Below are 44,555 nucleotides of genomic sequence, written 5' to 3'. Positions count from 1 at the left end.
CCCTCATGGCGGCCCGCTGTTTCTTGCCCGGCGAGTCATCGCCACCTTGGCGACATGGGGGACCTCTTCCAGCTCTTCGCAGTCTCCGCCGTGGTGATGGGCGTGTCGCAGACGCTGTCCCGGGAGCGCATCTTCGCGCCGCTGCGCGCGCGGCTGGGGGGCAAGGACTCGTGGCTGGGCTACCTGGTGTCGTGCCCCTATTGCGTGTCGCACTACGTGGCCTTCGTCCTGGTGCCGCTCACGGGGACGAACGTCATTCGGGTGTCCGTGGGAGGCTGGCCCGGCTACGTGCTCAGTTGGGTGCTGTCCACGCTGCTCATCACGGTCATCTCGGCTTTCTTCCGGGTGGTGTTCTGGTTCGTGGATGAGACGCAGGGCCTGGTGAAGCGGCGTCAGCGGACGGAAGAGGAGGAGACGGCCACGATGCGCCTCCATCGCGAGCAGGCGGAGCAGACGCTGAACCACCATGACCCCGAAACGCGTGAGCCCTCACCGCCCGTGTCGCATTGACGCGGCATGTCGCGTGCCCTCCGTATGGATTGACACGCGCGAGGTGGGAGGACGCAACTTCCCTCTGGGAGCTTGAGAAGATGGGGAGAACACCCTTCCCCCACCGGGCAGGAGGCCCTCGTGAGCCCCATCGACCGCAGCCGCAGCGCCGTCACCCCTACGACTGTGAAGGCACCCACGGCGGCTCCGAAGAACTCCCTGGTGGGCGGGGTGGTGGATGCCATCAAGGGCGGCATCGCCGACGTGCCCCGCTTCATCGAGATGGGCAAGGACGTCTTCCAGGCCGCGCATGTGAATGAGCTGAAGCGCATCTTCGGCGGGGATGCGAAGCCGGACCGGATGAATGACGGGAAGTTCGTGGGGGCCAAGGGGCAGACGTTTCCGCCCGGCACGCCGCTGAAGGAGATCCCAGGCGTGACACCGTTGGACAACCCGAACCCGTCGAAGACGATTCTCTACGTCAACGGCATCATGACGCCGACGTCGGGGCAGTTGAGTGAGATGCAGGCCATCGCGGAGACGGCGGACGCGAAGGTGGTGGGCATCCACAACGCGACGCAGGGCCTGGTGGCGGACCTGGCGCAGTGTGTGGCGGACAAGCTGGACAAGGGCCACAACCCCGCGGTGGATGCACTGGCGGACACGCTCTACAGCGAGTTGAAGGCGGGCCGAGAGGTGCACCTCATGGGCTACAGCCAGGGCGGCCTCATCACCGCGCGGGCGCTGGATGACGTGGCGAAGCGGCTGCGCATCGAGGATGGCATGTCCCAGGCGCAGGTGGAGAAGACGCTGGGCAAGCTGAGCGTGGAAACGTTTGGCGCGGCGTCCACGCGGTATGTGGATGGGCCCAAGTATGTGCACTACGTCAACAACGCGGACCCGGTGCCCACGCTCACGGGCCTGGGCGGGAGCGTGGACCCGACGGCCTTCCTGAAGGACGCGGGCAAGGGCGCGGTGGTGCACCGGTTCACGGATGGGAATGCCAACCCCATCAGCAACCACATGCTGGATACGCTGTACATGAAGCACCGCGTGGACTTCGACCAGGCTCGGGCGGGGCGGTTCTAAGCGGGTTGCTGTGGCTACACCGGCGTGAACTTCACGCCAGGTGGCCTGGCTTCAGCGAGCCTGCTTGCCCCGTGGCGCTCCCGGCACGGACGTGGCGACGACGAGCTGCCGGTACTGTCGCGGGCTCAACCCCGTCACCTGCTTGAACTGGCGAGACAGGGCGCTCTGGTCACAGAAACCCACCGCCAGGGCGATGGCGGCGATGGGCTGCGCATCCTCCACCAGCCGCTCCGCCGCTGCGTCGATGCGCGTCTTCATGATGAACTGCCCGGCTGAGAGCTGGAAGATGCGCTGCATCCGCCGCTCGAACTGCGCCGCGGACATCCCCGCCCGCCGCGCCAGCGAGTCGATGCGCAGCCGCTCCCCATAGTTCGCCTGGATGTAATCGATGGTCCCCGCGAAGCGCTCGTCCACCAGCCCCGCGCGCCCCGGCTCGTGCACGTCCTTGGACAGACACGCCAGCCCCATCACCTCGCCCGTGGCATCGAACAGCGGAACCTTGCTCGTCAGACACCAGCCCGGCTTGCGGTTGTTGAACAACGTCAGGTCCAGGTTGTCCACGAGCGCGCGTCCCGTCTGGAACACCTTCTCGTCCTGTCGCACGTACCGGTCCGCCATGTGCTGGGGAAACAGCTCGTGCGCCGTGTGCCCCACCGCCGCCGCCTTGCTCTTCAGGCCACAGCGCTCCGCGCATGCCTCGCTCATGCACACGTAGCGCCCCCGGATGTCCTTCACCGAGAAGACGATGTCCGGCACCCGGTCGAACAGCTCCTCCGCGAACAGCGGATTCGCCACCCGCCCCATGAAGCCCATCCGCCAGTGCTCCAAGGTTTCACGCGTCTTGGTGGTTTCCATTCGTCCCCACATGGGAAAGACACAAGAATGTCACACGTGCTCATGAATACCTTGAACACCGCGTGAAACCCACGTCGGTGTCACTCGAAACGGACGACACCGTGCGGCAAGCCCCCCCCATTCGAGGAGCACGAAGCCATGCGCAGTCCAATCGCTGATTGGTGTCGCTGTCACATCGTCCTCGCCATCTGTTGTCTCGCCCTGTTCGCACCTGGAGCGGAGGCGCGCCCCGGAGGTCCTCTCCCGGTCGAGCCTGCTCAGCGCGTCCATGGACTGGAGCACGCGCACCAACGCATCCAACCCGACGAGCGGCAGCCGGATGTCCCCCCGCAGCAGTTACGTCAGGCCCTCACCCCACCGGCATCGAAGCGCCTTCTGCTGGCGTGTGACACGGCGGCCTTCGGGTCCGCCACCGGCACGGCGCTCGTCACGCTGGTGAAGGGCTCCACGACGGAGTGCATCAACACGCTGTTCAGCGTCACGGGCACGCTCGCCCGGCAGGTGTTCATCGAGAGCAAGATGGTCACCATCGCCAACGCGCTCACCTCCAGCGCGCAAGGCTATGGGGGCAACAACAACGGCCAGACGCTCCAGCTCATCATGTTCCTGCGCGCGGGGTACTACGTGCAGTACTACGCCCCGGACGTCGTGGGCAGCTACGGCACGGCGTTGGCCAACGCCATCCGCCCGGCCCTGGCCGCCTTCGTGGCCAACAGCCACTTCCGGGACGTCAACGACGACCACGGCGCGGTGCTGCAGGAGTTCGTCACGCTCATCGACAGCGCGGGGGAGAACGCGCGGCACCTGGGCACCTTCAAGGGCCTGCTGGACCGCTTCAACGACACCACCCAGGCCTTCTGGTACATGCGCAGCGCCACCAACAACGTGTTCGTCGGACTGTTCCGAGGCCACTACAACGACGACTTCGTGGCGGCCGTGCAGCAGGACCCGTCCATCATCGACTCGCTGGACTCCTTCGGCCTGCGCACCGAGCACCTGCTGGGCACGGACAACCAGTACCTCTCCGTCAACGCGGCCCGCGAGCTGTCCCGCTTCCTCCAGTACGCGGGGACGCTGCAGACGAAGACGCGCCCCAAGGTGAAGGCGCTCATCACCAGCCACTCGATGACGGGCCCCACCGCGGGCGTCTGGGTGGGCGCTGCGGAGATGGCCGACTTCTACGACGGCGCCAACTGCGCGTACTACGGCATCTGCGACTTCCGGCGGACGCTGGAGCAGGCGGTGCTCCGCGTGACGCACAACTGCGGCGCCACGCTGCGCATGCGCGCCCAGGAGATGACGGCCACGCAGCTCGCGCAGAGCTGCGACCAGCTCGCAACGCAGGAGTCCTACTTCCACGACAAGCTGAAGACGGGCCGCCTGCCCGTCGCCAGTGACAACAACACGTCGCTGGAGATGGTCATCTTCGACAGCAGCCTGGACTACCAGACGTATGCCGGCGCGCTGTTCGGCATCGACACGAACAACGGCGGCATGTACCTGGAGGGAGACCCGGCGGCGTCCGGCAATCAGGCCCGCTTCATCGCCTACGAGGCGGAGTGGGTTCGGCCCGCGTTCGAAATCTGGAACCTGCGCCACGAGTACGTCCACTACCTGGATGGCCGCTTCAACATGAAGGGCGGCTTCGGTGACAGCATCAGCCAGCCCACCATCTGGTGGATTGAAGGGCTGGGGGAGTACGTCTCCAAGAAGGACGACAACGCGTCCGCGGTGGAGCTGGGCACCAGCAAGCGCTTCCAGCTCAGCCAGATTCTGCGCAACGACTACAACAGTGGCACCGAGCGCGTGTACTACTGGGGCTACCTCGCGGTGCGCTTCATGTTCGAGCGCCACCCGGCGCAGGTGGACACCTTCGTCAGCCAGTTCCGCGCGGGGAACTACACCGGGTATCGCACGTCGCTGGACAGCCTGGGCTCGGCGAACGACGCGGAGTTCCACCAGTGGATTGACTGCGTCTCCACCGCGACCGACCCGAGCACCTGCGCGAATCCGGACCCGGGCCCGGGGCCTGGCACCGGCACGCAGTGCACGGGCGCGGACACCCGGATGCTGGACAACGGCTGCTACCGGGGCCCGCTGGCTGGCAACGACATCCAGTACTTCTACCTCTGGGTGCCCGCCGGCGCGCGCAACCTGCGCTTCCAGATGAGCGGCGGCACGGGCAACGCGGACCTCTACGTCCGCGCCAATCAGTGGCCGTCGACGACGGCGTATGACTACCGGCCGTATCTGGCCGGCAACGACGAGGTGGTGGACATCCCCTCGCCGCTGACCGGCGTCTACTACTACGCCATGGTGAGGGCCCGCGCGGCGTTCGCGGGCGTGAAGCTGGAGGCCCGCTTCGACACTGCGCCGTGAAGCCCGGGAGTGACTCCCGGGTGAAGACAGGGCACCTGGGAGTCACTCCTGCTTCAGTGCCCCCTCCACCGTTCGCCACAGGTTCAGGGGATTCGCATCGCGCAGCTCCGGCGGGAGCAGCGCGTCCGGCACATCTTGGTAGCACACCGGCCGCACGAAGCGGCGGATGGCGCCCGTGCCCACGGCGGTGAAGCGGCCATCCGAACTGGCCGGAAAGGGACCGCCATGCACCATGGCCGGGCAGACCTCCACGCCCGTGGGGACACCATTCATCAGCACGCGCCCCACGCGGTCCGACAGCGTGGGGAGCAGCTCGGCGGCCAGCGCCGTGTCTCCCGCGTCCATCATCACCGTCGCGGTGAGCTGGCCTTCCAGCCTGGAGGCCACGCGCACCAGCTCCGCCGCGTCACGCGCCACCGTCAGCACCGCGCAGCTTCCGAACACCTCTTCCGTGAGCGCGCTCTCGGCGAGCACCACGCGGGCCTCCGCCTCGAACAGCGCGGCGGCGCCCAGCGCGGCCCTCGACTCACCCCGTGCACAGGTCCGCGTGTCCGTGCGAGCGGCGAGACGGCTCACGCCCTCGCGAAAGCGCTCGGCGATGGCGGGCGTCAACATGGGCGCGGCCGAGGCGGCCCCCAGCTTCTCCGCGAGCCGCGCGCGGAAGGCCTCGTACCCCGGGCCCTCCACCGCCACGAGCAGGCCAGGCGAGGTGCAGAACTGGCCCGCGCCCTGGAGGATGGACGTGGCCAGCGCGTCCGCCATCGCCTGGGGACGGGCGGCCAGCGCCTCCGGCAGGAGGAAGATGGGGTTGATGGAGCCCATCTCCGCGAAGACGGGAATGGGGACAGGCCGTGCGGCGGCCAGCGCCATCAGCGCGCGTCCTCCGCCACGCGAGCCCGTGAAGCCGACGGCGCGGATGGCGGGGTGACTCACGAGCGAGGCGCCCACCTCCGTGCCCGCGTCGAACAGGAGCGAGAACACGCCTTCGTGCAGCCCACACGCCGCCACGGCCGCGCGGATGGCCAGGCCCGCGCGCTCTGACGTCGCGGGGTGCGCGGGATGGGCCTTGGCGACGACGGGACAGCCCGCGGCCAGCGCGGACGCGGTGTCACCTCCGGCGACGGAGAACGCGAGCGGGAAGTTGCTCGCGCCGAACACGGCCACCGGCCCCACGGGGCGCAGCAGGGAGCGCAGGTCCGGACGCGGCAAGGGACGGCGTTCGGGCAAGGCACGGTCGATGCGCGCATCCACCCAACTGCCTTCCGCCAGCAGCCGGGCGTACTGACGGAACTGTCCGGCCGCGCGGCCCAGCTCTCCCTGGATGCGCGCGGGGGGAAGTCCGGTCTCCTTTGGTGTCACGGCGAGGAAGTCCGCCTCCGCCGCGAGGAGCGCCTCGGCGACGTGCTCCAGGAACACGGCGCGCTGACGCGAGGGCAGCGCCGCGAGCGTGGGGGCGGCCTGCTCCGCGAGCACGCAGGCCCGCTCCACCTCCTGGGGCCGCGCGCCGTGGAAGCGAGGCTCGAGCGCCACGCCCTCCGCGGGATTCCATCCGGTGAACGTCGGCCCACCGGGCTCGCCGCGTTCGGCGCCAATCAAGGACAGTCCCATCCAGCTCATTCAGCGACCTCACTCCGGGAGGGGCCCATCGCCCCTCCAGCTTCGCTACAGGACACTTCGCGACGGGGCACTACAACGCGGGCCGGTTCGCCAGGGCCTCGCGCAGCACGCGCAGGCACTCCTCGCGCTCGGCACCCGCCAGCTCCAGCCGAGGCCCACGCACCCGCTCGTGGCCCCAGCCGACTTCCTGCTGGACCAGCTTGATGAGCTGGATGAACTTGGTGACGGTGTCCAGGCGCAAGAGCGGCAGGAACCAGCGGTACAGCTCGAACGCGGCCTGCTTCTTTCCGGCGAGGGCCAGCTCGAACAGTCGCACGGACTCGGCGGGGAACGCATTGACCAGCCCCGCCACCCAGAAGCGCGCGCCCGCGTCCACGCCCTCGACGAGGCAGTCGTCCACGCCCACGCCCACGGCCAGCCGGTCTCCCAGGAGGGCGCGGATGGCGGTGACGCGACGGGCGTCGGTGGAGGACTCCTTCACGGCGACCGCGTTGTCATGCTCGGCGGCCAGCTCCGCGAGATGGGCGGGGGTGAAGTCCGTCTTGTAGGCGACGGGGTTGTTGTAGAGCAGGCACGGCAGCTTCGTGGCGCGCAGGACGGCGGAGATGTGGGCCTTCATCTCGCGCCAGTCGCTGGAATAGACATACGGGGGCAACACCATCAGCCCGGCGCAGCCCGCCTCCTCCGCGGCGCGAGCCAGCTGCACGGCCTCCGCCGTGGACAGGGCGGCGATGCCCGGGATGACGGGCACCTTCACCGCGTCCACGCACGTGCGCATCACCGCGGCCTTCTCCTCCTGGCTCAGCGTCGCGCCCTCGCCCAGTGAGCCGCAGGGGATGATGCCAGTGCATCCCTGCGACACCAGCCAGCGCACGTGTGAGCGCACCGTGCCGTGGTCGACGGACAGGTCCGTGTTGAAGGGGGTGGTGATGGCGGGGAGGACACCAGTCCAGAGGTTCATGACTCTCTCGTGTGGGTAGAGGAAACGTCCGAGGGAAGGCGCAGGCTGCCGATGCGCGCGGGAAGACATGGTGGGCGCACGTCCTCGCCCGACCAGCCGAAGAGGGTTTGCGCCGCCGTGCCGCAGGTGCGGCCCTGACAGGCGCCCATGCCCAGGCGGGCGTACAGCCGGGCCTCTCGCAGGTTCTGACAGCCCTCCAGCGCGGACAGGGGCACGTCCTCGCAGCGGCACAGCAGGGTGTCGGGCGTGGCCAGTCGTCGCAGCTCCGCGCGTGGCGCGTCATGCCGCGCGAGCTGGGCGGCGAACGCGCGGACGCGATGCCAGGTGCGCTCCAGCTCGACGGGGATGGGTTGCTCGGCGGCGACGAGTCCGGCCAGCTCTCCGGTGACGAGCGCCTGGTCCATGCCGCCGATGCCGAGCAGCTCGCCCACGGCGTGGACCTTGGGGACGCGCGTCTCCATGCGCTCGTTCACGACCACCGTGCCGGCCGAGGTCTCACAGCCCAGCAGCCGGGCCACTTCCAGATTGGGCACGAGCCCGTAGGCCGCGCCCAGGTAGTCGCACCGCAACTGTTCCTCGCGACCGCGCACGGACAGGCGGACCGACTCCACCCGGCCCTCGCCTTCGGCGGCGATGACCCAAGCGTCCGTGGACGTGGGCACGCGGATGAGCGCCGCGGACATCAAGGCGCCTTGGAGCAGCTTGGTCGGGTGTCGCCAGAGCTGGAGGGCGAAGCCCCAGTGACTCTCGGCGGAGGCCTGCTCGGCGATGTAGAGGACCTCGCCACCGTGGGCGTGAATCGTCGCGGCGGCGGCGAGCAACAGCGGGCCCGTGCCGGCGAGCACCACGCGCTTGCCGCGAATGGGGAGGCCATCCTTGATGAGCACCTGGAGGCCGCTGACGCCCAGCACGCCCGGGAGTGTCCAACCGGGGAACGGGAGGAAGCGCTCGCGCGCGCCAGTGGCGAGCACCGCGCGGCTGTAGCGCACCGCGAACGAGGAGGAGCCCTCTTCGACCAGGAGCACTCCCGGCTCGGGCGCGGCAACGACGCGGGCGCCTGGACGGAAGCGAGCGCCCGACGCCGCGAAGCGGGTGAGCCACCGACGCGCGAGGCGATTCGCGCCCTTTCGGGCCTCGCCTCTCCAGACCTGACCACCGGGCTCGGGCTGGGTGTCGAGGACGAGCACCTCCAGCCCCGCCTCGGCCGCGCGGCAAGCGGCAGCGAGTCCGCCAGGTCCGGCGCCGACGACCACGAGGTCACAGGCCTCACGCATCGGTCACCACCTCCTGGTCCTCACGGCACGGTGTCAGACACATGAGGACCTCGGGCACACCATCGATGGTGGCTCGGCACTCGAAGCAGACACCCATTCCGCAGAGGGGCCCGCGGGGGCGCCCGCTCAAGTCGGCGCGACTGACGAAGCTGTCCGTCATCGCCAGCGCAGCCGCGACCGACGTTCCCGCCGGCACCGTGACAGCACGGCCATTGATGCGCAGGGTGACGCGCGTGGTGGCCTTCGACGTGGGCTCACGCATGAGCGAGCTCCCGAGAGGACACCGTCAGGAAGCGCGCGGGTGAATACGGACGCGCATCGATGGCGCTGGTGTGCCCGAGCAGTTGGTCCGCCACCAGTCGCGCGCTGCCCGTGGCGGTGGTGATACCGAGCCCCTCATGGCCACAAGCCAGCCAGAGCCACGGCTTCTCCGGATGAGGCCCCAGCAAGGGCAGACCATCGGGTGTCGCCGGACGCAGCCCTGTCCAGACGCGCAGCGCCTGCAAGCCATCGAGCCCCGGAAGGAACATGGCCGCGCGCTTCAGCATGCGCTCCAGGAGCGCCGCGTCCACTTCGCGCGTCGCATCGCCCGGCTGTCGCGACGAGCCCAGCAAAAGTTGCCCCGTGACACGCGGCTGGGCATTGAAAGCCACGGAAGCGCCGTCCGTGCCGTGCGCGCTCTTGAGGTAGCCCAACTCCACCAGTTGGTGATGCACCACGGGAGCCCCGCGCCGGGTGATGAGCAGGTGTCCCTTGCGCGGAGAGATGGGCAACCCAGGGCAGAGCGCGGGACTAGCCACGCCCGCCGCGAGCACGATGTGCCGTGCCGTCAATACCTCCCCATGGGAGAGCACGACGCTTCCCGGGCGCAACTCCCGAACCGGACTCCCCGTCATCAGCCGCGCACCCCGAGCCTGGGCACGCAGCGCGAAGGTCCGCGCGGCGAGCGGTGGATACAGCACGGCATCATCCACGACACGCAGCGCCCCCACGAGTCCCGGAGCAAGCGCGGGCTCGGCCTCATGGAGCGCCGCGCTGTCGAGCACCTCGGCACGGACCCCCGCGGCGCGGTAGTTGGCCACCTTCGCGGAGACAGCGGCCATCTCCTCGTCATCGGCGGCGAGCCAGAGGGTGCCACACGCGTCGTACTCCACCGCGCGAGGCAATCCATCCGCGAGCTCACGCCACAGCGACACGGACCACGACGTCAGCGCGAGCTCCGCCGCGTTGTCATCCATTGCGACCAGGTGGCCCATGCCGCACGCCGTCGTCCCCGCACCGATGGACCGCGCCTCGACGAGCGCCACCGACACGCCGTCGGCACTGAGCACATCCGCGAGCGCCGCGCCGACGATGCCACCGCCGACGATGACGCAGTCGAAGGCGCTCATCCGATGCCCCAGGCAAAGGGGTCCGTCGGGTCCACCAGCAACGTGGCCTCCGCGTTGACGGACGCGGTGCCGGTGATGGTGGGCAGGATGCGCGCACCGTCACGGACGTAGCGCGCCTCGAAGCGACTGCCGAGGATGCTCTCCTGCACCCACGTCGCGCCTTCCGCGAGCACACCCTCGGCGGCCAGGCACGCGACCTTCGCGCTCGTCCCGGTGCCACATGGCGAGCGGTCATAGGCCAGCCCTGGACAGAGCACGAAGTTGCGAGCATCCACCCCCGGCGTCGGAGAGGGGGCGTACAGCTCGACGTGGTCGATCTCCGCGCCGCCCTCACCGGTGATGCCCTGGTCCGAGAGCGCCTGCTTGATGGCGGAGGTGTACGCCAGGAGCGCGGGAGTCCGCGACAGCTCCAGCGGCAGGTGCGTGGCGCGGGAGAGGAAGAACCAGTTGCCGCCCCAGGCGATGTCGCCGCGCACCTCGCCATGTCCCGGCACGGACACCGCTACGTCATGCGCCCACCGGTAGCTCGGCACATTGGCGATGCTGACGCGCCCATCCGGATGCAGCGTGGCCTTCACCACGCCAACGGGAGTCTCCAGCGAGTGGACGCCAGGACCGATGCGCCCCAGGTACTCCAGCGTCTTCACCACGCCAATGGTCCCGTGGCCGCACATCCCGAGATAGCCGACGTTGTTGAAGAAGATGATGCCGGCGACGCTCGACGCACTGACAGGCGGACACAGCAGCGCGCCCACCATGACGTCGGACCCACGGGGCTCGCAGACGATGGCCTTGCGAAAGGCGTCGAACTTCTCGCGGAAGCGCTCGCGCAGGCTCGCCAGGTCGCCCGTTCCCAGCTCCGGGCCTCCGTCCGTCACCACGCGCGTGGGCTCTCCCCCGGTATGACTGTCGATGACACGAATGCGCCGCATGCGAGCCGTTCCCGCTACCCGGGCCTCCCATGCGCCACCCTAGGAGTCCCGAGGCGCTGTTTCTTGGGAGATTCGACCGCACTCGCGAGGCAATCACGCAAATGCGCCAGCGAGCAGTCGCCCTCGGGGACACCCGCCAGTGACACGCGCGCCCGCGGGGAGGTGCCGATGGTTGGGGCTCACCACAGGCCCTGCTGGCGCAGCAGCTCCGCCAGCGGGTGTGCGCCCAGCCCGTGCGCGTCGAAGAGCCGGCCCGCGACCTCGTGTGTGGGATTCTTCCACGCGATGCGCTCCGGTCCGTCCTCTCGCGTGTTGCCACACAGCAGGAGCGACGCCCTCAGTGCCTCGGCGGACGGAAACAGCGTGTGCTCGAAGAGGAGCGGATTCTGGCTGGTGAGAAATACCTGCCGTGCCCCCAGCTCTCGCATGCTCGCTTCCACCCAGCGCGGATGCAGCCCATTGCCCAGCTCGTCCGCGATGGCGAAGTCCTCGTTCACGTCCAGGTAATAGAGCAGTGACAGCAGCCGCTTCTGCCCGAAGCCCAACGCCTCGTGCGTCAGGACCCGGCCATCGCGCCGCGTGAACTCGAAGCCAAAGCCCCCAAAGCCCACGCGCCCGCCGTTCTCGAACGACCGCTTCTCCAGCACCTCCACGCGGAAGCGGCCCGCCTCAAAGCCCGCCAGCGCCACGAACTTCGCCAGGAAGCTGCCTTCGCGCGCGTCGTGCGTCAGCTCCAGCACGTCCGTAACGGCTGGCTGCTCCATCTGCTCACGCAGCCACCCCGGCATCCACGTGGGCAGCGCCATCAACCCCAGCGGGAACACTTCGCCGTCCCGCACCTCCATGGCGTAGCGGATGGCGCCGATGCGTTCAAACATCCCCAGCGCTTCATCGAAGCGCTGGGGCGCCAGCAGGAACGTGCGGCGCAGCAGCTCCTTGAGCCGCTCCTTCATCCCCGCGTCGATGTACTGCGCCGTCATGAACAGCAGGGTCCACACCGACCGGTCCAGCAGCGACCAGTGCATGCTCCGCGACCACACGGCCTCGCCGTCCACCTTGCAGTCCATGCCCGCCGCGTCCGCACGCATCACCAACCGGGCCGACGGCGAATGGAGCTGCACGTCCACTTCGATGCGCGGGTGCAGCGAGGAGTCCAGCGCGGGCGTGCGCAGCGGCATCAGCGCGGAGCCCTTTCTCGGCGGTGCCTCCGTGTCCGGCGCCGGCGCGTTCTCCTCGTTCCGGACGAAGACGTGCAGCTTCATGCCCGGAAACGCCAGGTCGTACTCCAGCGCGAACGGCTCGTGGATGCGGCCGGAGAAGTCCGAGCCGAGCACCGTGGAGATGAGCTCCAGCAGCGTCGTCCTGCCGGTGCCGTTCTCCCCCAGCACCAGATTGTACGACGGGCTGAACACCAGGGAGGTGCCAGGGACGACGTTCCGGTAGTGATGGACCTCGAGCCGCGTGAGCTTCATGGGCCTCCTCGGCGCGCAGCATGGCCAGTGTGGACGCGCGGGGGAATCGCGCAATGTCACGGAATGTCCACCTCCTTTCGTGTGTAGGGGGCGCCCGAGCCCCTCCCTGGCAGGTCGCCGCATGACGCGGTGCAGGCCAAGGTGGAACGTGAGGTGGAGCGAGACCTCGTCTATACACTCCGCCGGCTCTGCGACCCTTCCGGGTCGGAAAGGACGAAGTGAGGACGATGAAGAACCAGCTTCTCAGCTGTATGGCCTCCGCGCTCATGACCCTGTCGGCGATGCCCGCGCTGGCTCAGCTCAAACTGCCGGCCTCCAGCCCCGCCGCGAAGGTGACGCAGGAGGTGGGCGTCTCCGAGATTTCCGTCGAATATTCCAGCCCCGCGGTGAAGGGCCGGAAGGTCTGGGGCGAGCTGGTCCCCAATGACAAGGCCTGGCGCAGCGGCGCCAACTCGGCGACGAAGATTACCTTCAGCCACCCTGTCACCTTCGGCGGCAAGGCCGTTCCGGCGGGCTCCTACGCCATCGTCAGCCTGCCCTCGCAGAAGGGTTGGAAGGTGATGCTGAACACGGACCTGGGCCTGTGGCGGGGCGGCGCGCCCTACGACACCTCCAAGGACGTGGCCTCGGTGAGCGCCACCACCACGGAGATTCCGTCGCGTGAGCGCCTGACGTACCTCTTCACCGACACCACGGACAACAGCACGCGGCTGGACCTGGAGTGGGAGAAGCTGCGCGTCTCCGTCCCCATCACGGTGGACACGGCGGCCATCGCGAAGGCCAACATCGAGGACGCGCAGAAGGGCATTGCCGGCATGCACGTGAGCGCCGCCTCCTACGTGGCGGAGGCCACCAAGGACTACGCCGCCGCGCTGAAGCACGCCGACGCGGCCGTGGCCGCCAACGGCACCTGGTACAACCACTGGGTTCGCGCGGGCGTCCTGTCGCAGATGGGCAAGTACAGCGAGGCCCGCAAGGCCGCGCAGACCGCGTGGGACCTGGGGCAGAAGGACAAGAACTTCTTCTACCGTGACCAGGTCTCCAAGGCGCTGGCGGAGTGGAAGAACAAGAAGTAGCCAGCCGCTCCCGGGGCTCCTCAGCGACGGAGGGGCCCCGTCAGGAGCCGGCGGTAGAGCGCCTCGTAGCGGTCGATGGCGGGTTCCTTCTGGAAGCGTTCCAGGACCTGTGCCCGCGCGCGGTGTGAGAAGCCCTGCCAACGCTCCGCGTCCTCGACCAATGTGAGCACGTGCCGGGCCATGGCCGGGACGTCACCCAGCGGCGCCAGGAAGCCCGTCTCCCCATGCGTGACGAGCTCCGGGATTCCGCCCAGGTCGCTGGCCACCACGGGAATGCCGCAGCTGAGCGCTTCCAGCGCGGCGAGCCCGAAGCTCTCCTGCTCGCTGGGGAGCAGGAAGACGTCGGAGGCGGCGACCAGTTCCTCGAAGCGGTCCTGCTTGCCGAGGAACGCGACGCGGCCCTCCAGGCCCATCTCCCGCAGCATCCGCTCCGCGGGCGAGCGCTCCGGACCGTCTCCCACCATCACCAAGCGGCAGGGACGGTGACGGTGGACCTCGGTGAAGATGGCGACCACGTCGGTGATGCGCTTCACCGGCCGGAAGTTGGAGACGTGGATGAGCACCGGCTCGTGGTCACGCAGGGCGGGGAAGAGCGCGCGCAGGCAGGCGCGGTCTCGCACCGGGGCATAGCGGGCGGTGTCCACGAAGTTGGCGATGACGTCGATGGGGACGCTCTCGGGAATGTCGAAGCCCCGCCACGTCGCGCGGCGCAGGTAGGCCGACGGCACCGTCACCGCGTCGCTTCGCGTGATGGAGAAGCGCGTAATCGGCAGGTAGCTGGGGTCGATTCCCACCAGCGTGGTGTCCGTCCCGTGCAGCGTGGTGACGACTCGCGGCGCCTTGTGGCCCAGCACCTCGCGCGCCATCCACGCGGCGGTGGCGTGGGGCACCGCGTAGTGGACGTGCAGGATGTCCAGGCGCTCGTAGCTGGCGACCTCGATCATCTTGGAGGCCAGCGCGATGGGATAGGTGCCGGACTGCTGGAGCGCCGGGTAGTCGCTCTCCGTCACCTCGTGGAAGACGACTTTCCGGTTCGCGCCATGGAGGCGTACCGGCAGGTCCCGAGCAATGAAGTGGACGCGGTGGCCCCGGTCCGCCATCGCAAGGCCAATCTCCGTGGCGACCATGCCGCTGCCACCGAAGGTTGGAAAGCAGGTGATGGCCACGTTGAGCGGGGCGTTCATGTGCGTGACGGGAAGAACAGGGGCTTGGCGAAGCTATTCCTGCGAAAATGGTCGAGCGGGTCGGCCAGTCCCAACGCCTCGCGGAGGATGTAGGGCTCGCCGTGGGTGACGCCAATCTGCGCGCCATGGAAGCGATCCCTGGCTTCCAGCGAGGACACCGACAGCGGTGAGCCCACCAGCGTGGGCGGGGCGTCCGGACGGGGCAGTACCTGGCTGGCATAGCAGTGCACCGCCGCCAGCTTGCGCTCATAGACGGCGGAGACGTCGACGATGACGCTGGGCTCGGTCAGGTGCCGCATCGGGTAGTAGAGGACCTGCCGCGGCGTGAAGGGCTCCGCGGCGGGCTCCGCGTCGAACTTGCGCACGCCCGCGAAGAAGAGGGCGCGCGTCACCAGCGCACTGGCGGCCTCGTGGTCCGGGTGGCGCTCCTGCTCCCAGGGCACGACGACCAGCTCCGGACGCAGGCGGCGCAGCGCTTCCACCACGCGGGCCACGGCGGCGGTGCGGGCGCGCTCGGGCTCGGGCGTGTCGAAGCCCGCCCACGGATTGAGCCAGCCGTCGGGCAGCTCCAGGTTCTCCCGGTGGGCCAGCCCCAGCGCGCGGGTGGCGGCTTCCGTCTCCTCCGCGCGGGACTGGAGCGTGCCGCGCGAGCTCTTCTCGCCGCGCGTCAGGTCGACGATGCCGGTGCGGTAGCCACGGGCGGCCATGCTCGCCAGCAGCCCGCCGCAGAACAGCTCCACGTCATCCGGGTGGGGGCCAAAGGCGAGGACGTCGATGCCGTAGGCGGTGCCGTTCGCGCTCATGGCGTCAGGTCCTTCGAGTCACCGGAGAAGGGGACACACGCGTCCAGCACCCTCTTCGTGAACGCACGCGTCCCGATGCGGCAGGCGAAGTAGGGCAGCCCGAGGATTCGCTCCTGGGGCGCGTCCTCCGGGAAGAGGAAGGTGCGCAGGCGGTCCACCTGTTCGGCCGCGGTGGCATCACGCCGGGCGAGCGCGCGGCGGTAACGGCCCGTCAGCCGGGACACCGCGACACGCACCGTGCCCTGGGTGCGGCGCAGCGCGTCCTGGAGGTTCGCGTCCACCGCCGACACCTGCCCGGCGACGCGCTCCAGCTCGGAGGCGAATGCGCCGAAGAGGCGGGCCTCCAGGGCTTCGGGTGTCTCCAGCGACTCCGGGGCATCACGCGTGGCCAGCCGCGTGAGCAGCGCGTCGCGCGGCACGTTCACCTCATCCGGCTGGAGCCCCACCTTGCCCAGCCACCGTCGCGCGCGGTCATCGAGCACGCGGAAGCGGGCCCGGGGAATGGCGAGTGGCATCGGACGTCCCGCGTGCGCGTAGAGCGGTGCCAGTTGCGCGAAGTAGGCCAGCTCGCCCGGGCCGCCGACATACGCGGCCGTGGGGAGCCAGGTGTCCTGGAGGAGGGGGCGCAGCAGCGCGGACGTGGTGAAGCGCAGCGGCTCTCGCTCCAGGGCGGCATGCAGCGCGTCCTGGGTGATGGCGCTGCTTTCCGGGTGACCCACCAGACTCCAGGCGTCCGCTTCCGCCGGGTCCAGCCGGTAGCGAGGGCCATCGAGTGCATCGGGTGAGAAGAAGCTGAGCGGCGAGCCCGGACGGACATGGACCTGCACCGTGTAGCCCGCGCGGGTGAGCGCCTCCGCTCGGGCCGCGAGCACCGAGGAGAGTGCCCCCGCTTCCTGGAGGGCGAAGCGGTGCACGGGCGCGGCGAGGGGCGCCAGTCGTGCGTCTCTCGGGTCGAGGAAGACGAGTCCCTCGTCGGCGAAGAGAGAGGACAGGACGTCGGTGAAGGCTCCCGCGAGCGTGGCTTCAGGGCGGTAAGCCCGCTCCAGCAGGGAGAGGAATTCCTCCGCATGGGGTTCTGCTTCCAGCTCGGCGCGGAGGGTGGCCAGGGCGGGGAGGACGCTCGGTCCAAGGTGGCGGTGGGCGATGGGCGCTCGAGACGTTGCTGCATCCGGAAGCTCGAGCGCCAGGCGACAGGGCCCTCCGCCCGGACGTGGGATGACACAGTGGTCAATCTCAGGGAGGTCGTGGTCCTCCGTCTGGAGCCAGAAGACGGGAACACAGGGCCGGCCAGTTTCTTCCTGAAGCGCGCGCGCCGTGACGATGGCGGATGCGGCTTTGTAGAGCGTGTACAGCGGCCCCAGGAAGAGGCCCATCTGCTGCCCCGTCACCACCGCCACGGTGCCAGGCTTCGCGAGCAGCGCGAGGTTGCGCTCCCGCGCGGGGCTGGGCGCGAGGCGCGCGTTCTGCGCGCCGAGGACGTCCAGCAACGCGGGCGACACCGCGCGCGACGCGGCGGCGGCCACGGCCCGGGCGCGCGCTTCACGGTGTCGATAGTCGTCGGGAAGGAAGGAGAGCGCGGACGCATCTCCGCGAAGCCACGCGGTCGAGAACGGGGACGTCACGGCATGCCGTGATAACAGGTCGCGGCGGGCGCGCCACCGGAAGTGCACGCTTGCACGTCATGTGCGGCCGTGACGGCGTGTGTCATCCCGGGGCGAACGCGAGCCGCGCGCAGGGGAGAGGCTTGTTATAGGGTCCGCCCGAATGCGGAACCTGCTTCTCGGAATGACGCTGGCCATGAGCCTTGGAATCGGGTCGAAGGCGTTGGCGCAGCCTCCTCGGCAGCTCCATGCGGGTGAAATCGCGGCGGGTCTGAAGCGGCTCGGTGTGACGGGCAGTGTCCTCTATGTCGCGGCCCACCCGGACGACGAGAACACGCGCTTGCTCGCGTGGCTGGTGGGAGAGCGCGGCCTGCGCGCGGGTTACCTGTCCGTGACGCGCGGCGATGGTGGGCAGAACCTCATCGGCACCGAGCAGGACGCCCTGTTAGGGCTCATCCGCACGCACGAGTTGCTCGCCGCGCGGAGCGTGGACGGCGCGGAGCAGTTCTTCACGCGGGCGCGGGACTTCGGCTACTCGAAGAGCGCGGAAGAGGCGCTGCGCATCTGGGGACATGAAGAGGTGCTGGCGGACGTGGTGCTCGCCATCCGCCGCTTCCAGCCAGACGTCATCATCACCCGCTTCACCACGGAGCCGCCAAACCACGGCCACCACACGGCCTCCGCGCAGCTCGCGGCGGAGGCCTTCATCGCCGCCGCCGACCCGAAGCGCTTCCCCGAGCAACTCTCCGAGGTGAAGCCATGGAAGGCGGACCGCCTGCTGCAGAACGCCTCCCAATGGTGGTTCAAACCCGATGAGGACCTGTCCCGCTACGTGAAGCTGGAGGTGGGCGGCTACGACGCGCTGCTCGGGCGTTCATGGGGCGAGGTGTCCGCGGAGAGCCGCAGCCAGCACAAGAGCCAGGGCTTCGGCCAGGCCGTGGACCGAGGCCCCAGCACGGAGTACTTCACGCCGCTGGCGGGGACGCTGCCGAAGCGCGACGTGTTCGAGGGGCTCGACTTCTCCTGGAGTCGTTGGAAGGGCTCCGAGGCCGTGTCCCGCGCGGTGGCCGCCGCGACGAAGGCGTTCGATGCGCGCGCCCCCCACCGCTCCCTTCCCGCGCTCGTCCGCGTCCACGAGGCGCTGACCGCGCTGCCGGACACCCATCCGTGGAAGGCGCCCAAGCTGCGGGAGACGGAGGCGCTCATCGCCGCCTGCGCGGGTCTGTTCCTGGAGGTGCGTGCCGCCGCGCCCACGGGCATCCCGGGGTTGCCCGTGGCGTTGGACGTGGTGGCGCTGAACCGCTCGCCCGCCGCTGTCGAGTGGGTGGGGCTGACGCTGCCAGGCGAGAAACCCGAGGCCGTGGGGAAGGCGCTGGGGGCGAACGTGCCGTTGAAGCTGTCGCGCACGGTGACGCTGCCGACGACGGCGCCCATCTCCACGCCCTACTGGCTCCGCGAGCCCGTCACGGGAGGGCTCTACACGCTGGAGGGCGAGGACCGCGCGCTCACCGGCCAGCCAGAGGGCGTTCCCGCGCTGTCGGTGGCGTTCGAATACAAGGTCGCGGGCCGGCGCTTCCGCGCGGTGCGTCCGGTGGTCTACGTCTGGACGGACCCGGTGCGCGGCGAGCTCTACCGTGACTTCGAGGTCGTCCCGCCCGTCACCGCCACGCTGGCGCAGGACGTGCTCATGTTCCCCAACAGCGAGTCCCGTGCCGTGCCGGTGGTGCTGGCCGCGGGGATGGACCAGGTGCTGGGCATTGTGCGAATGGTGGCGCCGCCCGGCTGGCGCGTGGAGCCCTCGGCGGTCGCGTTCAAGTTCGAGGCGCGCGGAGACGAGCACACCATCACCTTCCAGGTGACGCCGCCTCAGGGCTCGACGCGGAAGGGTGACCTCTCCGTGAATGTCGACATGGGGGACCGCGCCTGGTCCTGGCGTGCCCGTTCCGTGTCCTATCCCCACATCCCGCCGCTGACGGTGCGCCAGCCCTCCACGGCTACGGTGGTGCCGTTCTCCCTGGCCACGAAGGGCAAGCGCATCGGCTACATCCCCGGGCCGGGCGACCGCGTCGCGGAGAGCCTGAGCGCGGTGGGCTACGAGGTGACGCTGCTCCCGGAGGAGCGGCTGGCCCAGGAGAAGCTGGAGCGCTTCGACGCCATCCTCGTGGGCGTGCGCGCCTTCAACGCCAACACGCACCTCGCCGTCCACCGGGAGCGGCTGCTCCAGTACGTGGAAGGCGGCGGCCGGTTGGTGGTGCAGTACAACACCAACAGCCGCGTGGGGCCGCTCACGTCCTTCGTAGGCCCCTATCCGCTGGAGATTGGCCGCGACCGGGTGACGGATGAGACGGCGGTGATGACACCGCTCCGCGCTGATGAGCCGCTGCTGCGCGCGCCCAATGCGCTGACCGCCGCGGACTTCGAGGGCTGGGTGCAGGAGCGCGGCCTCTACTTCGCGTCGTCATGGGACGCTCGCTACCAGCCCGTGTTCGCCATGCACGATGCTGGCGAGGCACCGCTTCAGGGCGCGTTGCTGGTCGCTCGCCATGGCAAGGGCACGTTCATCTACACGGGCCTCGCTTTCTTCCGTCAGCTTCCCGCCGGCGTTCCCGGCGCCTACCGCCTGTTGGCCAACATCCTCTCTCAATGAGCACTGCCCCCCATCTGAATCCGAGTGAGCCTTCCGCCGAGGTCCCCGCGCCCCGGCCCGAGCTCGATGACGCGCCGCCGCTGCTGGGCTCGTGGCGCAACATCTACATCCTGGTGCTGGGCACCTTCGTCCTGTTCCTCGCCCTGGGCTGGGTGCTCACGGAGGTGTATTCGTGACGGGGCTCGACTGGATGGTGCTTGGTGGCACCATCGCGTTCATCGTGGCGTGGGGCCTCTGGAAGTCCCGAGGGACGGCCACCAGCGACGAGTACCTGCGCGGCGGCCGCGAGCTGAAGTGGCCCACCATCGGCCTGGCGGTGATGGCCACACAGGCCAGCGCCATCACGTTCCTCTCCGTCCCCGGGCAGGCCTACGAGGACGGGATGCGCTTCGTGCAGTTCTACTTCGGACTGCCGATCGCGATGATCATCATCAGCGCCGTCTTCGTGCCCATCTACTACCGGCTGAATGTCATCACGGCCTATGAGTACCTGGAGTCACGCTTCGACCTGAAGACGCGGCTGTTGGGCGCCTTCCTCTTCCTCATCCAGCGTGGACTCGCGGCTGGCATCACCATCTACGCGCCCGCCATCATCCTCTCCGCCATTCTCGGCTGGCCGCTGGAGCCCACCGTCATCGTCATGGGCGCGGTGGTCATCCTCTACACGGTGACGGGCGGGGCCAAGGCGGTGAGCCAGACGCAGAAGCAGCAGATGGTGGTGATGATGGGCGGCATGGTGGTGGCCGCCATCGTCATCGTCTGGCGGCTGCCGGAGCACGTGTCGTTCGGCAAGGCGGTGGACGTCGCGGGTGCCTTCGGCCGGATGAACGTGGTCAGCTTCGACTTCGACATGCAGGACCGCTACAACTTCTGGTCCGGCATCACCGGAGGACTGTTCCTGTCCCTGTCGTACTTCGGCACGGACCAGTCGCAGGTGGGCCGCTATCTCTCCGGCCGCTCCATCTCCGAGAGCCGGCTGGGGCTGCTCTTCAACGGCGTGCTGAAAATCCCGATGCAGTTCCTCATCCTCTTCGTCGGGATTCTCGTCTTCGCCTTCTACCAGTTCAACACGCCGCCGCTGCTCTTCAACGAGGCGCTGCGCACCCGCGTGCAGGGCACGGCCCAGGCGGCCGAGTACGCCGCGCTGGAGTCGAAGTGGGAGCAGGTCCAGTCCGGCAAGCGCGCGGAAGTGGAGCGCTACCTGTCGGCCGTCGATTCAGGCGACGTGGCGGCAGGGGCGGCGTCGCGGGCGCTGCTTCAGGGCCGCGCGGAGGAGGCGAGCGCCGTCCGCAAGGAGGCCAAGGACCTGGTGTCCCGCGCGCTGCCGGGCGCGGAGACGAAGGACTCCGACTACATCTTCATCTCCTTCGTGAAGCGCTGGCTGCCCAGCGGCCTGTTCGGCCTGCTCATCGCCGTCATCCTCTCCGCGGCCATGAGCTCCATCGCCAGCGAGCTGACGGCCCTGGGCACGACGACGACGGTGGACTTCTACCGGCGGGTCTTCCAGCGCAACGCTTCTGACCGGCACGTGCTGGTGGCGTCGAAGCTGTTCACTGTGTTCTGGGGCGTCGTCGCGGTGGGCTTCGCGACCTTCGCGTCGCTCTTGGACAACCTCATCCAGGCGGTGAACATCCTGGGCTCCATCTTCTACGGCACGGTGCTGGGCATCTTCCTGGTGGCCTTCTTCGTGAAACACGTGCGCGGCCATGCCGTGTTCGCGGCGGCCGTCATCTCCCAGGCGACGGTGATTGCCCTCTTCTTCCTCTCCGACGTGGGCTACCTCTGGTTCAACGTCATCGGCTGCGCGCTGGTGGTGGCGCTGAGCCTGGTGATGCAGGCCGTCCTGCCGCGCGGCGAGACGCCGGCCCCGGCGCCGGGGGCCTGAGTCCGCGGCATCCAGGGCGGTGAAGGCTGGGAGGCGTCCGTGAAGGGGCGCCGGCCCGGCCTTGAAGTATGCTCGCCTGGGAGAGGGACGGACATGTCTGACGGGAAGAGGCGGCCCGGTCGCCCGGGGCGTTCCGAGGAGCCACGCATCGCCCCGGAAGAGGACGAGGACGCGACGCGGGACATTCCGCTCTTCACGCGCCCGGAGGAGACGCGCATGGGGCCCGTGGAGCCCCGCTTCGAGGAAACGCGCATGGGCCCCGTGGAGTCCTTCTCCCACGAGGAGGACCTGCCCCCCTTGGAGCCTCCCGCGCTGGAGACGCGGATGGGGCCCGTCCCGGACGCGAGGCCCGCCCGGGCGGGGCGCTCACGCAGTGCCGCCAGGAGCGCGCGGACCGAGCCTCCAGCGCCGCCTGCCGAAGTCCACACGGAGGTCATGCCTCAGAAACCTCCCAGGCCGCGCGGAGGCCCGGAGGCGAAGGCCCCGAGCGCCCCCGAGAAGCGCGCCAGCCCGCCGAAGGCCAGTGCGTCCCCCGCCAGCGTGGGCGTGGTGCGGCTGAGTCCGCTGGAGCCCCTGGGCGCGAAGGTGGTGGCCGCGGAAGAGGCTCCAGCGCTGCGGACGATGTTCGCGAACCACTCGGCGCTGCTGGCCGAGCAGCTCCGCGACGCGCTGTCGACGAAGATGTATGGCCGCGGCCCTCACCGGGTGCTGCGCATCGACGAGCCGGAAGGGCCCAGTACCGCGGGCGGGAAGTTGGCGCGGCAGGCCATCTCCCTGGTGCCTCGCAAGGGCGCGGGGACCTCGCTGACGTGTGGCTGGGTGGACGTGTCCAAGCGTGAGGCCCAGCTCCGCAACTTCGAGGCGGTGGCGAAGCGGTACGCGCTTCACCACGGCGAGCCGCTGGAGATGCAGGCCGAGGAGTATGAGCGCTTCCTCACCGACGTCGAGGCCGTGCTCACCCAGGCCGTCATCAAGGTCCGCGTCATCGTCCCCGAGGAAGCGGGCGCGGTGCGCGTCGCGAGCCCTTCCGCCTCCGCGAAGGGCGTCCCGCCCGTCTGGGCGGGACTGCTGGCCGTGTTGGCCTTCGTGCTGGGCCTGCTCGCGGGGCGGATGGGCTCAGGCGGCTGAGCTACGCCGGGGGCGGGGCCTCACGCTCCCAGTGGCGGCGGGCGATGGACTCGGTGAAGAGCTGGCCGAAGCCCTTCGTCTCCACCTTCGCGCTGCGGACGACGCCGCGCGTGGCGTCCAGGCCCTTGCTCGGCGGCGCCTCCAGGTCGCGCACGCCCGCGGCGTCCAGCAGGGTGTTGGCGTCCGCGGAGAGCGCCAGCGCCTTGCAGTGCACGTAGGCCTCGCGCACGAAGTCCACCGCCAGCGGCACGCGCAGCAGGGCCGCGACGCTCTTCTCTCCACCGGGCACGTAGACGGCGTCGTACATGACGGAAGACGCCGTGGAGAAGGTCCGCAGGGGCCGCTCCTCCCGGCCTTCCTGGCTCGTCACCGGGCTCAGCGTGGGGCCCACCAGCTCCAGCGTCGCGCCGCGCTCCTCCAGCACCTTGCGCACGCCGTCCAGCTCCTTGCCGGCGAACCCGTCCGATACCAGGGCCGCGATCTTCCGCGTCCGGATGGAGTCATGCGGCGAGTTCTCCATGCTCAGCGCCGGGGACACTTCCACCGAGGGTGCCGCCTTCTTGCCCGCGGCCTTGGACGGCTTGGGGGGCCTGGTCGCTTTCGGCGGCGTGACGCCCACGGCGCGCGCCACGCGCACGGCCAGCTCCGGGTCAACGTTCACCAGAATCTGGTTCACCACGCGCTCGCGAATCTCCACGCGCTCCACCTTGCCAACCTCGAACTCGAGCGCGGCCACGAGGTGCTCCTGCTCCGGCCTCGACAGGCTCTTGTAGAAGAGGGTGGCCTGGCTGAAGTGGTCGCTGAAGCTGCCGCTGCGCGCGCGAATCTTGTGGCCCTCCACGCGCTCCTGGGTGTGGCGAAAGGCGCTCGCGGGGTTCGCCAGCACCGGGCAGCCGCCGCCCAGGGAGTTGGGGTGGTAGTTGGCGCGCGACGTGGGAATGGTCTGCCGCCCGAAGCCGTCCTGCTGGTGGTTGGTGACGGGGCACACCGGCTTGTTGATGGGCAGCTCCGCGAAGTTGGGCCCGCCCAGCCGCGTGAGCTGCGTGTCCAGGTACGAGAAGAGCCGCGCCTGCATCAGCGGGTCATTGGTGAAGTCGATGCCGGGGACGACGTTGGCCACGCAGAAGGCCACCTGCTCCGTCTCCGCGAAGAAGTTGTCCGGGTTGCGGTTGAGCGTCAGCTTGCCCACGCGCTGCACCGGCGCCAGCTCCTCGGGGAGCAGCTTGGTGGCGTCCAGCAGGTCGAAGCCGTACTTGAGCTCGTCGCCTTCGGGGATGATTTGCAGCCCCAGCTCGTACTCGGGGAAGTCACCGCGCTCGATGGACTCCCAGAGGTCGCGGCGGTGGAAGTCCGGGTCCTTGCCGGACAGCTTCTGGGCCTCGTCCCACACGAGCGAGTGGTTGCCCAGTAGCGGCTTCCAGTGGAACTTGACCAGGTTCGCCTTGCCGGCCGCGTTGACCAGCCGGAAGGTGTGGACGCCGAAGCCCTCCATCATCCGGAAGCTGCGCGGAATGGCGCGGTCGGACATCAGCCACATGATCATGTGCGTCGTCTCGGGGACGAGCGAGACGAAGTCCCAGAGCGAGTCATGCGCCGAGGATGCCTGGGGGATTTCGTTGTGCGGCTCGGGTTTGACCGCGTGGACGAAGTCCGGGAACTTGATGCCGTCCTGGATGAAGAAGACGGGCATGTTGTTGCCCACCAGGTCGAAGTTGCCTTCCTCCGTATAGAACTTGGTGGCGAAGCCGCGCACGTCACGCACGGTGTCCGCCGAGCCACGTGAGCCGCCCACGGTGGAGAAGCGCACGAACACCGGCGTGCGCAGGGATGGGTCGGTGAGGAAGCGGGCCTGGGTGTACTTCTCCAGCGACTTGTAGACCTGGAAGTAACCGTGGGCGCCCGCGCCCCGCGCGTGGACGGCGCGCTCCGGGATGCGCTCGTGGTCGAAGCGCATCATCTTCTCCCGGAAGTGGAAGTCCTCCAGGAGCGTGGGGCCGCGGATGCCGGCCTTCAGCGAGTTGTCCGTGTCCGAGATGGGAATGCCCTGGTCCGTGGTGAGGACCTTCCCCACCGCATGCATCCGGTGGGGTTCGAGGCTTTCGCTCTTGAGCGTGGTGGGCCGGGTCTTCGCCGAGGGCTTGCGCAGTTTCATGGGAGCCTGTCGCCAACGAGAGAGGTGAAGGCGCCGTCTACGCTGGCCGCGTCCACCCTGAGGCGATGAGGCTTGGGGGGACGTCGGCGAGTCGGCACTCGCGCGCGTGGCAGTGTCCACCACCGCGCGCTCGGACCTCGTGGCGTCAGGCGTGCATCACGGCACGGCGGGCGCGGCCACGGCGGGAGCACCTTCCCCGGCCGGGGCAGCAGCAGCGGCGGCCTCGGTCTCCGCGCGAGCCTTCTCCTCCGCTACGCGCGCGGCCTCAGCCTCCGCGCGCTTCTTCGCGTCGGCCACGGCGACGTCCTTCATGGTCGCCAGGCCCTTCTCGAAGTCCTTCCCAATCATGGCCTCCATGTCCATGAGCAGGCTCATCGCCTTGCTCATGAAGTTGTTCTCGCCGGACATGGCCCAGACGACCTGGGTGCCGCCCTCGGCGGCGCTGAAGGCGAAGGTGGAGGTGTTGGTGGCGGCGAAGGGCTTGATGAACTCGAGCTTGATGGTGACCTGCTCGTTGGCCTTGCTTTCGGTGATGGTCATCCGGCCCTCACCGACCTGGTCATTGCCCACCCAGGCGTAGCCCGCGCCCGTGCCTGACTCCGGGCCCGAGTAGGTGCGCTGCTGCTGCGGGTCCAGACCGTCCCAGGGGGACCAATCCGTCCAGCGACGGAAGTCATTCACCAGCGCGAAGGCGATGTCCGCGGACACGGGGAGCACCGCGGCGCGCTGATAGGTGAACGTGTCCGGACGGCTGACGACGAAGCCGACGAACAGCAGGATGACGGCGGCGAGGCCGACGAGAATCTTCTTGAGCATGGGGAGTGGGTCCTCAGGAGGCGGCCTGGGATGGCCGCGCTCCTGGCGCGCGTCTTAGAGCGTGTCCGGCGCCCCACGCAACCTACGCACAGCACAACGACTACGACGGAGATTGGTTGCGGCTCAGCATTCGGGAAGGCCCACGCTCAGGTTGGCCACCTCCAGCACGTTGGCGGCCAGCCCCCCTCGCGCCGTCTCCTTGTACTTGTCCTTCATGTCGCGGCCGGTGTCGCGCATCGTCCGGATGACCTTGTCCAGGCTGACGAAGTGGCGCCCGTCGCCGTGGAGGGCCATGCGCGTGGCGTTGATGGCCTTCACGGAGGCCATGGCGTTGCGCTCGATGCACGGCACCTGCACCAGTCCGCCAATGGGGTCGCAGGTGAGGCCCAGGTTGTGCTCCATGGCGATCTCCGCCGCGTTCTCCACCTGGAGCGGCGTGCCCCCCATGACCTCCGTGAGCGCCCCCGCGGCCATGGAGCAGGCGCTGCCGACTTCACCCTGGCAGCCCACCTCCGCGCCGCTGATGGAGGCGTTCTCCTTGTAGAGCACGCCAATGGCACCGGCGGTGAGCAGGAAGCGCACCACGCCGTCCTCGTTCGCGCCGGGCACGAAGCGCCAGTAGTAGTGCAGGACGGCGGGGATGATGCCCGCGGCGCCGTTGGTGGGCGCGGTGACGACGCGGCCTCCCGCCGCGTTCTCCTCGTTGACGGCCAGGGCGTAGAGGTTCACCCAGTCCAGCACGGTGAGCGGGTTGGTGAGGCCGGCCTCGGGACGGCTGATGAGCTTCTGGTACATGCCCGCGGCGCGGCGCTCCACCTTGAGGCCACCGGGGAGGATGCCGCCGCTGGTGCAGCCACGGCGCACGCAGGCCTGCATCACGTCCCAGACGCGCAGCAGCCCGGCGCGAATCTCCGCCTCGTCGCGCCAGGTCTTCTCGTTGGCGAGCATGAGCGAGCTGAAGCTCATGCGCTCGCGCTCGCAGTGGGCCAGCAGCTCGGCGGCGGAGTGGAAAGGGAAGGGCAGCGGCGTGGTGTCCTTGCTCAGCGGGTCCTTGCCCGCCGCGGCGGCGGACTCGTCGACGATGAAGCCGCCACCCACGGAGTAGTAGGCGGTCGATGCCAGCTCCGCGCCGTCCGCGCCGGAGGCGGTGAAGCGCATGCCGTTGGGATGGAAGGGCAGCGAGCGGCGGCGGTGCATGACCAGGTGCTCGCCGTCTCGGAACGTCACCTCGCGCTGACCGAGCAGCGCCACGCGGCCTTCCGCGCGCCAGCGGGAAATGATGGCGGGCACGGCCTCCACGTCCACGGCCTCCGGTGTCTCGCCCATCAGGCCCAGCACCACGGCCTTGTCGCTGCCGTGGCCCTTGCCCGTCGCGCCCAGCGAGCCGAACAGCTCCACCTTGAGCCGGGTGAGCCGCTCCAGCACGCCCGTGTCCGCCAGCTTCCGGGCGAACATGCGCGCCGCTCGCATGGGCCCGACGGTGTGCGAGCTGGAGGGTCCGATTCCAATCTTGAAGAGGTCGAAGACGCTGACGGCCATGGCGAGCGCAACATGCCACGTTTCCAGTTCCGTCCCAGTGTCCCTCCGCCGAAGCGCATGTCACCGCGTGGACGGATGAACGTCATTGGAAGTCCAACGAGCGCGGGTTGCTCGCACTCCAGGCGAGAGTCCTCAGTGCCGTGCGCGTGTGATGCGCTAGACGCGGTGCGTTGTCTGGCCCGCTGCGTCGAAGTGGCGGGCTCAAGCGACGGCGCGCTGCGGGAGCCGAAGGCGAGCGTGGCGCAGTTGAAGGCGTCGCTGCCGCGTCCGTGAGCTGCTGACGCCAAAGACACGAAGGGCCGGGAAGACGTCCGTGGGACGCCGGCTCCCGGCCCTCGTGCTGACGGACGGCTACTGGTCGTCGCAGGGCGTGCCCAGGCGGGCGCCTTCGTACACACCGAGCTCGTTGTAGATGAGCGGCAGGTTCTCATCCACGGGCACCTGGCGCAGCTCCAGGCGGCGCTTGGTGTTTTCAATCCACATGGCGGGCTTCGCCTTGTCGAGCAGCAGGCGGAGGTCACCGCGCTTGGTGGAGAAGATTTCACCTTCGGAGTCGGAGATGACGTTGGTCATCTTCTGAGCCTTCAGGTTGCCGCGCGGCCCGATGAAGACGCGGTAGTTCTTCTTCTCCGCCTCGTGGAAGCCACGGTCCACGAAGTAGTAGGCGCCCTTGGTGTCACGCAGTAGCGCGTAGGGCACGAACTTCTGCGGGTTGGGCTGGAAGGCGGCCTTGCGCAGCAGCTCCGCGGCCGGCTCACCGTCCAGCATGGTGAGAGGAATCTTCTTCTCACCGCAGGTCAGGGAGCAGGTGCGCTCCTTGCGGTCAATCTCCACGCTCGACATCACCCGCCAGTCGATGCCGCGGAAGTTGGGGTTCGCGCCCTTGTTGAAGAAGCGCGGGTCCAGGAAGGACGTGGCCGACGTGTAGGGGCCGGGGCGAGGCACCTGGACGAACTGCTTCTCATCGCCGTAGTAGAGGACGGCGTTGGTGTCCTCGTCGTCGGGCGTGAGCGCCACGAAGTGGCCCTTGCCGTCGGTGCACACCGACGTGGCCTCCAACATCATCTTCTCGCCGAGGTTGGACTCCTTGCCCCAGGGGGGCTGGATGGGCTCGGCCGCCATGGCGGCGGTACACGCGAAAGACATCGCCGCGAAGGCGAAACGCTGGAATCGCATCGTGAAGGCTCCGACTACAGGTTCTGCTTGAAGTACTTGGTGGCGAACTTGTCCTGATTGGAGGCGTCGCGGGAGGTCGTCCAGATGACGCGGTCCGCTTCAATCTTGGGTTCCAACGCGGAGCCGAAGCGGCAGCTGACCTGCTTCACCTTCTCCTGGATGGTCTGCTTCGCGATGGCGGACGCGGTGCACAGCTCCTTGAGGCTGGTCAGCGGGGTGCCACAGAAGCTGGAGATGCTCAGCTCCTTGAGCTGGTCCTCGTTGATGCTGCTCCAGTCGATGCGGGCGGCCACGGACGTGCCACACGCGTTGTTCATCTCCTGGAGGGTGGCGGCAAATTCCTTGTTGTGGCCGGACTCCTCGCCCTTGCGGTCGAAGGCCATCAGCTTCGCCAGGGTGCCGTCCTTCATCTGCTTCTGGTGCAGCGCGTAGACCTCCTCCGGCTTCAGCGCGGCGGTCTTCTTCTCGTCATAGGCCAGGCGGATGGGGCGCTGGCGGCCGGGCACGTAGAGCTCGTACTTCGTGTCGCGTACGTGCAGGGCCGTGTACTTCCGGCCGTGCCACTGGGTGCTGTAGTTGAACTGCTCGGTGCTGCGGGTGCTCCAGTCGTTCTGCTCGTAGGGGAACACCAGGCCGTCGAACTCCGAGCCCGTGCCCTTCACGCGCAGGATGAACTTCTTGTCGGAACGGGGCGTGAGCGGCACCACGGCCACCTCTTCGCCCTCCGTACCGGAGTACACCTTGCCAGCTTCCACCGGCGCGGCGGCCAGGGCCTGCGACGCCCCCAGCGCGACTGCCGTGACAATCACTGCGACCATGTTTCTCAAGCGAATCACCTCGTGTTGCATGAGGGCCCCCCAACCCGGATGGCCCGCTGTTTCAGAGCTCGATGTCGTGCTTCTGGCAGAACTTCTTGACCTTGGCACGCTCCGCTGACGCGACCTTGGGCCACTCGCTGACCGCACCGCCCAGGTCCTTCTGCTGGCAGTATGCGCGGGTGAGCAGCGAATACGCCGCGATGGAGCGCTTCGTGCGCTGGCTGCTGCGTGCCAGCGCGATGGCTCGGCTGGCGTCACCCGAGGCCAACGCGCTTTCTCCTTCCTTCAACAGCTTGCGGACCTGCTCGGGAAGTTCTTCCTTGGGCTCGGGACGCGTCACCGGGCGAGAGGTCGGCTTGTCGGGCGGGGTGACAGTGGCCACCACCACCTGCTGCGGGTTCTCTGTGTCCGGCGGAGTCTGCGTGCCGTTGGCCTGCTCAGTGCCGTTGGCCTGCTCAGTGCCGTTGGCCTGCTCAGTGCCGTTTGTCTGCTGCGTGCCGTTTGCCTGCGTGCCGTTTGCCTGCGTGCCGTTGGCCTGCTGGCCGTTGGTCTGCTGCGCACCGTTGGCCTGCCGCGCGTCCTGGGGCGCGCGGGCGTCTGCCACGGGCGTCGTGGGCGAGCCCGTGCCGGAGGTCCCACCCTTCATCCACCAGACGAGTCCCACGCTGGATGCCAGCAGGACCGCCGCGGTGGCGCCGATGAATGCACCGCGCCCCTTTGCCGCAGGGGGCGGCGAGACCGGCGTGGACGGAGCGGACACCAGCGCGGCGGCGGCATCGGCCTCGGCGGCGCCCGGGATGGGCACGGGAACGCTCACGGCCGTGTGGTGCTGAGCGGGGCGTTCCGGCACGGGAATGGCCGGAAGCTGCTTTGAGATGAGCGTGGGCTCCAGGCCAGGCGGGTCGATGAGCGATGCGGCGGACAACTGCGCCACGCCCATCTGCCCCGTGGCGGATGGACTGAAGCCCTGCGCCTGCGCCACGCCCATCTGCCCCGTGGTGGATGGACTGAAGCCCTGCTGGCCGGTGCCGGGCGCCATCGTGGAATCGAAGCCCTCGCGGCCCGTGTCCGGTGCCACCTTCAGGCTTCCGGGCGGGACGGTGGCGGAGAGTGAGGCCGGGTCCGTGGAGGGCAGCGCGATTCCGGACGCCGGGGCCTGGGGGCGCGGGGCGGGCTGATTGCCCGCCGTGGTGGACAGCGAGTGCAGCGGCGTGCCCGTCAAGTCCTCGATGAAGGAGGAGACGTCCGGGTAGCGCTCGTCCACGCCCTTGGCGAGCGCGCGCATCACCGCGGAGATGGCCTCCGGCGTGGCCTCGGGACAGAGCGGGGCCAGCGGTTCGGGCGGCTCATAGACGACGCGGAAGATCATCTGGGCGAGGCTGCCTGAGCCGAACACGGGTTTGCCGGCCATCATCTCGTAGACGATGCACCCCAGCGCGAAGACATCCGTGCGCGCGTCGATGTCCCGGTTCTTCCCCTGGGCCTGCTCCGGTGACATGTACTGAGGCGTCCCGATGATGGTCGCCTCCTGCGTCTGCACCGTCGTGGAGCTGAGGACCTTGGAGATGCCGAAGTCGAGCAGCTTCACGCGCTCGCCCACCACGCCACCGGAGTCGGTGGGCACCAGGAACACGTTGGCTGGCTTGAGGTCGCGGTGGATGACGCCCGCGCCGTGCGCCGCCTGGAGCGCCGAGCCCATCTGCCGGGTGAAGGAGACCACGTCCTCCATGGGCAGGCGTCCGCGCGCCAGGCGCTCCTGGAGGCTCTCACCGCGCAGGTACTCCAGCACCAGGAACGGGTTGCCGTTCTCCAGGGTGTCGTAGTCGAGCACCTCGACGATGTTGGGGTGGCCCAGCCGCGAGGCAATCTCCGCCTCCCGGCGGAAGCGCGCGAAGATTTCGGGCGTCAGGTGGTCGCCGCCACGCAGCACCTTGACCGCGACCTGCTTGCCGGGAAGCCGCAGGTGTTGGGCCAGGTACACCGAGCCCATTCCTCCCCGTCCCAGTAGGGAGACAATCCTGTACGTATTCCGCAGGACCTCATCAATGCGGAGGTCACCGTCAGCGGGTAGGGTCATGGGGCTGGGACTCTCAGGCAGGGCATTCCGGGGAAACTTCGCCCATTCCATCCTCCCACCCCCCCATGAGGCAACCCTCCTGATGTCGCAGTACACCCAGCCGGGTCGTAGCACGCGACGAGACTGTGCGTCCCACCGGCAGCCTGCTAAGGAGGCGGGCGTATGCCGAAGGCCAAGACTCCCAAACCCCCGGACTCACTCGAAGTCCGAGTGCGCCGCATCCACAGGCGGGACCTGAACCGGACCTGGGAGTTCCTCAAGCTCGTCTTCCGGGACGTGAACCGGGAGACGGTGGAATACCAGCGGCCTCGCTCCAAGCGGCGATTCCTGGAGGTCTACACCTCGGAGTGGATCGAACAGCTCCTCTATGAGGTGGACGGCAGCATCGTCGGTTACTCGGAGTGCGCCTTCGAGGCCACCGGGGACGACAACTGGGTGAACCCCCGCTGGTTCGAGAAGCGGGGCATGCGGCCGCTCTTTGTGGAGGAGCTGGCGGTGCACCCGGACTACCAGGGGCGGGGCGTGGGCAGCTTCATGTTGGATCAGCTCCAGCACCTGGCCCGGACGCGGGGCTGTACGCACCTGGTCCTGGAGGTGGCGGAGAACAACGAGTCCGCCCTGACGTGGTACCGGACGCGGAGCTTCTACAAGCTGGATGCCGCCATCTTCATGGCGCAGAAGGTGCCCGGCGAACCGGACCTGCTGCCGCCGCGCCGGTTGAAGCGCCGGCAGAAGCCCACCGTGGAGACGGGGACGCCCTCGACGGGCCCCATGCCGGAAACCGCGCCCACCCGGGCCGCGGCACGCAAGGGGCGCGCGCCCGCGGCGAGGAAGAAGAGCAGCTGAGGCTGCTCAGGCTTCGAACGGGGCCGCCGCCCGGGACTCCGAGCGGCGGCACGCGACACAGGACTTCGGTGTCGTTCAGGCTGGCTGAGGCAGGCGGGATGCGTCCGGCGCTGGCTCGGTGGCGACCGCCGTCGTCGCGGTGAGCGCGGGCTGTGGCGCGGCCGCGATGATGGACTCGCCCACCGTCTCGCCGTGCTGGCTCAGGTCCAGGCCTTCTTCCTCGTGCTCGCGGGTGACGCGCAGCGGGACGATGCGGTCCACCAACTTGTAGAGCAGGAACGAGCCGGCGAAGGAGAACACCGACACCAGCACCAGCGCCAGCATGTGCATCATGAAGGTGCGCGTCTCGCCGTGGATGAGGCCCACGTCCTTGGCCAGCACGCCCGTCAGCACCATGCCCACCACGCCGCCCAGTCCGTGGCAGGGGAAGACGTCCAGCGTGTCATCAACGGGGGTGCGGTTCTTGAAGTGCACCGCCGCGTTGCTCACGAAGCTGGCGACCAGACCCACGAAGATGCTCTGCCCCACGGTGATGAAGCCGGCCGCGGGCGTCACCGCGACCAGGCCCACCACCGCGCCGATGCACGCGCCCATGGCGCTGGGCTTGCGGCCGCGCAGCCAGTCGAAGGCAATCCATCCCAGCATCGCCGCCGCGGACGCCGTGTTGGTGGTGGCGAAGGCCAGCGTGGCCAGCGACGAGGCCGACATCGCCGAGCCCGCGTTGAAGCCGAACCAGCCGAACCACAGCATGCCCGTGCCCAGCATCACGAAGGGGATGTTGGCGGGCGCGTGCGTCGTGTTCTCCACGTGCACCTTGCGGCGGCCCAGCACCAGCGCGCCAGCCAGCGCCGCGAAGCCCGCGGACATGTGCACCACCGTGCCGCCCGCGAAGTCGAGCACGCCCCACTGACGGAGGAAGCCCTCCGGGTGCCACGTCCAGTGCGCCAGCGGCGCGTAGATGACGAGCGTGAAGAGCACCATGAAGAGCACGTACGCCTTGAAGCGCACGCGCTCCGCGAACGCGCCGGTGATGAGCGCCGGGGTGATGATGGCGAACTTGAGCTGGAACAGCGCGAACAGCATCAAGGGGATGGTGGGTGCCAGGTCCGGGTGCGTCTCACCGCCCACGCCGCTGAACATGAAGAAGGTTCGCGGGTCGCCGATGAGCCCATGGAAGCTGTCGCCGAAGCACAGGCTGAAGCCCACCACCACCCAGATCAGGCTGATGACCGCCATGGCGATGAAGCTCTGCAGCAGCGTGGACACCACGTTCTTCAGCCGCACCATGCCGCCGTAGAAGAAGGACAGTCCCGGCGTCATCAGCAGGACCAGCGCCGTGGCTGTGAGGATCCACGCCGTGTCCGAGGTGTCGATGGGCCCCCCTTGCTTCAACTGCGCCGCCGGTTCGACCAGCAACCCCGTCACACCCACACCCACGAGAAGGGCCATCGCGAACCACTTCTTCATTGCGCCTCCACCCGGAAGACTGACGCAATGCAGGATGTGGCGAGCTCGCGCTAGATTCAATCCGGACTGGTCTTATTTTGAGCTCAGGTAGGTTAAATTGGTCCGGATTTAACCTAAGCTGCGGACGTCGGGCGGGCAGGCGCTCACTTCACCAGGATGCGCCCGTCCTTGATTTCCAGGTCTTCACCGCCCTTGAGGACCACGGTTCCCGCGTCCGTCTTCACGGAGCAGGGCCCGGAGCCCTGGATGGTGACGGAGGCCGTCTGGCTCTTGCCGAACGTCACCGACGTCTTCACGCCGCTACACACCACGGACCACGAGTGGTCGCGCGAATCGCGGTTGTAATAGCGCACCGTCACCGCGGCCCACGCGGCGGACGACGCGAGCAGGGATGCAACCAGTGTCACCGCGGCGAGCTTCGTCTTCATGCCTTCATCCCTGAGTCAGGAGCGTTGGTGCCGCGCACACTGGAGCACGGAGTTGGTGCTTGTCCATGCCTCGCACGTGACGGCAGGCCAAGTCATACGACGCATCCCTGACAGTCGCGCGGACAGGCAGATGCTTTGCCTACGTACAAAGTCGCGCTCGCGTAGCGTTGACCCGGGGGTGAATGATGACCGTGCGCGCCTCGTTCACTCGCGATGACGCCCTGCCCAGGGGGGCTTGGACGCACGCATGAGGCAGCGACCGACTCTGTGACGAGGCTGGCGAGGCGCTCGGAGACCACCCTGACGCCGCGGGGCTCGAAGAAGTCGTCGCCGTTCCAGCGCTTCGGCTCCAGGGTGAAGCCGTTGATGCCATCCGTCCCCACTGCGCTTGAGACGAAGCAGAACAGTAAGCCTCAACGGAGTCGGTGAGGATGTACCAGCGCCGACTCCGCCGAGCGCTGGCGTCAGTGGATGGAGTTGGGGAGGGTCAACGCTCCGCTGACCGTGGTCGCGCTGCCTCTCGGAACATGGTCATACGCGGTCATTGGCTGTCCGGAGCGCGCATATCCTTCCGAGCGAATCGCGTCGATGTGGAGAAAGGAGGTGCCGGGTGGAAGCAGGTCCGGAGGAATGACGACGGAGGTCGCGTCCCCGGCGAGGTAGATGCGTTCGCCACCCACGCGAGAGGGGGCTCCGAATGACACGACATAGCCGTCGGGCGCGCCGTCCGCAGGCGCCTGCCAGGAGATGACCTGAGGTCCGCTGGTGAGCGTTCTCGGGAGGTATCCGTCGGCCCCATCCACCATCAAGGCACGGGGCGGTTGTACAAGGGGACGAATGGGCCGGCCCGAGAGGTTCGCAACACGGTCCACCCATGCAATTGAGCCGGTGGTGAAAAACTGATTCGCCCCGGGGGCGCGGGGAATGCGAAGGCTCACGTAAGCACGAACCAGCACATCCCGGCTGGAGGGATAGGGGTTGCCATAGACGAGGGTGGTCTGGACATCCTCCGCCATGGAGGGTGGGCGCAACATCGCCGCGAGGATGGGCCCATTCGTGGGAACCCTCACATCCGCTTCCCCGGGGATGGTGGTGACGATGGAGAGCACGAGAGGACGCGCCTGGGCGCCTGGATGCGTTTGCTCGGCGAGAGCCTTGAAGTCGGAGACCTTCCAGTCCACGGAGAGTGAATGCGTGCTGGGCACAGCTTGGAGGCTTCCTTGGATGGGCATCAGGTGGGTGCCGTCGAAGTCGAGCGGGGCCAGCTGAGCGGAACGCACGATGGCGCTGTATCCGAGTGGAGTGCCATCGGGCAGCGCCTCGGCCTGTCGCGGGGCGTACTGGTGCACCCAAATCCTATCTCCGCGTTCTCGTTCGAAGACTGGAACAGTGTCCGCGTTGTCAAAACTCCTACCCGAGTTGTTCCATGAGGTCTGGCCCTCGGCGAGTCCGTCAGACACCGCCAGAGTCGCGGAGAGGGGAACTTCTTCGGACATGATTTCCAGCGAGGAGCCCGGCGCCTCGGGTGGCGTTGGGAAGGGGCTGTATTGCCAGGGTTCCAAGTGAGTCAGCGCGATGTCCACATAGGCGAATGACCTGTCTTGCAACCGAACATCGGGGCGTCCCATGAGGTTGATGCTCAGGTCCACGTCACGAGCGCGGGTGACGACGTAGTCCGTGCCCACCTTTACGTAATACGTTCCGTCCGGCACGTTCGAGAAGATGAACTCTCCAGGGCCGCCGATTCTCCCCGGAACTTCGTTCAGCGAGGTTCCGTCCGCGACGAAGAGGGAGATGGGCGTCTTCTCGAAGTCCTCGGGGCGCATCTCGACTCCGCCGGGCGAGTGGTAGCGTCGCATGCGTTGGATGCGCACCTGGAGGGCCGGGTCCTCGTCCGGCCCCGCATCCGGAGCGGGGCCAGCATCCGGAGTAGGGCCCGCGTCGGGTAATGGGCCCGCATCCGGAGTAGGGCCCGCGTCGGGAGTCGGAGAAGATGGCTCTGGCTCCGAGCATCCCAACGCGGTCAGGCAAAGCAATAGAGGCAATGCGGGTGAACGGCTCATCGACATGATTCGTCCAATGAGTGCCCAGAGGCCCGGCCGCCAGCGGGAGGTGTGCGCTGTCTTGCGGTCCCTCGCTTGGAGCGAGCAGCCCGCCGACAGGCGCGGTTGTACATGGCGGTCCTGGAAATATTCCAATCAAAGAGACGAATGATGGGTGTGCAGTTTTATGCACACCCGCCCATCCGCTTCCGGTGCCCGGCCAGTTGACGATTCATGCCGACCTGGGCGGAGCTCAGCCGCCGGCAACGGCCATTCCGTCCTTCATCTCCTCCGACGCCTTCAACACGAGCACGTCTCCAGTCTCAATCGCGCCGAATACCTCGACCTTCTCGCCGGCACGCATGCCGCGTGAGACAGGCACGCGCTTCGCCGCGCCATCCTGCACCCGCAGGACGTAGGTGCCCATTCCGCTCTCCACCAGCGCCGTCCGGGGAATCATGATGGTGGGTCCCTGCGAGGAGAGCGCAATGCTCGCGTCGGCGACCATCAAGGGCAGGAGCGCCCCGTCCGGGTTGTCGACGTCCGCCTCGATTCGCTCCGCGCGGAGTTCCGCGTCGAGCGCCCTCGCCCTCCGGGTGATGCGCGCGGAGAACTCGCGCCCCGGGAGCGAGCGTACGGTGAACTTCACTGTCTCATCCAGGTGGACATAGGGGCTGTACGCCTCTGGAATCGACACGTGGAGCCGAAGCTTCTGGACGGCCCGCACCACCAGCATCGGCTTGTGCGAGCCCCGGCCCGAGGGTCCCACGTAGGTCCCGAGCTCCACGTTCCGTTCCGTCACGACGCCGTCGAATGGTGCCCGCATCACCAGGTAGCTCCGCATGGCCAGGAGCTCGTCGTAGTGCGCCTTGGCGGCGACCACCTGCGCGGCATCCGCCTGCTCCTTCGCCCGCGCCTGGTCGACCGCGTCGTGGGCCACGGCACCCTCGGTCGCGCTGGTCCGCACGGTGCGCTCGTAGCTTGCCTTCGACGCGACATGGAGCGCCTCCATCGCGGCCCACCGCGCCCTGGCGGATGCGAGCTGCGCTTCAATCTCCGGCGCTTCGAGCGTCACCAGCAGGTCGCCCTTCTTGACGACGTCGCCGATATCCACTCGGAGGTGCTTCACGTAGCTGTTGACCTTCGCGTACACGTCCACCGTCTGGTCCGCGACCAGCTCGGCCGGCAGTCGCAGGTTCGACGCCAGCCGGGATGCCTCGACCCGGAAGGTCTCAGTGGCTGCGCGCGCGGTGGGAACGGTGGCCTCCATGGAGGGCTCGGCGGTCCGGCAGCCGCTCACGCTCGCCAACCCACCGAGGGTCAGCAGGATGCACCAGCGGTTCGCTCGTGTACGCATTTCAGGCTGCTTCCATGGCATGGTGTTCACTCTCCACATCGGTAGGGTCAAGAGACCGGGACGTCGTAGGGACCGCGTCCTGCGCCCAGGCGAACGCGAGCGGCAGGCCGAACAGCACCATCAGCGTCGACGCGCTCAGGCCACCGATGACTGCTCGCGCCAGGGGGGCCATCTGGTCGCCGCCCTCCCCATGCCCGATGGCCATGGGCAGCATTCCCGCGAGCATTGCCAGCGTCGTCATCAAGATGGGACGCACGCGCAGCGATACGCCTTCGAGCGCGGCGAGGGGCGCGTTCGCGCCCGCCTTCCGGCGCTGCTCGGCGCTCGCCACCAGCAACACGCCGTTGGCGATGGAGACACCGACGGCCATGATGATGCCCATGTAGGACTGGAGGTTGAGCGTGGAGCCGGTGAGTCGCAGGGAGATGACCGCTCCCAGTACGACGGCCGGAACCGCCGTCAGGACCACGGTGGCCAACCGGAACGACTGGAAGCTGGCCGCGAGCAGCAGGAAGACGACCAGGACCGCGACCACCAGCCCGTTCGCGAGGCTGCGCATGGTGTCGTCGAGGACGACGGAGAGTCCCGCCAGTTGCACGTTGACGCCCTTGGGCAGCTCGCCCATGGATGCAATCGCCGCCTGCACGTCGCGCCGGGCCTGCGCCAGGTCCTTGCCGTGGATATTCGCGGTCACCGAGGCGAACGCCATGGTCCCCAGGTTGTGCGTCTCCCCGTGCGCGATGCCAGGGGTGATGGTCGCCACGTCCCCGAGGACGGGGCGGCTCGCGTTCTTCAACAGCGGCACCTGCGCAAGGTCCTGCTCGCTGTTCAGCTCGCTCGCGGGCGTCTGGACCTGCACGTCGTATGCGATGCCCATCATGCCTTCGACCCACATGTTCTTGGACGTGTAGCGCGAGGACGACGTGGACGCGGTCAGGGAGCGCGTGACGTCCTGCATGTCGATGCCCAACTGGGCCGCGCGAATCCGGTCCACCTCCACGTTCAGGACCGGGTAGCGCAGCGACTGCTGCACCTGCTGGTCTCGCAGATAGGGGATGCCCCGGAGCTTCTCGAGCAGCATCCCCGCGTATTTCTCGTTGACCTTCTTCTTCATCCCGGAGAACCGGACCTCGATGGGATACAGCGCGCCCTGACCGAGAATCTTCTCCGTGATTTCCACGGGCTCGAACGCGACCTGGACGTCTGGCATCGCCTCGCGCACTCGCTGCCGGATGCGCTCCTTCAACGCGTCGATGTCGCCGACGCCGCCCTCGAAGGCGACCTGCAGGAGCGCCTCGTGGGGGCCCGCGTTGTAGAGATAGATGGGGCTGATGGCGAACGATGAGGGGTGCTGGCCCACGTAGGCCGAGGAGATTCGGACCTTCCCGGCGCCCACGACTTCTTCGACGAGGCCCATTGCCTGGTGGACGACCTGCTCGGTCTTCTCGATTCGGGTTCCCTCCGCCGCGCGGAGCCGCAACTGGAGTTGGCTGGAGTTGACTCTCGGCAGCACGTCCTTGCCAATGCGCTGGAGCGAGACCACCGCCAGGACGATGAGGCCTCCCACGCCTGCCGAGACGAGCAACTTCCTGTGCGGCAGCATGCCCTCAATCACGCGGCGCACGCGTCCAGGGGAGGGGCTGGCGCCCTCACCGCCCGGGGGCGGGCCGTGCTGCTTGAGCATCCAGTTCGCCATCACCGGCACCAGTGATTGCGAGAGGAGGAAGGAGACGACCATCGAGCACCCGATGGCCAGCGCGAGCGGTCGGAAGAGCGCCCCGGGGATTCCGCCCATCGTGAGGGCGGGCGCGAAGACAGAGAGGATGCACAGCAGGATGAGCAGCTTCGAGAAGGCGATCTCCAGGCACGCGTCCCACACCGCCACCGCCACCGTCTTGCCTCGCTGGAGGTGCTGATGGATGTTCTCGATGGTCACCGTGCTCTCGTCCACCAGGATGCCAACTGCGAGCGCCAGGCCGGCCAAGGTCATGATGTTGATGGTCTGGCCAAACAGCTTGAGGAACAGCACGCCGGAGATGATGGCGATGGGAATCGTGATGATGACGATGATGGCGGAGCGCACGTCACGCAGGAACAGCAGGACCATCAGCCCCGTCAGCACCGCGCCGAGCACGCCCTCCGCAATCAGCCCCTTCAGAGCCCCCACCACGTAGACGGACTGGTCGAACTCGTAGGAGATGTGCACGTCGTCGGGCAGGTTGCTCTGGATTCGGGGGATGGACTCCTTGAGCTGCTGCACCACGTGCACCGTCGAGGCATTCCCCGCCTTGGCGACGTTGAGATAGACGGAGCGCTTGCCGTTCACCAGGGCGTAGCCGGTGGCGATGTCGGCTCCGTCCTTCACGGTCGCGACATCTCGGACGTAGACGTTCGCCACCGAGCCCTTGAGGAGCGGGATGTTCCCGAAGTCCTCCACGGCGCGAAGGGTGCTGTTGGTCGGGGTGATGTAGGTCACGTCGCCGACGTGGACGTTCCCGGAGGGCGCCGTCACGTTCTGGCGAGCGATGGCCTCCACGACCTGTTCGGGCGTGAGGTTGTGCACGCGCAGCTTCTCCGGCTCGATGTTGATTTCAATCGTGCGCGGGCTGCCGCCGAACGGGGGCGCCGTCGTGAGGCCGGGGATGGAGATGAGGAACGGCCGTGCGGTGAAGTTGGCGATGTCCTGGAGCTGGTTGTTGGTCTTGCTCTCGCTGCGGAACACCAGCTGTCCCACCGGCTGCGACGAGGCATCGAAGCGGATGATGAAGGGGGGAGGCGCACCGGGGGGCAGGAACACCTGGGAGCGATTCGAGAGCGCGTTGATCTCCGCGACCGCTTGCCCCATGTCGGTGCCTTCGTAGAACGAAAGCTTCATCAGGGTCAGGCCCTGGGAGTTCTTCGTCTCGATGTTCTTGATGCCGTTCGTGAACAGCATCATGTTCACGTACATCTTCGTGAAGTACCCCTCCATCTGTGCCGGCGTATACCCGTTGAAGGTATGCGCGATGTACACGACAGGGAGGTTCATCTCCGGCAGGACGTCGACCTTGATGTCTCCGGCCGCACGCACACCAAAGAAGACCATGGCGACGACCAGCACGAGTACGGTGATGGGCCTTCGTAAGGAGACCTTCAGGATGCTCATTGCTTCTTCACTCCACGGACCTGCTGCAGGAATTCGTTGAGGTCACCGGCCGCGGCCGACTTGAGGAGAAGGGCTTGCCAGATGCCGTTCTGGGCGAGCTCGAGGTCGACATCGGCCCGGGTCGCGGAGAACGTCGCCTGGGTGAGTTCGACAATCGTCCCGAGCCCACTGTCGTAGCGGGCCTTGCTCTGCCGGAACCCCTCCGTGGCGGCGTCCCGTTGCAACACGGCGTGGTGGGTCACCTCTCGCGCCAGGTCGAACTTGTGCTCGGCGAAGCGCGCCTGGGCAACCAGCTCCTGGGTGACCAACTCCTGCTCCTGGTGGAGCGCGCGGGTACGCGCGTCCCGCGCCGCCTCGCTGGAGAAGCTGCGCAGCACGGAGGCCAGGTTCCAGCTCAATCCCAACCCGACAAGGGTGTTGCCCCGATCGATGCCTACCCCGCCGAGGTACCCGCTCGAGAATGCGCCCGGGTCCTGCGCATAGTTGGAGCGAAAGCCCGAGCCGCGCCCCTGCAACATTCCGAAGGCGAAGAGCGTGGGAAGGCCCTCGGCCGCGGCCACCTTCTTTTCCTGCTCGCTGCGGCGGACCTTCCCTTCATGCTCCGCGAGGACGGGATGTCCGGGCGCGACGTGCGCTGGCTCGCCGGACTCGGGCGTCGACTGGTGGAACGTCGGCTCGAGCTGGAACTCGCGAAACGGAACGCCCATCAGGACCGCAAGCTCCTTCGATGCCAGGAGCTCGGCGTCGTAGGCCTTGAGCTGGAGGGACCTGGCGTTGGCGAGTTCGGCGCGCGCGAAGGAGACATCCACCCCGGGGACCAATCCGTTCTCGGCGTGGCTCTGGACGGACTCGAGCACGACCTCGAAGCGCGCCACGCTCTGCTTCTGGATGTGGGTGATGCGCTGAGCGGTCGATAGGTTGAGGTACGCGTGGGTGACGCGAACCCCATGCTGGAACCGCGCGAGTTCGAGCTCGCGCTGTTTCAGTTCGTGCGTCCTCTCCGACAGCTCAATCTGCCGGTCGAGACGGCCGAAGGTGGAGACGTTCCAGTGGACGAGCACCGAGTACAAGGCGCCGAACGCCGCGTTCCAGTTCTGCTCCGGCAACGGGAGGCTGGTCGATGCATTGGAGGGTCCGCCAGGAGAATAGAGCGTCCCATGCAGGGCATTCACAGTGCCGAATGTCTGCTGCGCCGACAGCACGACGTCAGGGAGATAGCTCTTCCGGGTGTATGACACATCATGCTCAGCCGCGTCGCGACGAGACTGCTTCGCGCGGATGTCGCCGTAGTTGTGAAGCGCGGTGTCCAATGACTCGCGCAGGGTCAACGTTTGAGCCAGGGCTTCGGCCGGAGATAAGGCAACGGCGAGCATGGCGCCGAAGCCTGAAATGGCGGCGGCGCCACGCGAGAGCAATGCAAACCCGTACACGACATCTCCTTGATGATTCACGCACAGCGACGAGGTGCGCCGAGCCTGCCGTCCGCGGATGCGTGCGAGCGAACTGGCTGAATCGACGTGTTCCTAGGCGCGTCAGGTGTGGAGCGTGACACCTTGAGATTCGTTGGGGTCCGGCGGGGGCAGCGCTTGCGGGGACTCACGAGGCCGCCCACGCCATTCGAGGGCCGCGTCCGGGACTTTCCAGCGGGCGCAGACCTACCGGGGCGCCCCCGCAGCCTGACGCGAGTAGGCGGCGAAGGTCTGGTCGTTCTCGAAGTAGAGCGCGGAGTTGTCCTGCGTGATGCCGATGACGGCCGTCGCCTTGTCCACGGGCCGCTGGCTCACCGGGTCCGTCGCGGTCCGGAACGTCGCGTCATTCGCGAGCCGGTCCTTGCACATCTCGCAGCAGCCGTAATACGTGCGCCCGCTGACCTCGACGGGAATCTGTGGCTGTCCCATGTGCTGGTCGTTCACCATGCAGACAAGGCTGCGGTCCGTGACGAGGGTGAGGTGGCCTTGCTGCCCCGCACTCTGTTCAAGGGCTGGAGGTGCTGGCGTCACCTTCATGGCGGGCGCGGCCTGCTGCTTACAGGCCCCCGCGAGCATCATCAGTCCCACTACAGCCCAGAGATTGGCTCTCATCGTCATGTCTCCCTTTGAAGGGTCTCCGCCAAGCCGGAGTTAACGATTCTCGAGCGGCCGAACGTCTCATGACCAGGCGGAGGCCAGCGCTCCGAGGAAATTCGGGGCGATGGTGCGAGTCCGAGCATCGGCGAGCGTTCGAGAATCAAGAGCGTTTGTTCAGGATTCTTTCTTGCTGAAAGCGCGACGCAAGAGGCCAGGAACAATCCCTGCTCCGAAGCCCATGCCAAGGCCGACGATACCCGATGCGCCCATGCACGCGCAGCCCATGGCGCCGGTAAGTAGCGCGAGTCCGGAGGCAGAGACCCAGAACCAGGGGCCCGCGCGACGCTGGAGGCTGACCCCCGACACGGCCATGCCCGCGACCACACCGCCGAGCACACACGCAGGGATGCACAAGAAGGAGCAGTTGGCTGTGCCGCAAGTGTGCAGGGTGCCGGTGCCGAGCGCGAGCGCGAGCGGGACGAGCCCCGCGATGACGCCAGGCAGGAACGCCTTCTGCGGATCGCGGCCGTGCCAGAGCATCATCGCTCCCATGAGCGCTGTCGCCAGGCCGAACGTGAGAGGTGGCGCGGGCCGGCTCGCGAGAAGGGCGGCAATCGCGGTGACGACGACAATCGGGAGCACGCCCACGAGCGCGCGCCGCAGCCTCGCGAGCTCGTAGGTCCGGCGCACCCGTCGTTGAAGCAGTTGGATGTCAGTCGAGCCCATAGAGCCTCCTGAAAGTCTTTCGGAGCCGGTCCAGTGCGCGCTCCCGGCGCTTTCGCAGCGTGGCGCCAGAGACCGACGCGGCCTCGTCCCAGAACGTGGCGATGAGCACCTCGCGGTCCAACTCCGAGAGCTCTCCCAGGGCGGCCATCGCGGCGGCGGTCAGGTCCCGCTGGAGGAACTCCTCCTCCGCGTGAGGTCCGGCGCACGAGGGCATGGCGTCCGCCTGGGATTCGCGCCGGCGATCTCGGCGGCGCGCCAGGGTCCGGCACTCCCAGCCCGCGATGGCGAGGGCCCAGGGCATCGCCGGACGGGTCTTGTCGAAGTCGGAGGCGCGTTCGAGAATCTTGTGCATCGCTTCCTGGCCGGCGTCAGCGGCGTCTGCTTCGTTCCTGAGCAGGCTCAGGCATAGCTTCTGGATGGGGCCCCAGAGCAACTCGAAGACACGCGTGAACGCGACCCGGTCGCCCTCGGCGAGCCGTGCCATCAGCGCATCGAGTTCAGAGACCGTGCGCACGCTCATGCTGAATGCTTCCGGTTCAGGCCCGTACCTCGAGGGAAGTCACCCTGCTCCCCTGTGAATCGGTCAACCCAGCGACATCGGGGCACGAGCAGGCGCCCTCCGGCCCGCGCAAACGACCTGTTCCTGCTCCGGCGCGAAGTCAACAGCGGCATGCATCAAGAAGGTCCTCTGGGACGGGCCTCGTGCCGTCCTCGCGCCTTCTAGGCGGCACGGCCGATGAGCGTGACAGGCCTTCGTTCGAATTTCCCGGACATGGCGCAAGGCGTCCCGTCACCCAGGCGCCATCCTGGCAGAGGCCCGGACCTTCCCTCCCAGGGCATCCAGGCCACAGGTTGGGTGAGCACCCCTGGGCCTACCCACAGTTCAGTCGCTGCGCCTGGGAGGCGCTGGGACGCTGTCACGGAGGGGCTCGGTCGATTTCCTGCAACGGTGTCGCCCGGCCTGTCTCTCCCTGTCAGGAGGGGGTGTTCATTCCCCCACCGTGACTCCTCGGGAGGACGACATGAAGGCGATGACGCGGTACCTGGTGCTTTTCTCCATGCTGGCGGTGGGTTGTGGTGACTCGAGCGATGGTGATGGGGACTCCGCACTCAAGTG

General features: G+C 68.2%; 36 protein-coding genes (1 of these 36 only partly in view). 10 read left to right on the top strand and 26 right to left on the bottom strand.

Translation table 11 applies throughout. The features are described 5' to 3' along the window. Positions 1-54 precede the first annotated feature (54 nt). Positions 55-510 carry a hypothetical protein gene (locus tag FMQ63_RS14225; protein WP_011556152.1) on the top strand — a complete coding sequence of 152 codons (456 nt, stop codon included), beginning with the start codon at positions 55-57 and terminating at the stop codon, positions 508-510. 120 nt (positions 511-630) lie between these two features. Further along, positions 631-1,578, top strand: a complete 948-nt coding sequence (locus FMQ63_RS14220; protein WP_043612891.1) for a hypothetical protein — start codon at positions 631-633, stop codon at positions 1,576-1,578. A 51-nt stretch (positions 1,579-1,629) separates the two neighbouring features. On the opposite strand, the gene FMQ63_RS14215 is transcribed toward FMQ63_RS14220, so the two are convergent. Further along, positions 1,630-2,433, bottom strand: coding sequence for an AraC family transcriptional regulator (locus FMQ63_RS14215; protein WP_225909519.1), 804 nt, complete (start codon positions 2,431-2,433; stop codon positions 1,630-1,632). Positions 2,434-2,571: 138 nt separating this feature from the next. Here FMQ63_RS14215 and FMQ63_RS14210 point away from each other — a divergent pair, with 138 nt between their 5' ends. After that, positions 2,572-4,812, top strand: coding sequence for a M9 family metallopeptidase (locus tag FMQ63_RS14210; RefSeq protein WP_011556149.1), 2,241 nt, complete (start codon positions 2,572-2,574; stop codon positions 4,810-4,812). Between the two features lie 42 nt (positions 4,813-4,854). Here the strand turns inward: FMQ63_RS14210 and FMQ63_RS14205 are convergent, their stop codons facing one another. The 7 genes from FMQ63_RS14205 to FMQ63_RS14175 all read right to left on the bottom strand — a co-directional run bounded on the left by FMQ63_RS14205 (position 4,855) and on the right by FMQ63_RS14175 (position 12,459). Next, on the bottom strand, positions 4,855-6,429 hold the full coding sequence (locus FMQ63_RS14205) for an aldehyde dehydrogenase (NADP(+)) (protein WP_011556148.1): 1,575 nt from the start codon (positions 6,427-6,429) through the stop codon (positions 4,855-4,857). A 70-nt stretch (positions 6,430-6,499) separates the two neighbouring features. Continuing rightward, positions 6,500-7,390, bottom strand: a complete 891-nt coding sequence (locus FMQ63_RS14200) for a dihydrodipicolinate synthase family protein (RefSeq protein WP_011556147.1) — start codon at positions 7,388-7,390, stop codon at positions 6,500-6,502. Next, positions 7,387-8,664, bottom strand: a complete 1,278-nt coding sequence (locus FMQ63_RS14195; protein ID WP_011556146.1) for an FAD/NAD(P)-binding oxidoreductase — start codon at positions 8,662-8,664, stop codon at positions 7,387-7,389. Before FMQ63_RS14195 ends, FMQ63_RS14200 begins: the two co-directional genes overlap by 4 nt. Continuing rightward, entirely contained in the window at positions 8,657-8,926 is a 270-nt protein-coding gene (locus FMQ63_RS14190) for a (2Fe-2S)-binding protein (protein WP_011556145.1), read from the bottom strand. The genes FMQ63_RS14195 and FMQ63_RS14190 overlap by 8 nt, the downstream gene beginning before the upstream one ends. Further along, the gene (locus tag FMQ63_RS14185; protein ID WP_011556144.1) at positions 8,919-10,055 is read right to left on the bottom strand and encodes an FAD-binding oxidoreductase; all 1,137 of its coding nucleotides are present in this window, start codon (positions 10,053-10,055) and stop codon (positions 8,919-8,921) included. Before FMQ63_RS14185 ends, FMQ63_RS14190 begins: the two co-directional genes overlap by 8 nt. Next, entirely contained in the window at positions 10,052-10,987 is a 936-nt protein-coding gene (locus tag FMQ63_RS14180) for a proline racemase family protein (protein WP_011556143.1), read from the bottom strand. Before FMQ63_RS14180 ends, FMQ63_RS14185 begins: the two co-directional genes overlap by 4 nt. A gap of 179 nt (positions 10,988-11,166) precedes the next feature. Then, positions 11,167-12,459, bottom strand: coding sequence for an AAA family ATPase (locus FMQ63_RS14175; RefSeq protein ID WP_026114182.1), 1,293 nt, complete (start codon positions 12,457-12,459; stop codon positions 11,167-11,169). 251 nt (positions 12,460-12,710) lie between these two features. Here FMQ63_RS14175 and FMQ63_RS14170 point away from each other — a divergent pair, with 251 nt between their 5' ends. After that, positions 12,711-13,535, top strand: coding sequence for a DUF2911 domain-containing protein (locus FMQ63_RS14170; protein WP_216608899.1), 825 nt, complete (start codon positions 12,711-12,713; stop codon positions 13,533-13,535). 20 nt (positions 13,536-13,555) lie between these two features. Here FMQ63_RS14170 and bshA read toward each other — a convergent pair whose 3' ends face one another. Genes bshA through bshC form a run of 3 tightly spaced genes read right to left on the bottom strand, consistent with a single transcriptional unit; the run spans position 13,556 to position 17,192 of the window. Further along, entirely contained in the window at positions 13,556-14,719 is a 1,164-nt protein-coding gene (bshA, locus tag FMQ63_RS14165; protein WP_011556139.1) for an N-acetyl-alpha-D-glucosaminyl L-malate synthase BshA, read from the bottom strand. Next, on the bottom strand, positions 14,716-15,522 hold the full coding sequence (gene bshB1 / locus FMQ63_RS14160) for a bacillithiol biosynthesis deacetylase BshB1 (RefSeq protein WP_011556138.1): 807 nt from the start codon (positions 15,520-15,522) through the stop codon (positions 14,716-14,718). Before bshB1 ends, bshA begins: the two co-directional genes overlap by 4 nt. Continuing rightward, positions 15,519-17,192, bottom strand: coding sequence for a bacillithiol biosynthesis cysteine-adding enzyme BshC (gene bshC, locus FMQ63_RS14155; RefSeq protein WP_011556137.1), 1,674 nt, complete (start codon positions 17,190-17,192; stop codon positions 15,519-15,521). The genes bshB1 and bshC overlap by 4 nt, the downstream gene beginning before the upstream one ends. Positions 17,193-17,286: 94 nt before the next feature. Here bshC and FMQ63_RS14150 point away from each other — a divergent pair, with 94 nt between their 5' ends. From FMQ63_RS14150 to FMQ63_RS14135, 4 genes are all read left to right on the top strand, one after another. Further along, positions 17,287-19,770 (top strand): PIG-L family deacetylase, encoded by a 2,484-nt coding sequence (locus tag FMQ63_RS14150; protein WP_026114181.1) that lies wholly within the window; start codon positions 17,287-17,289, stop codon positions 19,768-19,770. After that, positions 19,767-19,946, top strand: a complete 180-nt coding sequence (locus tag FMQ63_RS14145; protein WP_011556135.1) for a hypothetical protein — start codon at positions 19,767-19,769, stop codon at positions 19,944-19,946. Before FMQ63_RS14150 ends, FMQ63_RS14145 begins: the two co-directional genes overlap by 4 nt. Beyond that, positions 19,943-21,655: a sodium:solute symporter gene (locus tag FMQ63_RS14140; RefSeq protein ID WP_011556134.1), complete on the top strand. Its 1,713-nt coding sequence runs from the start codon at positions 19,943-19,945 to the stop codon at positions 21,653-21,655. Before FMQ63_RS14145 ends, FMQ63_RS14140 begins: the two co-directional genes overlap by 4 nt. Positions 21,656-21,748: 93 nt before the next feature. Next, positions 21,749-22,783: a hypothetical protein gene (locus FMQ63_RS14135; protein WP_026114180.1), complete on the top strand. Its 1,035-nt coding sequence runs from the start codon at positions 21,749-21,751 to the stop codon at positions 22,781-22,783. 1 nt (position 22,784) lies between these two features. Here the strand turns inward: FMQ63_RS14135 and FMQ63_RS14130 are convergent, their stop codons facing one another. From FMQ63_RS14130 to FMQ63_RS14105, 6 genes are all read right to left on the bottom strand, one after another. Next, positions 22,785-24,935: a catalase gene (locus FMQ63_RS14130; protein WP_011556132.1), complete on the bottom strand. Its 2,151-nt coding sequence runs from the start codon at positions 24,933-24,935 to the stop codon at positions 22,785-22,787. Between the two features lie 156 nt (positions 24,936-25,091). Beyond that, complete coding sequence (locus FMQ63_RS14125) at positions 25,092-25,751, bottom strand: SRPBCC family protein (RefSeq protein ID WP_011556131.1); 660 nt, start codon at positions 25,749-25,751, stop codon at positions 25,092-25,094. 123 nt (positions 25,752-25,874) lie between these two features. After that, a complete protein-coding gene (locus FMQ63_RS14120; protein WP_011556130.1) occupies positions 25,875-27,290 on the bottom strand; it encodes an L-serine ammonia-lyase in 1,416 nt (471 codons plus the stop codon). A 351-nt stretch (positions 27,291-27,641) separates the two neighbouring features. Beyond that, entirely contained in the window at positions 27,642-28,466 is an 825-nt protein-coding gene (locus FMQ63_RS14115; protein ID WP_011556129.1) for a hypothetical protein, read from the bottom strand. A 14-nt stretch (positions 28,467-28,480) separates the two neighbouring features. Then, on the bottom strand, positions 28,481-29,284 hold the full coding sequence (locus tag FMQ63_RS14110; RefSeq protein ID WP_225909516.1) for a hypothetical protein: 804 nt from the start codon (positions 29,282-29,284) through the stop codon (positions 28,481-28,483). Between the two features lie 61 nt (positions 29,285-29,345). After that, positions 29,346-31,361: a serine/threonine-protein kinase gene (locus tag FMQ63_RS14105; RefSeq protein WP_011556127.1), complete on the bottom strand. Its 2,016-nt coding sequence runs from the start codon at positions 31,359-31,361 to the stop codon at positions 29,346-29,348. A gap of 162 nt (positions 31,362-31,523) precedes the next feature. Here FMQ63_RS14105 and FMQ63_RS14100 point away from each other — a divergent pair, with 162 nt between their 5' ends. Continuing rightward, positions 31,524-32,207, top strand: a complete 684-nt coding sequence (locus FMQ63_RS14100) for a GNAT family N-acetyltransferase (RefSeq protein ID WP_011556126.1) — start codon at positions 31,524-31,526, stop codon at positions 32,205-32,207. 75 nt (positions 32,208-32,282) lie between these two features. Here FMQ63_RS14100 and FMQ63_RS14095 read toward each other — a convergent pair whose 3' ends face one another. The 9 genes from FMQ63_RS14095 to FMQ63_RS14055 form a co-directional block, all read right to left on the bottom strand. Continuing rightward, on the bottom strand, positions 32,283-33,674 hold the full coding sequence (locus FMQ63_RS14095; protein ID WP_011556125.1) for an ammonium transporter: 1,392 nt from the start codon (positions 33,672-33,674) through the stop codon (positions 32,283-32,285). 143 nt (positions 33,675-33,817) lie between these two features. Continuing rightward, positions 33,818-34,102, bottom strand: a complete 285-nt coding sequence (locus tag FMQ63_RS14090; protein ID WP_011556124.1) for a hypothetical protein — start codon at positions 34,100-34,102, stop codon at positions 33,818-33,820. 464 nt (positions 34,103-34,566) lie between these two features. After that, positions 34,567-35,961, bottom strand: a complete 1,395-nt coding sequence (locus FMQ63_RS14085) for a hypothetical protein (RefSeq protein WP_225909515.1) — start codon at positions 35,959-35,961, stop codon at positions 34,567-34,569. Between the two features lie 436 nt (positions 35,962-36,397). After that, the gene (locus FMQ63_RS14080) at positions 36,398-37,501 is read right to left on the bottom strand and encodes an efflux RND transporter periplasmic adaptor subunit (protein ID WP_020478514.1); all 1,104 of its coding nucleotides are present in this window, start codon (positions 37,499-37,501) and stop codon (positions 36,398-36,400) included. A gap of 1 nt (position 37,502) precedes the next feature. Next, on the bottom strand, positions 37,503-40,646 hold the full coding sequence (locus tag FMQ63_RS14075) for an efflux RND transporter permease subunit (RefSeq protein WP_011556121.1): 3,144 nt from the start codon (positions 40,644-40,646) through the stop codon (positions 37,503-37,505). Beyond that, on the bottom strand, positions 40,643-42,076 hold the full coding sequence (locus FMQ63_RS14070; RefSeq protein WP_225909514.1) for a TolC family protein: 1,434 nt from the start codon (positions 42,074-42,076) through the stop codon (positions 40,643-40,645). Before FMQ63_RS14070 ends, FMQ63_RS14075 begins: the two co-directional genes overlap by 4 nt. Positions 42,077-42,301: 225 nt before the next feature. After that, complete coding sequence (locus tag FMQ63_RS14065) at positions 42,302-42,727, bottom strand: hypothetical protein (protein WP_225909513.1); 426 nt, start codon at positions 42,725-42,727, stop codon at positions 42,302-42,304. A gap of 159 nt (positions 42,728-42,886) precedes the next feature. Beyond that, entirely contained in the window at positions 42,887-43,438 is a 552-nt protein-coding gene (locus tag FMQ63_RS14060; RefSeq protein WP_011556118.1) for a hypothetical protein, read from the bottom strand. Then, positions 43,425-43,958, bottom strand: a complete 534-nt coding sequence (locus FMQ63_RS14055) for an RNA polymerase sigma factor (RefSeq protein WP_011556117.1) — start codon at positions 43,956-43,958, stop codon at positions 43,425-43,427. Before FMQ63_RS14055 ends, FMQ63_RS14060 begins: the two co-directional genes overlap by 14 nt. A gap of 481 nt (positions 43,959-44,439) precedes the next feature. Between FMQ63_RS14055 and FMQ63_RS14050 the strand changes: the two genes are divergently transcribed. After that, positions 44,440-44,555 carry the 5' portion of a hypothetical protein gene (locus FMQ63_RS14050; protein ID WP_011556116.1) on the top strand. Its footprint extends 469 nt past the window's final position, so only the first 116 of its 585 coding nucleotides appear in the window; its start codon is at positions 44,440-44,442; its stop codon lies beyond the right edge, outside the window.

Source organism: Myxococcus sp. CA005, assembly GCF_006518205.1.
GTDB classification, from domain to species: domain Bacteria; phylum Myxococcota; class Myxococcia; order Myxococcales; family Myxococcaceae; genus Myxococcus; species Myxococcus xanthus.
The sequence above is the reverse complement of the archived record's forward strand: the minus strand, read 5'-3'. Positions and strand labels throughout refer to the sequence as shown.

Excerpts from the sequence above, each read along its gene's own strand:
- FMQ63_RS14150 (WP_026114181.1), top strand. The coding sequence starts at position 17,287 with ATGCGGAACCTGCTTCTCGGAATGACGCTGGCCATGAGCCTTGGAATC.
- FMQ63_RS14120 (WP_011556130.1), bottom strand. The coding sequence starts at position 27,290 with ATGGCCGTCAGCGTCTTCGACCTCTTCAAGATTGGAATCGGACCCTCC.
- FMQ63_RS14210 (WP_011556149.1), top strand. The coding sequence starts at position 2,572 with ATGCGCAGTCCAATCGCTGATTGGTGTCGCTGTCACATCGTCCTCGCC.
- FMQ63_RS14100 (WP_011556126.1), top strand. The coding sequence starts at position 31,524 with ATGCCGAAGGCCAAGACTCCCAAACCCCCGGACTCACTCGAAGTCCGA.
- FMQ63_RS14110 (WP_225909516.1), bottom strand. The coding sequence starts at position 29,284 with ATGGTCGCAGTGATTGTCACGGCAGTCGCGCTGGGGGCGTCGCAGGCC.
- FMQ63_RS14225 (WP_011556152.1), top strand. The coding sequence starts at position 55 with ATGGGGGACCTCTTCCAGCTCTTCGCAGTCTCCGCCGTGGTGATGGGC.
- FMQ63_RS14085 (WP_225909515.1), bottom strand. The coding sequence starts at position 35,961 with ATGCGACGCTACCACTCGCCCGGCGGAGTCGAGATGCGCCCCGAGGAC.
- FMQ63_RS14055 (WP_011556117.1), bottom strand. The coding sequence starts at position 43,958 with ATGAGCGTGCGCACGGTCTCTGAACTCGATGCGCTGATGGCACGGCTC.
- FMQ63_RS14190 (WP_011556145.1), bottom strand. The coding sequence starts at position 8,926 with ATGCGTGAGCCCACGTCGAAGGCCACCACGCGCGTCACCCTGCGCATC.
- FMQ63_RS14095 (WP_011556125.1), bottom strand. The coding sequence starts at position 33,674 with ATGAAGAAGTGGTTCGCGATGGCCCTTCTCGTGGGTGTGGGTGTGACG.
- FMQ63_RS14215 (WP_225909519.1), bottom strand. The coding sequence starts at position 2,433 with ATGGAAACCACCAAGACGCGTGAAACCTTGGAGCACTGGCGGATGGGC.
- FMQ63_RS14130 (WP_011556132.1), bottom strand. The coding sequence starts at position 24,935 with ATGAAACTGCGCAAGCCCTCGGCGAAGACCCGGCCCACCACGCTCAAG.
- FMQ63_RS14090 (WP_011556124.1), bottom strand. The coding sequence starts at position 34,102 with ATGAAGACGAAGCTCGCCGCGGTGACACTGGTTGCATCCCTGCTCGCG.
- FMQ63_RS14185 (WP_011556144.1), bottom strand. The coding sequence starts at position 10,055 with ATGAGCGCCTTCGACTGCGTCATCGTCGGCGGTGGCATCGTCGGCGCG.
- FMQ63_RS14145 (WP_011556135.1), top strand. The coding sequence starts at position 19,767 with ATGAGCACTGCCCCCCATCTGAATCCGAGTGAGCCTTCCGCCGAGGTC.
- FMQ63_RS14080 (WP_020478514.1), bottom strand. The coding sequence starts at position 37,501 with ATGCGTACACGAGCGAACCGCTGGTGCATCCTGCTGACCCTCGGTGGG.
- FMQ63_RS14200 (WP_011556147.1), bottom strand. The coding sequence starts at position 7,390 with ATGAACCTCTGGACTGGTGTCCTCCCCGCCATCACCACCCCCTTCAAC.
- FMQ63_RS14115 (WP_011556129.1), bottom strand. The coding sequence starts at position 28,466 with ATGCGATTCCAGCGTTTCGCCTTCGCGGCGATGTCTTTCGCGTGTACC.
- FMQ63_RS14135 (WP_026114180.1), top strand. The coding sequence starts at position 21,749 with ATGTCTGACGGGAAGAGGCGGCCCGGTCGCCCGGGGCGTTCCGAGGAG.
- FMQ63_RS14180 (WP_011556143.1), bottom strand. The coding sequence starts at position 10,987 with ATGCGGCGCATTCGTGTCATCGACAGTCATACCGGGGGAGAGCCCACG.
- FMQ63_RS14125 (WP_011556131.1), bottom strand. The coding sequence starts at position 25,751 with ATGCTCAAGAAGATTCTCGTCGGCCTCGCCGCCGTCATCCTGCTGTTC.
- FMQ63_RS14065 (WP_225909513.1), bottom strand. The coding sequence starts at position 42,727 with ATGAGAGCCAATCTCTGGGCTGTAGTGGGACTGATGATGCTCGCGGGG.
- FMQ63_RS14075 (WP_011556121.1), bottom strand. The coding sequence starts at position 40,646 with ATGAGCATCCTGAAGGTCTCCTTACGAAGGCCCATCACCGTACTCGTG.
- FMQ63_RS14105 (WP_011556127.1), bottom strand. The coding sequence starts at position 31,361 with ATGACCCTACCCGCTGACGGTGACCTCCGCATTGATGAGGTCCTGCGG.
- FMQ63_RS14175 (WP_026114182.1), bottom strand. The coding sequence starts at position 12,459 with ATGAAGCTCACGCGGCTCGAGGTCCATCACTACCGGAACGTCGTCCCT.
- FMQ63_RS14170 (WP_216608899.1), top strand. The coding sequence starts at position 12,711 with ATGGCCTCCGCGCTCATGACCCTGTCGGCGATGCCCGCGCTGGCTCAG.
- bshB1 (WP_011556138.1), bottom strand. The coding sequence starts at position 15,522 with ATGAGCGCGAACGGCACCGCCTACGGCATCGACGTCCTCGCCTTTGGC.
- FMQ63_RS14205 (WP_011556148.1), bottom strand. The coding sequence starts at position 6,429 with ATGAGCTGGATGGGACTGTCCTTGATTGGCGCCGAACGCGGCGAGCCC.
- FMQ63_RS14195 (WP_011556146.1), bottom strand. The coding sequence starts at position 8,664 with ATGCGTGAGGCCTGTGACCTCGTGGTCGTCGGCGCCGGACCTGGCGGA.
- bshA (WP_011556139.1), bottom strand. The coding sequence starts at position 14,719 with ATGAACGCCCCGCTCAACGTGGCCATCACCTGCTTTCCAACCTTCGGT.
- FMQ63_RS14060 (WP_011556118.1), bottom strand. The coding sequence starts at position 43,438 with ATGGGCTCGACTGACATCCAACTGCTTCAACGACGGGTGCGCCGGACC.